The 56346-nt window shown below is 67.5% G+C and carries 55 protein-coding genes (2 of these 55 only partly in view); 16 read left to right on the forward strand and 39 right to left on the reverse strand.

The genetic code is table 11. From position 1 onward, the window contains the following. Positions 1–381, forward strand: the 3' portion of a protein-coding gene (locus tag RQG82_RS02335) for an NUDIX hydrolase (RefSeq protein WP_311257514.1). 159 nt of this gene lie to the left of the window's left edge; the window shows 381 of its 540 coding nt (coding positions 160–540); the start codon falls outside the window, past its left edge; the stop codon is at positions 379–381. A gap of 42 nt (positions 382–423) precedes the next feature. On the opposite strand, the gene RQG82_RS02340 is transcribed toward RQG82_RS02335, so the two are convergent. Genes RQG82_RS02340 through RQG82_RS02350 form a run of 3 tightly spaced genes read right to left on the reverse strand, consistent with a single transcriptional unit; the run spans position 424 to position 2467 of the window. Beyond that, positions 424–1185, reverse strand: coding sequence for an SDR family oxidoreductase (locus RQG82_RS02340; protein WP_311257515.1), 762 nt, complete (start codon positions 1183–1185; stop codon positions 424–426). Further along, positions 1185–1661, reverse strand: coding sequence for a dihydrofolate reductase (locus RQG82_RS02345; protein WP_311257516.1), 477 nt, complete (start codon positions 1659–1661; stop codon positions 1185–1187). Before RQG82_RS02345 ends, RQG82_RS02340 begins: the two co-directional genes overlap by 1 nt. Next, positions 1658–2467 (reverse strand): thymidylate synthase, encoded by an 810-nt coding sequence (locus tag RQG82_RS02350; protein ID WP_311257517.1) that lies wholly within the window; start codon positions 2465–2467, stop codon positions 1658–1660. The genes RQG82_RS02345 and RQG82_RS02350 overlap by 4 nt, the downstream gene beginning before the upstream one ends. A 95-nt stretch (positions 2468–2562) precedes the next feature. Here RQG82_RS02350 and RQG82_RS02355 point away from each other — a divergent pair, with 95 nt between their 5' ends. The 3 genes from RQG82_RS02355 to RQG82_RS02365 all read left to right on the forward strand — a co-directional run bounded on the left by RQG82_RS02355 (position 2563) and on the right by RQG82_RS02365 (position 4080). Next, entirely contained in the window at positions 2563–2976 is a 414-nt protein-coding gene (locus RQG82_RS02355; RefSeq protein ID WP_311257518.1) for a thioredoxin family protein, read from the forward strand. Positions 2977–2998: 22 nt separating this feature from the next. Next, positions 2999–3565 carry a DUF4395 domain-containing protein gene (locus RQG82_RS02360; RefSeq protein ID WP_311257519.1) on the forward strand — a complete coding sequence of 189 codons (567 nt, stop codon included), beginning with the start codon at positions 2999–3001 and terminating at the stop codon, positions 3563–3565. Positions 3566–3654: 89 nt separating this feature from the next. Beyond that, on the forward strand, positions 3655–4080 hold the full coding sequence (locus tag RQG82_RS02365; RefSeq protein WP_042541785.1) for an OsmC family peroxiredoxin: 426 nt from the start codon (positions 3655–3657) through the stop codon (positions 4078–4080). Positions 4081–4086: 6 nt separating this feature from the next. On the opposite strand, the gene RQG82_RS02370 is transcribed toward RQG82_RS02365, so the two are convergent. From RQG82_RS02370 to RQG82_RS02395, 6 genes are all read right to left on the reverse strand, one after another. Then, positions 4087–4521, reverse strand: a complete 435-nt coding sequence (locus RQG82_RS02370; RefSeq protein WP_311257797.1) for a hypothetical protein — start codon at positions 4519–4521, stop codon at positions 4087–4089. Then, a complete protein-coding gene (dapB, locus tag RQG82_RS02375) occupies positions 4521–5261 on the reverse strand; it encodes a 4-hydroxy-tetrahydrodipicolinate reductase (RefSeq protein ID WP_311257520.1) in 741 nt (246 codons plus the stop codon). The genes RQG82_RS02370 and dapB overlap by 1 nt, the downstream gene beginning before the upstream one ends. 59 nt (positions 5262–5320) lie before the next feature. Further along, positions 5321–5923, reverse strand: a complete 603-nt coding sequence (locus RQG82_RS02380) for a histidine phosphatase family protein (RefSeq protein WP_311257521.1) — start codon at positions 5921–5923, stop codon at positions 5321–5323. Positions 5924–6002: 79 nt separating this feature from the next. Continuing rightward, complete coding sequence (locus RQG82_RS02385; RefSeq protein ID WP_311257522.1) at positions 6003–7031, reverse strand: aldo/keto reductase; 1029 nt, start codon at positions 7029–7031, stop codon at positions 6003–6005. A gap of 214 nt (positions 7032–7245) precedes the next feature. Next, the gene (locus RQG82_RS02390; RefSeq protein WP_311257523.1) at positions 7246–9522 is read right to left on the reverse strand and encodes a polyribonucleotide nucleotidyltransferase; all 2277 of its coding nucleotides are present in this window, start codon (positions 9520–9522) and stop codon (positions 7246–7248) included. Between the two features lie 317 nt (positions 9523–9839). After that, complete coding sequence (locus RQG82_RS02395) at positions 9840–11765, reverse strand: GDSL-type esterase/lipase family protein (RefSeq protein ID WP_311257524.1); 1926 nt, start codon at positions 11763–11765, stop codon at positions 9840–9842. A 154-nt stretch (positions 11766–11919) separates the two neighbouring features. Between RQG82_RS02395 and RQG82_RS02400 the strand changes: the two genes are divergently transcribed. Further along, complete coding sequence (locus tag RQG82_RS02400; RefSeq protein ID WP_311257525.1) at positions 11920–12492, forward strand: VTT domain-containing protein; 573 nt, start codon at positions 11920–11922, stop codon at positions 12490–12492. Between the two features lie 39 nt (positions 12493–12531). Continuing rightward, on the forward strand, positions 12532–12708 hold the full coding sequence (locus RQG82_RS02405; protein ID WP_091232420.1) for a DUF5302 domain-containing protein: 177 nt from the start codon (positions 12532–12534) through the stop codon (positions 12706–12708). Positions 12709–12768: 60 nt separating this feature from the next. Here the strand turns inward: RQG82_RS02405 and RQG82_RS02410 are convergent, their stop codons facing one another. Continuing rightward, entirely contained in the window at positions 12769–14208 is a 1440-nt protein-coding gene (locus RQG82_RS02410) for a cation:dicarboxylate symporter family transporter (RefSeq protein WP_311257526.1), read from the reverse strand. Between the two features lie 160 nt (positions 14209–14368). On the opposite strand from RQG82_RS02410, the gene RQG82_RS02415 reads away from it, so the two are divergent. Then, positions 14369–15640 (forward strand): ATP-binding protein, encoded by a 1272-nt coding sequence (locus RQG82_RS02415; protein ID WP_311257527.1) that lies wholly within the window; start codon positions 14369–14371, stop codon positions 15638–15640. Continuing rightward, the gene (locus tag RQG82_RS02420; RefSeq protein WP_311257528.1) at positions 15637–16323 is read left to right on the forward strand and encodes a response regulator; all 687 of its coding nucleotides are present in this window, start codon (positions 15637–15639) and stop codon (positions 16321–16323) included. Before RQG82_RS02415 ends, RQG82_RS02420 begins: the two co-directional genes overlap by 4 nt. Before the next feature lie 81 nt (positions 16324–16404). Here the strand turns inward: RQG82_RS02420 and RQG82_RS02425 are convergent, their stop codons facing one another. The 3 genes from RQG82_RS02425 to RQG82_RS02435 all read right to left on the reverse strand — a co-directional run bounded on the left by RQG82_RS02425 (position 16405) and on the right by RQG82_RS02435 (position 19708). Continuing rightward, positions 16405–17757 carry an FAD-binding oxidoreductase gene (locus tag RQG82_RS02425; protein WP_311257529.1) on the reverse strand — a complete coding sequence of 451 codons (1353 nt, stop codon included), beginning with the start codon at positions 17755–17757 and terminating at the stop codon, positions 16405–16407. An 81-nt stretch (positions 17758–17838) separates the two neighbouring features. After that, the gene (locus tag RQG82_RS02430) at positions 17839–18483 is read right to left on the reverse strand and encodes an FMN reductase (RefSeq protein ID WP_311257530.1); all 645 of its coding nucleotides are present in this window, start codon (positions 18481–18483) and stop codon (positions 17839–17841) included. A gap of 1 nt (position 18484) precedes the next feature. Then, positions 18485–19708 carry an LLM class flavin-dependent oxidoreductase gene (locus RQG82_RS02435; protein WP_311257531.1) on the reverse strand — a complete coding sequence of 408 codons (1224 nt, stop codon included), beginning with the start codon at positions 19706–19708 and terminating at the stop codon, positions 18485–18487. Between the two features lie 109 nt (positions 19709–19817). Between RQG82_RS02435 and RQG82_RS02440 the strand changes: the two genes are divergently transcribed. Continuing rightward, entirely contained in the window at positions 19818–20975 is a 1158-nt protein-coding gene (locus RQG82_RS02440) for an acyltransferase family protein (RefSeq protein ID WP_311257532.1), read from the forward strand. After that, complete coding sequence (locus RQG82_RS02445; protein ID WP_311257533.1) at positions 20972–21835, forward strand: serine hydrolase; 864 nt, start codon at positions 20972–20974, stop codon at positions 21833–21835. The genes RQG82_RS02440 and RQG82_RS02445 overlap by 4 nt, the downstream gene beginning before the upstream one ends. A gap of 16 nt (positions 21836–21851) precedes the next feature. Here the strand turns inward: RQG82_RS02445 and efeB are convergent, their stop codons facing one another. From efeB to efeU, 3 genes are read right to left on the reverse strand one after another with little or no spacing between them, the layout of a single operon-like run. After that, a complete protein-coding gene (gene efeB / locus RQG82_RS02450; protein WP_311257534.1) occupies positions 21852–23165 on the reverse strand; it encodes an iron uptake transporter deferrochelatase/peroxidase subunit in 1314 nt (437 codons plus the stop codon). Positions 23166–23187: 22 nt separating this feature from the next. Continuing rightward, the gene (gene efeO, locus RQG82_RS02455) at positions 23188–24420 is read right to left on the reverse strand and encodes an iron uptake system protein EfeO (RefSeq protein ID WP_311257535.1); all 1233 of its coding nucleotides are present in this window, start codon (positions 24418–24420) and stop codon (positions 23188–23190) included. Then, positions 24417–25367, reverse strand: a complete 951-nt coding sequence (efeU, locus tag RQG82_RS02460; RefSeq protein WP_311257536.1) for an iron uptake transporter permease EfeU — start codon at positions 25365–25367, stop codon at positions 24417–24419. The genes efeO and efeU overlap by 4 nt, the downstream gene beginning before the upstream one ends. Before the next feature lie 159 nt (positions 25368–25526). On the opposite strand from efeU, the gene RQG82_RS02465 reads away from it, so the two are divergent. Further along, entirely contained in the window at positions 25527–26531 is a 1005-nt protein-coding gene (locus RQG82_RS02465; RefSeq protein WP_311257537.1) for a 2-oxoglutarate and iron-dependent oxygenase domain-containing protein, read from the forward strand. A gap of 6 nt (positions 26532–26537) precedes the next feature. Here the strand turns inward: RQG82_RS02465 and RQG82_RS02470 are convergent, their stop codons facing one another. The 7 genes from RQG82_RS02470 to RQG82_RS02500 form a co-directional block, all read right to left on the reverse strand. Next, the gene (locus RQG82_RS02470; RefSeq protein WP_311257538.1) at positions 26538–26867 is read right to left on the reverse strand and encodes a transcriptional regulator; all 330 of its coding nucleotides are present in this window, start codon (positions 26865–26867) and stop codon (positions 26538–26540) included. Further along, positions 26860–27717 carry a hypothetical protein gene (locus RQG82_RS02475; RefSeq protein WP_311257539.1) on the reverse strand — a complete coding sequence of 286 codons (858 nt, stop codon included), beginning with the start codon at positions 27715–27717 and terminating at the stop codon, positions 26860–26862. Before RQG82_RS02475 ends, RQG82_RS02470 begins: the two co-directional genes overlap by 8 nt. 155 nt (positions 27718–27872) lie before the next feature. Continuing rightward, positions 27873–28142: a 30S ribosomal protein S15 gene (rpsO, locus tag RQG82_RS02480; protein ID WP_191718090.1), complete on the reverse strand. Its 270-nt coding sequence runs from the start codon at positions 28140–28142 to the stop codon at positions 27873–27875. A 173-nt stretch (positions 28143–28315) separates the two neighbouring features. After that, on the reverse strand, positions 28316–28870 hold the full coding sequence (locus RQG82_RS02485) for a YceI family protein (protein ID WP_042541805.1): 555 nt from the start codon (positions 28868–28870) through the stop codon (positions 28316–28318). Between the two features lie 181 nt (positions 28871–29051). Beyond that, positions 29052–29420, reverse strand: a complete 369-nt coding sequence (locus RQG82_RS02490; RefSeq protein WP_056376601.1) for an FKBP-type peptidyl-prolyl cis-trans isomerase — start codon at positions 29418–29420, stop codon at positions 29052–29054. 222 nt (positions 29421–29642) lie between these two features. After that, a complete protein-coding gene (locus RQG82_RS02495; protein ID WP_311257540.1) occupies positions 29643–30338 on the reverse strand; it encodes an alpha/beta hydrolase in 696 nt (231 codons plus the stop codon). Between the two features lie 16 nt (positions 30339–30354). Then, on the reverse strand, positions 30355–31695 hold the full coding sequence (locus RQG82_RS02500) for a PrsW family intramembrane metalloprotease (RefSeq protein WP_311257541.1): 1341 nt from the start codon (positions 31693–31695) through the stop codon (positions 30355–30357). An 88-nt stretch (positions 31696–31783) separates the two neighbouring features. Between RQG82_RS02500 and RQG82_RS02505 the strand changes: the two genes are divergently transcribed. Beyond that, the gene (locus tag RQG82_RS02505; RefSeq protein WP_311257542.1) at positions 31784–32653 is read left to right on the forward strand and encodes a fumarylacetoacetate hydrolase family protein; all 870 of its coding nucleotides are present in this window, start codon (positions 31784–31786) and stop codon (positions 32651–32653) included. A gap of 68 nt (positions 32654–32721) precedes the next feature. On the opposite strand, the gene RQG82_RS02510 is transcribed toward RQG82_RS02505, so the two are convergent. Beyond that, positions 32722–34182: an aspartate ammonia-lyase gene (locus tag RQG82_RS02510; protein ID WP_311257543.1), complete on the reverse strand. Its 1461-nt coding sequence runs from the start codon at positions 34180–34182 to the stop codon at positions 32722–32724. A 93-nt stretch (positions 34183–34275) separates the two neighbouring features. Continuing rightward, positions 34276–35190, reverse strand: coding sequence for a phosphodiesterase (locus RQG82_RS02515; RefSeq protein ID WP_311257544.1), 915 nt, complete (start codon positions 35188–35190; stop codon positions 34276–34278). Between the two features lie 79 nt (positions 35191–35269). Here RQG82_RS02515 and RQG82_RS02520 point away from each other — a divergent pair, with 79 nt between their 5' ends. Further along, the gene (locus tag RQG82_RS02520; RefSeq protein ID WP_311257545.1) at positions 35270–35836 is read left to right on the forward strand and encodes a TetR/AcrR family transcriptional regulator; all 567 of its coding nucleotides are present in this window, start codon (positions 35270–35272) and stop codon (positions 35834–35836) included. A 25-nt stretch (positions 35837–35861) separates the two neighbouring features. On the opposite strand, the gene RQG82_RS02525 is transcribed toward RQG82_RS02520, so the two are convergent. Further along, on the reverse strand, positions 35862–36197 hold the full coding sequence (locus RQG82_RS02525) for a peptidase (RefSeq protein ID WP_311257546.1): 336 nt from the start codon (positions 36195–36197) through the stop codon (positions 35862–35864). Further along, positions 36194–37558 carry an inorganic phosphate transporter gene (locus tag RQG82_RS02530; protein WP_311257547.1) on the reverse strand — a complete coding sequence of 455 codons (1365 nt, stop codon included), beginning with the start codon at positions 37556–37558 and terminating at the stop codon, positions 36194–36196. Before RQG82_RS02530 ends, RQG82_RS02525 begins: the two co-directional genes overlap by 4 nt. Before the next feature lie 159 nt (positions 37559–37717). Between RQG82_RS02530 and RQG82_RS02535 the strand changes: the two genes are divergently transcribed. Next, positions 37718–39817 (forward strand): S9 family peptidase, encoded by a 2100-nt coding sequence (locus tag RQG82_RS02535; protein WP_311257548.1) that lies wholly within the window; start codon positions 37718–37720, stop codon positions 39815–39817. A gap of 70 nt (positions 39818–39887) precedes the next feature. Here the strand turns inward: RQG82_RS02535 and RQG82_RS02540 are convergent, their stop codons facing one another. The 6 genes from RQG82_RS02540 to truB form a co-directional block, all read right to left on the reverse strand. Then, positions 39888–40916, reverse strand: coding sequence for an ATP-dependent 6-phosphofructokinase (locus tag RQG82_RS02540; protein WP_042541814.1), 1029 nt, complete (start codon positions 40914–40916; stop codon positions 39888–39890). A gap of 223 nt (positions 40917–41139) precedes the next feature. Beyond that, on the reverse strand, positions 41140–43284 hold the full coding sequence (locus tag RQG82_RS02545) for a DEAD/DEAH box helicase (protein WP_311257549.1): 2145 nt from the start codon (positions 43282–43284) through the stop codon (positions 41140–41142). A 208-nt stretch (positions 43285–43492) separates the two neighbouring features. Further along, a complete protein-coding gene (locus RQG82_RS02550; protein WP_311257550.1) occupies positions 43493–44446 on the reverse strand; it encodes a bifunctional riboflavin kinase/FAD synthetase in 954 nt (317 codons plus the stop codon). After that, positions 44443–44886: a hypothetical protein gene (locus tag RQG82_RS02555; protein ID WP_311257551.1), complete on the reverse strand. Its 444-nt coding sequence runs from the start codon at positions 44884–44886 to the stop codon at positions 44443–44445. Before RQG82_RS02555 ends, RQG82_RS02550 begins: the two co-directional genes overlap by 4 nt. A gap of 54 nt (positions 44887–44940) precedes the next feature. After that, the gene (locus RQG82_RS02560) at positions 44941–45309 is read right to left on the reverse strand and encodes a hypothetical protein (protein ID WP_311257552.1); all 369 of its coding nucleotides are present in this window, start codon (positions 45307–45309) and stop codon (positions 44941–44943) included. Beyond that, on the reverse strand, positions 45306–46199 hold the full coding sequence (truB, locus tag RQG82_RS02565) for a tRNA pseudouridine(55) synthase TruB (RefSeq protein WP_311257553.1): 894 nt from the start codon (positions 46197–46199) through the stop codon (positions 45306–45308). Before truB ends, RQG82_RS02560 begins: the two co-directional genes overlap by 4 nt. A 109-nt stretch (positions 46200–46308) precedes the next feature. Between truB and RQG82_RS02570 the strand changes: the two genes are divergently transcribed. Then, positions 46309–47211 (forward strand): A/G-specific adenine glycosylase, encoded by a 903-nt coding sequence (locus RQG82_RS02570; RefSeq protein ID WP_311257554.1) that lies wholly within the window; start codon positions 46309–46311, stop codon positions 47209–47211. Positions 47212–47220: 9 nt separating this feature from the next. Here the strand turns inward: RQG82_RS02570 and RQG82_RS02575 are convergent, their stop codons facing one another. The 5 genes from RQG82_RS02575 to nusA all read right to left on the reverse strand — a co-directional run bounded on the left by RQG82_RS02575 (position 47221) and on the right by nusA (position 54235). Continuing rightward, positions 47221–49176 (reverse strand): helix-turn-helix transcriptional regulator, encoded by a 1956-nt coding sequence (locus tag RQG82_RS02575; protein ID WP_311257555.1) that lies wholly within the window; start codon positions 49174–49176, stop codon positions 47221–47223. Positions 49177–49480: 304 nt separating this feature from the next. After that, the gene (gene rbfA, locus RQG82_RS02580) at positions 49481–49915 is read right to left on the reverse strand and encodes a 30S ribosome-binding factor RbfA (protein ID WP_311257556.1); all 435 of its coding nucleotides are present in this window, start codon (positions 49913–49915) and stop codon (positions 49481–49483) included. A gap of 71 nt (positions 49916–49986) precedes the next feature. After that, the gene (gene infB, locus RQG82_RS02585) at positions 49987–52842 is read right to left on the reverse strand and encodes a translation initiation factor IF-2 (protein WP_311257557.1); all 2856 of its coding nucleotides are present in this window, start codon (positions 52840–52842) and stop codon (positions 49987–49989) included. Positions 52843–52937: 95 nt separating this feature from the next. Then, a complete protein-coding gene (locus RQG82_RS02590; protein WP_311257558.1) occupies positions 52938–53192 on the reverse strand; it encodes a YlxR family protein in 255 nt (84 codons plus the stop codon). 59 nt (positions 53193–53251) lie between these two features. Continuing rightward, entirely contained in the window at positions 53252–54235 is a 984-nt protein-coding gene (gene nusA, locus RQG82_RS02595) for a transcription termination factor NusA (RefSeq protein ID WP_311257559.1), read from the reverse strand. Positions 54236–54366: 131 nt separating this feature from the next. Between nusA and RQG82_RS02600 the strand changes: the two genes are divergently transcribed. After that, the gene (locus RQG82_RS02600; protein ID WP_311257560.1) at positions 54367–55725 is read left to right on the forward strand and encodes an FAD-dependent oxidoreductase; all 1359 of its coding nucleotides are present in this window, start codon (positions 54367–54369) and stop codon (positions 55723–55725) included. 19 nt (positions 55726–55744) lie between these two features. On the opposite strand, the gene RQG82_RS02605 is transcribed toward RQG82_RS02600, so the two are convergent. Further along, positions 55745–56346, reverse strand: partial view of a PhoX family phosphatase gene (locus RQG82_RS02605; protein WP_311257561.1) — the end only. Its footprint extends 1444 nt past the window's final position; 602 of the gene's 2046 nt are visible here — the last part of the coding sequence; its start codon lies beyond the right edge, outside the window; it ends in the stop codon at positions 55745–55747.

Genomic DNA, 56346 nt, shown 5'->3' on the forward strand with positions numbered 1-56346 from the left:
GTCTGCCTCATCTCGCTCGAGCGCTACACGACAGGCGTCTCGATCGAGGTGCCTGCCGGGGGAAGCGACGGTGAGGATCCGCTCGTGGCCGCGCAGCGCGAGCTGCTCGAGGAGACGGGATTCGTCGCCGAGGACTGGACGTCGCTCGGAACCATGAACGCCCTGAACGGGATCGCCCACGCGCCAGAGCATGTGTTCCTCGCCCGCGTCATGACTCCCGCGGACGACTCGACGCACACCCGGGCGGAGGAGGGCATCGACGCCGTCACCTGGGTGCCGTTCTCCGAGGCGCTCAGCATGATCGCCGACGGGCGGATCACCGATGGAGAGACCGTGGCAGCGATCGCCTACGCCGGCATCCGCCTGGGTAGATTCCGCTGATCGCGCAGCACCCGCTCGTGGCGGAGTGCCGTCGGCGTCAGGTCAGACGCGACCTCGTCGGGCGACACCGGCGGTCAGCGCGCTCGGCAGCAGACTAGCGATCGCCACGATCGACTTGTAGCGCAGCGAGGGAATCGAGACCGCCTTGCCCCGTGCCGCATCACGGAGTCCCTCACGCACGACGTCACGTGCGTCGAGCCACATGAACGCCGGAACGCCCTCGTGCCCGGGTGCGAGCCCCATCCGCTCGTGGAAGGTCGTATGCGTGAAACCGGGGCAGACCGCGGTGACCGTGACACGGTCACGGGAGTACTCCGCATTCGCCCAGCGACTGAAGCTGATGAGCCAGCTCTTGCAGGCCGAGTAGGTCGAGCGGGAGATGAAGCCGGCGACGGAGGCGACGTTGATGATGCGGCCGCCGCGGCCGCGCATCGACCCGAGCGCCGCATGCATGAGGCGCATCGACGCCTCGACGTGGACGCGGAGATGCCGCACCTCGTCGTCGATGTCGTTGTCGGCGAACTGCAGCGGCAACCCGAAGCCGGCGTTGTTGATCAACAGATCCACCGGGTCGGAGGCGTCGCGGAGACGATCGGCGACGCGGTCCACATCGGCAGACACGGAGAGATCCGCGACGAGGATCTCGACCGCGATGCCGTATTCGCCACGCAGCTCGGCAGCGACACTCTCGAGAGCATCCGCCGACCGGGCGACGAGCACGAGATCGGCGCGACGACGCGCGAGCTGGCGCGCGAACTCGGCGCCGAGTCCGGCGCTGGCACCTGTGATCAGCGCGGTGGGCATCAGCGCTCGTATCCGAGGAAGCGATAGCGGATGCCGGAGCGCGACGTCTGCCACTCCCCCTCGTCGACGAGGCGCCACCCGGCCTTCGACGGCGCGTAGGCGTCACCGGTGACATCGATGTCGAGCTCTGTGACCTCGAGTCGATCAGCATCGGCGATCACGAGGCGGAAGATCTCGGCTCCGCCGATGATCCAGACCCTGTCGTGGCCTCGCACCGCATCCGTCACCGCCGCCGCGCGACGAGCCCCGTCTGCGGACCAGTCCTGCTGGCGGGTGATGACGATGTTCTCGCGTCCGGGGAGCGGACGGAATCGCTCGGGGAGCGAGTCCCACGTCTTGCGTCCCATGATCACGGGAGCACCGAGTGTGACCTCTTTGAAATGCGCGAGGTCCTCGGGGACGTTCCAGGGCATGCCGCCCTCTGCTCCGATGACGCCGCCGTGGGCTTCTGCCCAGATCAGCCCGACCCAGGTCATACCGCGACCGCCGCCCGGATCGGAGCGTGGTGCTGGTAGTCCTCGACGATGAAGTCGTCGTAGCTGTAGTCGAGGATCGACTCCGGCTTCCGAGCGAACCGCAGCGTCGGGTACGGGTAGGGGTCGCGAGTCAGCTGTTCGTTCACCTGCTCGAGATGGTTGTCGTAGATGTGGCAGTCGCCCCCCGTCCAGACGAAGTCGCCGGGCTCGAGTCCGACCTGCTGCGCGACCATCAGGGTGAGCAGCGCGTAGGACGCGATGTTGAACGGGACCCCGAGGAAGAGATCGGCGCTGCGCTGGTAGAGCTGGCAGGAGAGCTTGCCGTCTGCGACGTAGAACTGGAAGAGCGCGTGGCAGGGAGCGAGCGCCATGTCGGGGATGTCGGCCGGGTTCCAGGCAGACACGATGAGTCGGCGGGAGTCGGGAGTCTGACGGATCTGCTCGATCACCTGCGCGAGCTGATCGATGCTCCCGCCGTCGGGGGTCGGCCAGCTCCGCCACTGGACGCCGTAGACGGGGCCCAGATCTCCGGAGGCATCCGCCCACTCGTCCCAGATCGTGACGCCGTGGTCCTGCAGCCACTTCACGTTCGAGTCGCCCCGGAGGAACCACAGGAGTTCGTACGCGATCGACTTGAAGTGCACGCGCTTCGTCGTGATCAGCGGGAAGCCCTGCGAGAGGTCGAAGCGGATCTGCCTGCCGAAGACGCTGGTGGTACCGGTGCCGGTGCGATCCGACTTGTGGGTGCCCGACTCCAGCACGTCTCGGAGAAGGTCTTCATACGGCGTCGGGACGGCTGCGCTCATGTGTGCCAGACTACCCGCCCCGAGGACGCAGGAGCCGGTTCGTCACGATGCGACATATCGGCCTCGACGCTCTCAGAGCACCGTATTCTCGAGCCATGTCGCCCACGCTCGCCTTCGGTATCACCGCGGCGCTGCTCGTGTTCGCCGCCGCCATCGGCATCGTGCTGCGTCTGCTCGACGGACGGCGCCGCAGGGGCGGCCACCTGAGATTCGATCCGGCGGACGCCGGTGGGGCGCAGCTGGGCGCCCGCGCGACCTTCGTGCAGTTCAGCACGGAGATGTGCACCCGCTGCCCGCAGGTGCGACGGATGCTGAGCGGATACGCCGCCGAGTCGGACGGCCTGAACCATGTCGAGGTCGACCTGACGCATCGTCCCGATCTTTCAGCCCGCTACAGAGTCCTGCAGACGCCGACGACTTTCGTCATCGACGGATCAGGCGCCGTCCGCGCACGATTCCACGGCGTGCCGCACCGTCACGCCCTGACGGAAGCGCTGGCCGCCGTATGAGACGGACGAGGATGGAACACAGATGACCACACCCGCAGGCATCGACCCCCGGGGGCCGCGCTTCGCAGCGACGATCACGACGGTGCTGCTGCTCGTCGCGACGTTCCTCGGGCTGATCGGCATCTCGACCGCCCGGACGTTCGGCTGGTTCGCCTACCAACCGCTGGCGTCAGCCGACCTGGGTTCGGACACCTGGGCTGTCAGCTCGGCGACGCTCGCACAGCGCGCGCTGGACCCGGGGTTCCTTCTCACCGTCGTGATCGCGCTGCTGTTCCTGTGGAGTGTCCTGTCGCCGACGACCGCCCCCTGGGGCGTCCTGTTCCGCCGGCTGGTCCGTCCGAGGCTGGCGCCTCCGACCGAGCTCGAGGACCCGAGACCTCCTCGCTTCGCTCAGGGAGTCGGTCTCTTCGTCGTCACGATCGGTCTCCTGCTGCACCTCGCCGGTGTGCCCTGGGCGTTGCCCATCGCGACTGCGGCCGCATTCATCGCGGCCTTCCTCAACGCCGCATTCTCGTTCTGCCTCGGCTGCCAGATCTATCTGCTGCTGCAGCGGGCCGGCGTCATCGGCCGTGCCGCGTCCACCGCCTGAGGCTGCTGTTCCGCCGCGGGCGACCGGTCGATAGGCTGGCCGAACACGCGATCCGCACATCGAGCAGCGCGTGAGACAACGGAGGAATCATGCCCGTCACCAGCGAAGCCACCACCACCTGGACCGGATCCCTCGCAGAGGGCTCGGGCACAGTCGCGTTCTCCTCGTCGAAGCTCGGCACCTTCCCGATCAACTGGAAGGCTCGCAGCGAGGGCAGCGACACCACCACCACCCCCGAGGAGCTGATCGCCGCGGCTCACGCCTCGTGCTTCAGCATGGCGCTGTCCCACGCGCTCTCGGAGAACGGCACTCCGCCGGAGCGCGTCAACACGAGCGCGTCGGTCACCTTCAAACCCGGCGTCGGAATCAGCGGAAGCCACCTGAACGTCAACGCCGTCGTTCCCGGGCTCTCTCCCGAGGACTTCCAGCGAATCGCCGCTGAGGCGAAGGTCGGCTGCCCGGTCTCGCAGGCTCTGGCCGGCATCGAGATCACGCTCGAGGCCACGCTCGCCTGAGTCCGGTCAGCCGCGAGCGACGCGAATAGCCTCACGGATGCTGGCGCGGGCGTCCTTTCGACGCCCCGCCGCATCCTGAACCACGCCGAGGCGGTACCGCGCGCGCCAGTCCGACGGCGCGGCGTCCGCCTCTCCCGCGTACCGAGCGATCAGCGGGTCGGCGTCGGCTCGGGCGATACGCCCGCTGGGAGTGAGCTCGGACTCCGCCTCTGGCATGCCTCCTTCAGCATCGAGCTCACGACCCAGCCGATCGGCAGCGAACCCGAACTGCATCTCGCGGATGAGCGCCCAGGCGCCGATCGGCGTGAGCACGATCAACGCGACGCCCATGCCGATCGACACCGGCGTCCCGACGGCGAAGAACATCACAGCCAACCACACGGAGACCGCGAGATAGACCAGAAGCGCCGCGGCCATGAGGCCGACGCCGATCCGCGACATCACGAGCGGATGCCGATGTCGATCATGCTCTCCAGCCCTACGAAGACCCCGTTCGCCTGGGCCGCGAACGGCACGGCCAGACGGATTCCCGGAGCGTACGCGAGCGCCGGCTCGACCGTGTCATGAGTGAACGTCAGGGATTCGCCTGGACCCGAGAGGATGACCTCCTGCTTCGCGATGACGCCAGGACGTCGCAGCGAATGGATCGGCACGCTGCCCACCTGCTGCCCCCTCGCGCGCTGATCGGCGTGCGGAGCGCTGACGGGCCCCTGCTCGGCTCGAGCAGCGGCGATGAGCTCGGCGGTGCGCACCGCGGTGCCGCTCGGAGAGTCGACCTTCGCCTCGTGATGCGCCTCGACGATCTCGGCCGATCCGAAGAACGGCGCGGCTGCGGCGGCCAGAGCTGAGCCGAGCACCGATCCCAGCGAGAAGTTCGGGATGAAGACGACCCCGGTGCCGGCGTTCTCGACCAGCGGACGCACCAGAGCGATGCGCTCCGTGGACCATCCCGAGGTCGCCACCAGGACGTTGATCTGACGCTCCACCGCAGCGCGCACGACGTCGACGCTCACCTGAGGCGTGGTGGCGTCGATCACGAGATCCGCTCCGTCGAGTTCGGCGAGGTCGCTTCGAGAGGTGAGCACGCGACTCACCTCGAAGCCCTCGAGCTCATCGATCACCGCACCGATGATCGATCCGAGCTTCCCGGTTCCGCCGACGAGTGCTACCTGGGTGGTCATGCGTTCAGTCTATTTCTCGACGGTACCCCGACCGCCGCGGCGGGCCGGGGTATCGGGAATCAGACCGGCATCGCGTCGGGGATGCCCGTGCGCAGCTCGACCGGAAGATGCCCGGTGTCGTTGTGCGTGAGCAGCGTCCACGGACGCCCCTGCTTCTGCGCGATCACGGTCAGCCCGCAGTGCGCTTGATTCAGAGTCATCCATCGCCACTCCGGGGCGCCGAGGACCTCTCGCACGAACCACGAGATCACGAAGTTGTGGGTGATGAGCACCTCGTGCACATCACCCGGCTTGCGCACCAGGAACTCGTTGACCGCGTCGAACATCTGGGCACGTCCCGCGTCGAGTTCGGCCTCGGTGATCGAGCCGAAGAACGGCTCGTAGGCTGCGGGCGTCTCGTCGGTCATCCCCGTGGGCACGCAGTCGAAGAGCAGTGCGGTCGGTTCGGGGTCGACCGACGGAAGTCGTTGCGCGATCGCCCGAGCCGTCTCGTTCGCACGCAGCAGAGGCGAGTGCCAGACGGCATCGAGCGGCAGTCCGGAGAGCCGGTCGGCGATGAGCTCGGCCTGACGCTGGCCGCGAGGCGAGAGGGGGCCGTCAGCGAGACCGTGTTCGGCGTCCTGATGTTCGCCGTGTCTGACCAGATATATGTAATGCGTCACAAACTCGCTCGCTCCATCGACAGCGTTTGCCGGATTCACTCCACCCTATGCCAGGTCTGTGACAGAGGCGTTACGACGCTCAGTTGCCGGCGCGCGTGAGTTCGGCGACCTGCGCGCGCGAGAGTGTGACGCCGGCGCCCTGCATCAGCTCGTCGACATGGTCTGTCGCGAAGGTGTTGACGATCGGTGCCGCGATGGTGCGCTGCGCGAGGAGCCAGGCGATCGACACCGCCGCCACCGGAACCTCGAGTTCGGTCGCCACCTGGTCGAGAGCGCGCAGGATCTTCGTGCCACGACGGTTCAGGTGACCGCGGAGCTGCTCTCCGCGCACACCCTGCGAGGTCATCGCCTTGCTGCGGTGTCTGCCGGACAGGAAGCCGTGCTCGAGGGCGTGCGACGGCGTGACGGCGAGGCTCTGCGCGCCGGCGACGAGACGAAGATCGCCTTCGAACGGCTGACGACGGATGAGGTTGTACGGAGAATCGATCACCTGGATGCGGGGGTACCCGGCGGAAGCGAGGATGCGCGCCTCCACGAGCCGCTCGGGTGCGAATCCGTATGCGCCGAGGGCGCCGATCTTGCCCGCGTCGACCATCCACTCGACGGTCGCGAGCGTGTCTTCGAGGTTCGTCGTGCGGTCGAGGGTCGCGTCGAGATACAGCACGTCGATGCGGTCGACACCCAGACGCGTGAGCGAGCCTTCGACCGCGCGAACGAGGTTCACCGAGCCGAGACCCGGGTTGTCTGCGTGGGCTCCGATCCGCACGCTCAACAGGGCACGATCACGCCGCCCTCTGGACTGCAGCCACTGGCCGATGATGTGCTCGCTGCGGCCGCCGGAGAAGCCGTCTGCCGTGTGGATCGCGTTGCCGCCGAACTCCACATAGCGGTCGAGGATCCCGTGGCTCGTCTCGAGATCGACGTTCCAGCCGAACTCGGCCGCACCGAGCATCAGCGGAAATGTCTCGAGACCGGTCTCGCCGAGAGGTACGCGGATGCTCTCTCCTATTCCGGGGCCGACGATGGGTATGGGTGCGGACGGGTGCTCTGCCGTGCCCTGCTGCGCACGCTCAGCCGACGCTCCTGCGCCTACACTGAACAACCGCATATCCTCACCCCCGTCGATCGGTGCGTACCGACCTGCGTCACTGCCTCGAATGCACCCCCCGGTGCGTACTTCGAGAGTAAGCGAGATCCGCGAACACGCCGACCAATCCAGGGAACGGCGCGAGAACTTCCGATAACGGTTTGGTCACGTCGGATACGACGAAACCCGGGCCGTCCGCGAGGACGACCCGGGCTCCGTCTGGAAGCGCCGCCGATTACTCGGCTGCGGCCTCTTCAGCAGAAGCTGCGTCCGCTGCAGGAGCGTCGTCGAGCACGGGCTCGAGCGAGAGCTTGCCACGGTCATCGATCTTCGTGATCTTCACGAGGATCTTCTGACCGACCGACAGCACGTCGTCGACGTTCTCGACACGCTTGCCACCGGCGAGCTTGCGCACCTCGGTGACGTGCAGCAGGCCGTCCTTGCCAGGAAGCAGCGAGACGAACGCACCGAACGTCGCGATCTTGACGACGGTTCCGAGGAACTGCTCGCCCACCTCGGGGTTGGTCGGGTTGGCGATCGCGTTGACCTGGGCACGGGCGGCCTCGGCCGAGGGGCCGTCGGTCGCGCCGATGTAGACGGTGCCGTCCTCCTCGATGGAGATCTGCGCACCGGTCTCATCCTGGATCGCGTTGATCGTCTTGCCCTTCGGGCCGATCAGCTCGCCGATCTTGTCGACCGGGATCTGCACGCTGATGACGCGAGGCGCGGTCGGCGCCATCTCGTCGGGAGCGTCGATCGCGGCGTTCAGGACATTGAGGATCGTCAGACGAGCATCGCGGGCCTGCGTGAGCGCACCTGCGAGAACCGACGTCGGGATGCCGTCGAGCTTCGTGTCGAGCTGGATGGCGGTGATGAACTCACCGGTACCCGCGACCTTGAAGTCCATGTCACCCAGAGCGTCTTCCGCGCCGAGGATGTCGGTCAGCGCCGCGTAGCGGGTCTCACCGTCGACCTCATCGGAGACGAGACCCATGGCGATGCCGGCGACGGCTGCGCGCAGCGGCACACCCGCGTTCAGCAGCGACAGGGTCGACGCGCAGACAGAGCCCATCGACGTGGAGCCGTTGGAGCTCAGCGCCTCGGAGACCTGACGGATCGCGTAGGGGAACTCCTCGCGGCTCGGCAGAACCGGCACGAGGGCGCGCTCGGCGAGGAAGCCGTGCCCGATCTCGCGACGCTTCGGCGAACCGACACGGCCGGTCTCACCGGTCGAGTACGGCGGGAAGTTGTAGTGGTGCATGTAGCGCTTGCTCGTGACGGGCGACAGCGAGTCGATCTGCTGCTCCATCTTGAGCATGTTCAAGGTGGTGACACCCAGGATCTGGGTCTCGCCGCGCTGGAAGATCGCGGAACCGTGCACGCGCGGGATGACCTGCACCTCGGCGTCGAGCGGACGGATGTCAGCCAGGCCACGACCGTCGATGCGCGCGCCCTCGGTGAGGATGCGGCCGCGGACGATCTTCTTCGTGACGGACTTGTACGCCGCGGAGAACTCGAGCGGCGCGGCGGCAGGAAGGTCGCCCGCCTCGGTCGCCTCGATGAGCTGCGCCTTGACGCGATCCTTGATCGCGTCGTCGGACGTCTGACGCTCGACCTTGTCGGCGATCTGGTAGACGCCGACGAGGTCGTCGTAGGAACGGCCGGCGACGAAGTCGTAGACCTCCTGGCTGTATGCCGGGAAGACCGGGTAGACGCCCGGCTCCTTCGACGAGGTCGCTGCCAGCTCTGCCTGAGCCTTGACGAGCTGAGCGATGAACGGCTTCGATGCCTCGAGGCCCTGCGCGACGATGGTCTCGTCGGGCTTGGTGGCGCCGGCCTTGATCAGGTTCCAGCTGCCCTCGGTGGCCTCAGCCTCGACCATCATGATCGCGACGTCTTCGGTGCCATCGGACTTGGTGACGACGCGGCCGGCGACGATCAGGTCGAACACGGCCTCAGAGACCTGCTCGGCGTTCGGGAACGCGACCCACTGGTCGGCGTGCTCGCCGTGACCGGGGATGAACGCGAGGCGCACACCGGCGACGGGGCCCGAGAACGGAAGACCCGAGATCTGCGTCGACGCGGATGCGGCGTTGATGGCGAGAGCATCGTAGAACTCGCCCGGAGCGATCGACATCACGGTGATGACGACCTGGACCTCGTTGCGCAGACCGTCGACGAACGACGGACGCAGCGGACGGTCGATCAGACGGCAGACGAGGATCGCCTCGGTGGAGGGGCGACCCTCACGACGGAAGAACGAGCCGGGGATCTTGCCTGCGGCGTACGAGCGCTCTTCGACATCGACCGTGAGCGGGAAGAAGTCGAAGCCCTCGCGAGGGTGCTTGCCCGCGCTCGTGGCCGAGAGGAGCATGGTCTCGCCGTCGAGGTACGCGGCGACTGCGCCCTGAGCCTGCTGCGCGAGGCGGCCGGTCTCGAAGCGGATGGTGCGGGTGCCGAAGCGGCCGTTGTCGAGAACGGCCTCGGTGGCGGTGATTTCAGGACCTTCCAAGAGGTCTCTCCTTCTTTGTTTAGACTCGCGAATCCGTATGACGCGCGAGCGTATTCATGAAGGAGCGGATGCTGACGGATATGGGCGCGCGGGCATTCCCGCGAATCTCACCTGCGCTGGCCACCAGTAGAAAGCCACCCGACGTCGCGCCGAGGAACCCACCACAGGGGACCAGCTCTCCGCCGATCGCTCCATGAGTCGATATGAAATTGTCCGGTCGACATACGCCGACCGCATCCAGCCTATCAGCGGGGCATTGAAAGTCCTCGATATCGCAGGGCCGCGCGTTCGAAATCGCCCCGAAAGCGGAGCGGTGATCAGCTGACGGTGACGTCGCGCAGAGCGCTCGATCGCCCGAGATAGACGTAGTCGTCGTGCTTCGCGGCCCGTCCGTCTCCCGCCGCGCGTCCGTGCAGTCGTCGCCAGACCCACGGCAGCGCGTGCCGACGCCACCAGAGCCCCGCGCCGATCGGCTCGTTCTCGTGCAGGGCCGCGTCGAGGGCGCCGAGTGCGTCAGCGTGCGGCACGGCGAGCACCTCCCCCGCCCGGTACGCGAGGAATCTGTGGCCTCGACTGCTCAGGTGCACGAGGTCCTCACCCCAGTTCGGGCGGTCGGGGAGCGACGGGTGCAGGTCCGTGTCGATCAGGATCGCGCCGGTGCGGGCCGCGATGCCCGTGAGCGCCGTGGCGAAGGCAGCGAACCGTTTCGTGTACATCGCCGCCGCGCGCCGACGAGGAAGGAACGGAGTGACGAGGAGGACATCCGCTCCGGTGCTCCGGAGCCGCGCGACCGCACCCTCGAGCTCTGCGGCGAGCGCCGGTATGTCGACGTTGGGCTTCACGAGGTCGTTGGCCCCGATGAGGATCGACACGAGGTCCGGTTCGAGTTCGAGTGCTCGCGGAAGCTGCGTGACGCACACGTCGCGCACCCGCTTCGACCTGATGGCGAGGTTGGCGTAGTGGAGCCCCCCTCGAGCGGCGAGCAGGAGCGCGAGTCGATCAGCCCATCCGCGCAGCGCGCCATCGGATGCCGGGTCGCACAGCCCCTCGGTGAGCGAGTCTCCCAGTGCCACGTAGCGCCGCCAGCGGCGTGCGTCGACGGGGACGCTCGGCTCCGGACGCGTCAGGCGGCGAGCGCGCATTCCGGCGTCCACAGCCCGGAGCTCTCGCGCCTCCTCGAAGTGTCCCAGCAGCTGATCGCAGATGCTCGCCCAGCTGCGCCCCTGCACCGCCTCGCGTCCGGCTTCGCCGAAGGCCCGGCGTTTGCGCGCGTCTCCGGTGAGGTCGGCGACGCGCATGCGCAGATCGTCGAGATCGCCCGGCCGGTAGAGCCATCCGTCGATCCCCATGCGCACGAGGCCGAGGGGCCCACCACGTCCGGTGGCGATGACGGGCACGCCGCTCGCGTGCGCCTCCTGCAGGGTCTGGCCGAAGGTCTCGCTCTCCCCCGGGTGCACGAACACGTCGAACGATGCCATCGCCGCCGAGAGAGCATCGCCCTCGAGGTGCCCGAGAAAGAGAGCGCCGGGCATCAGGGCTTCGAGCCTGGGCCTGCTCGGTCCGTCGCCCACGATCACGAGACGCGTCCCCGGGATCGTCTGCAGCACAGCCAGGTCCTCGACCTGCTTCTCGGGGGCGAGTCGGCCCACATAGCCGATCACGACCTCAGAGCCCCACTCCGCGCGCAGCGTCGTGCTGCGTCGGGCCGGCTGGAAGCGTTCGGCATCCACGCCTCTGCCCCACCGGCGCACGCGATCGACGCCCAGTGCGGCGAGCTGCTGCGCCGAGTCAGCCGAGGGTGCGAGCGTCAAAGTCGCCCGCCGGTGGAGCCGTGCGATGTGCGACTGCGCGATCCCCGTGGCCGCCGGGACGCGATACCTGTGCGTGTATGCCGCGACATCGGTCTGGTACGCGGCGACCGAGGCCACGCCGAGGTGCTCTGCGGCGAGCGCGCCTCGCCACCCGAGGGCGAAGGGCGAGGCCAGGTGCACGACATCCGGACCGAAGCGGCGCAGTGATGCCGCGACCTGGCGCGCCGGCGAGGTTCCCACTCGCACGTTGCGGTAGCCGGGGAGCGCGAGGCTGGGCATGGGTTCGACAGCGGCGCCATGGACCTGTGCGGGCATGCCGACCGCATCGGGTGCGATCACGTGCGCGTCATGGCCTGCGCGTTCGAGGTGACCGAGGATCTGCAGTACCGATCCGGTGACACCGTTCATGTGCGGAAGGAAGGACTCTGTCACGATCGCGACTCTCACAACCCCAGGATGCTGCCACCGGCACACGCGAGACGCGGGAAACGACCCCCGGCACCAGAAGTTCACCGGATGCTGGAGCGCTGGTCACCGGCTATCCGGACGTTGGTTCCCGTTCACCTGCGCCGAGCACTGTGGATGCGTGCCGACCGACCTGCTCAGCGGCCCGTGGGCCCTCGTGATCATGAGCCTCCTCGTGCTCGGCGACGCGTTCTTCGTCGTCATCCCCGGGGAGATCGCGGTCACCGCGCTCGGTGCCATCGCGTCGACCACCGGCGCTCCCCCGCTCTGGGCGGTGATCGTGTGCGCGGCAGCGGCTGCTGCGGCCGGAGACGCCGCCTGCTATCTCATCGGGCGCACCGTCGGCACCGAACGGTGGAGGTGGATGCGTGCGCCGCGTGTGCGTCAGGCCCTCGACTGGGCGCGACGCCGCCTCGATGGCGGGACAGCCACAGTGCTCTTCACGGCACGCTTCGTGCCGTTCGCTCGCCTGGCGATCAATCTCGTCGCCGGTGCCTCGCGCATCCACCCCGGCCGATACCTGTTGCTCGTCTCACTCGCGGCTCTCGGATGGGCTGCCTACCAGGCGTCCGTCGGTGCCGTCGTCGCCGCACTCGTGCCGGGTGGCCCCGTGGTCGCTGTCGCGGTGTCCGTCGCCATCGCGGTCGGTCTCGGTGCTGTGATCGACGTCGTGTCACGCCGGGCACGGAAGTGATCCACCCACCAGTCAGGAGCGTGCCCTAGGCTGGCGAGCATGAGCACCGAAGAAGGCGCCTCCTCCAGCGAGGAGATGAAGCGCAAGTTCAAGGAAGCGCTCGAGAAGAAGAACGCGCACCACCGGCAGGGCGAAGCCCACCTGGATGGCGACTCCGCCGTCCACGGCGCGCCCGCCCCGCAGACGCGGCGCGAGTTCCGACGCAAGAGCGGTTGACCACACGGATGCGGGAGCCGACCACCGTCGACTCCCGCATCCCTCTTCTCCGCCTGCTGCTCAGTTCTGCGCTGCTCGAGCCCGCGCCCGCTGCTCCTTCGCTGCCATCTCCTCGAGCGCCGACTCCTTGAGCCCCTGGATGTCGACAGCCTTGCTCTCGTCCACCATGCCATGGTCGTCCACGCCGTCGAGCGACGACTCCTCGAACGGCAGCGCGCCGCTCAGCACCTGCTGCACCCGCTCACGATCGATCTCGCGCGTCCAGGTGCCGATGAGCAGGGTCGCGACCGCATTGCCGGTGAAGTTCGTCAGCGCGCGCCCCTCCGACATGAACCGGTCGATGCCCACGATCACACCGACACCGTCGACGAGGTCGGGACGGTAGGCCTGCAGACCACCGGCGAGCGTGGCGAGTCCGGCGCCCGTGACACCGGCGGCTCCCTTGCTCGCGATGATCATGAACACCAGCAACCCGATCTGCTCGCCGATCGTCATCGGCTGACCCATGCCGGTCGCGATGAAGAGCGAGGCCATGGTCAGGTAGATCGCCGTGCCGTCGAGGTTGAACGAGTATCCGGTGGGCACCGTGATCCCGACGACCGGCTTCGAGACGCCGATGTGCTCCATCTTCGCGATGAGGCGCGGAAGAGCGGACTCCGACGACGAGGTGCCGACGATCAGCAGGTACTCGCGGGCGAGGTACTTCACCAGGCTGAAGATGTTCACCCGGGTCACTGCGTAGAGCAGGGTCCCCAGTACGACCACGATGAACAGGATGCAGGTGATGTAGAACGCCACCATCAGCACCCCGAGACTCCAGATGGCGGCGATGCCCGTCTTCCCGACGACCGCCGCGATCGCTCCGAACGCGCCGAGCGGCGCGAGCCACAGGATCATGCCGAGGATGCGGAACACCAGCTTCTGCAGGTTCTTGACCGCGTCCATGATCGGGGCGCCCTTGTCGCCCAGCCCCTGGAGGGCGAAGCCGACCAGCAAGGCGATGAAGAGGACCTGCAGCACGCTCTCGCCCGTGAAGGCGGAGAAGAAGGTCGTCGGGATGATCCCGAGGATGAACTCCGTGGTGGTCTTCGCCTCGGTCTCGGTCGCGTCGTAGCTCGAGTTCGCCATGTCGAGACCCGCACCGGGGTGGATGATGTTGCCGACCACGAGGCCGATCGCCAGCGCGAACGTCGACATCACCATGAAGTAGAGCAGCGCGAGTCCGCCGATCTTGCCCACGGTCGCGGCCTTCGCGATCGAGCCGACACCCACCACGATCGTGCAGAAGATGATCGGCGCGATCATCATCTTGATCAGCGACACGAAACCCTTGCCGATCGGTTCGAGACTCTGACCGACCTCGGGCCAGATGAGGCCGACCGCCGCTCCGAGCACGACCGCGATGATCACCGAGACATACAGCCACGTGTGCCTGTCCCACGCCTGCTTGCCGCGTCGCCAGTGGAATCCGGGAAGCGAGAACCCTGTCGTGATGGCCATGTTTTCCTCCTTGATCATGAACGTCTTCGTCTCATGCCCTCGGGCGCCCTCGCCTTCGGTAAGCTCACCGTCGCGGACTTCACACGGCAACACCATTTGTGGTCGTATTGGTCACCACCGATATGCCGGCTCCGCGATCACCGACGATCGGAAGGACGCGATGAGACCCGCCCGCAGTGTCGCCTCACGGGTGTTCGTCGTGCTCCTGATCGCTGCACTCATCGTCGGCGGCCTGGTCGCCGTCTTCCTGGTCATCGACGCGCAGCGCACCACTCACGCGGAGGCTGAGCGGGTCACCGCGGCGACTGCCGTGACCCTCGCCGCGTCACCACTGGTGACCGAGGCGTTGGACGCCGGCGACGTCGACGCGGCCACGGGGACCCTCGAGCCGTACGCACTCGACGTGATCGCCGCCGCGGATCTCGACTTCGTGACGATCATGACGCCGGACGGCACCAGGGTGACGCACCCCGACGTGGAGCAGATCGGCGAGAAGTACCTCGGCACGATCCCCGAGACTCCTCGGACCTTCACCGAAGTCTTCACCGGCACCCTGGGCCCCTCGGTGCGAACCATCGTTCCGGTCGACTCAGCCGACGGCGACCTGGTCGGCTGGGTGTCAGCCGGCGTGACGACGGAATCGATCTCCGACACCCTGATCCGTAGGCTCCCCCTGTCGCTCGGAATCACCGTGGGCCTGGTCGCCCTCGGCACTCTCGGAGCCTGGGCCGCCCGACGGTTCACGCGGCGCATCGCGGGCGATCTTCCGCCAGGCCAGGTGCGCGATGCCGTGTCCTCGTATGAATCGCTGCGGACGCTCGGCGATGCCCTGCGAGCGCAGACGCACGAGCACGGGAACCGCATGCACACCGCCGTCGCTCTGCTCGAGCTGGGGCGCGCGGAGGAGGCGATCGAGATCCTGACCGAGACGTCGAGACAGAGCCAATCACTCGTCGATCAGGTCACCGCCCGGCAGGCAGGCGACCCGACGGTGGGTGCGCTTCTGCTCGGCAAGGCGTCGCAGGCGAAGGAGCGCGGAATCGACTGGCGGCTGCAGATCGATCCCGATACTCCCGAATCGCCCCTGTCTCCGGTCGACAGCGTGGCTGTGCTCGGAAACCTGATCGACAACGCCATGGACGCCGCATCCGCCGGCACTGAACGATGGGTCGAGGTCACGCTCGCACCCTCGATCGACGGCGGCATCGTGCTCGCCGTCTCAGACAGCGGGCCCGGGATCGCCCCCGATCTGCGGACGCGGATCTTCATGCACGGGTTCTCGACGAAGCCCGCAGGCTCGCAGGGGCGCGGAGTCGGACTCGCACTCGTGCGATCCGTGGTTCTCGGGGTCGGTGGCACGGTCGACCTCGAGGCCGACCCCACGACGTTCCGGGTGGTCCTGCCTCCGACGAGACGAAGGCGAGCCCCGTGATCCGCACACTGATTGTCGACGACGACGCTCTGACGCTGGAGCTCCACCGCTCTTACCTCGAGAGACTCGATGGCTTCATCGTCGCGGGCGAATGCACCAGAGCACGGGCGGCGGTGAGCGCCGTGCTCGACCAGCCGCGTGAACGGCCCTTCGATCTCATCCTTCTCGACATCACGATGCCCGACGGATCGGGCATCGAAGTGCTGCGCGCACTTCGTGCCCGCGCGGCGTCGGTCGATGTGATCGCCATCACCGGGGTCCGCGACGCCGAGAGCGTGCGACAGATGGTCGCTCTCGGCGTGTACCAGTATCTCGTCAAGCCGTTCTCCTTCGCGGTGTTCGACGAGCGTCTCACCGCGTATCGAGCGCACCGCGAGAAGGCGAGATCCACCGACGGCGAAGCGACCCAGGCAGAGATCGATGCGCTGCTCGGCCGCACGACGAGAGCGATCCCGGTTCCGAAGGGGCTCTCAGGGGCGACTCTGCAGAAGGTGACAGTCGAGCTCCGCACAGCCGGCGCTCTCTCGGCGAGCGAGGCAGCCCAGCGACTCGGAATGTCGCGGGTGTCCGTGCGTAGATACCTCGAACATCTCGCTGCATCGGGCATCGTCCTCCGCAGCGCGCGCTATGGCGCTCGCGGACGTCCCGAAACCGAGTACGAGTGGAATCGACGCACCGACTAATCCGGCTGACCCCGCACTGTCGGATGCCGTTCCCGGCTCTCGTCTCGGTGCACGTGTCTGCGCCCGGCCGTCCGCTCCGAGTCAGCGCGGGAGACGCCCCTCGTGGAGCAGCGCCTCGGGGTCGGCGATCGCGCGAGCACGACGAAGGCGGTCGATCGATGCCGCCCGGCCGCAGCGCTCGAGAGTCTGCCCGGGGCCGAGGAAGGTCGGTACGGTGTGCGGTGCCGTCGCTCGCGCCAGCAGGTCGCTGAACCCCGCCATGCTCGCGTCTCCTGGTTCGCCGGGGACTCCCGGAAACACCGGAACCAGAGCGTGGAGCAGCCAGTCGACTCCCTGCAGAGTCGCGAATCCCGCTCGTCTCGGGTTCTCCAGCGCTCCCCCGAGCATGCGGATGTCGATGCCCATGATCGGCCACTGGTCGGGCTGCTCGCGGAACCGCACCAGCTCATCGATCATGTCGTCGTCGAGCGATGAGAGCGCGGCCGAGACGCCCCGTCCGGGCGTGGGATCGGTGGGCTCGCCGCTCGATTGCGCGATGAGCCGGGGGGACGTAGGCCCAGAGACCTCACGCTGCGCGGTGGCCGCCCGACCCAATCGGCTCATCAGCAGCTCGGCCGGGCCGTTCGTCGACAGCGCCTGCACCGAGAGGAAGCTGCGACCGCGGATCTCTTCCGGAAGCTGCGGGACATCGGGCATCCGCATCGAGTTCATGAACACGTTCAGCGACGCGGGGGCGTCGACAGCGAGGTCTCGGACCGCACGCATCACGGCCGCGGCATCGCCCGCGTCGAAGGTGAGCTCGGTCCCCCACACGGCGGGCGCAGGCACCAGGTCGATCTCGAGGGCAGTGACGATGCCCACGACCCCGCCCGCGCCGCGCAGCGCCCACATGAGATCGGGGTCACTGTCGTCGTCGACGCGCTCATGCGCGCCGTCGGTGCGCAGCATCCACACGGCACGGAGATTGTCGGACCCCAGCCCGGCGGTACGACTGAACCACGAGTGGCCACCGCCGAGGGTGTAGCCCGCGACACTGACGACCGGACTCGTTCCGGCCGGGGCGACCCAGCCGGTGCCTTCGAGCGCCTCGACCACAGCACCCCACCGGACACCGCTGCCGACGCGCACTGTTCCGGCTTCGAGATCGACCTCGAGTTCGTCGAATGCCGCCATCCGCACGATCACGGCACCCGAGAGGTCGCCGGACGCACCGTGCCCGGAGGGCTGCACCGCGATCGTGACGCCCGCGTCGCGCGCTGCGCCGACGAGCGTGCGCAGATCGCTGAGATCGGCGGGGACGGCCACGCCGATCGGATGCTGCTCGATCGCGAGGTTCCACGGTCGACGGGCGTCGTCGAACGAATCATCTCCCGGCAGAAGGAGGGTTCCGCGCAGCGCGCGTCGCGCGGCGTCCAACACAGACAGGTGGGCCATGACGTCACCGTACGATGCCCCACGGACATTGTCGATGACCTCATGGCCCACCGCCCGGCCGGCCTTGCGGGCCCGCCTGTTCTATTCGCCGGCGAGACCGCCCAGCATGTGACCGAACGAACGACCTTCTCCGAGATACGTCGCGGGGTCGTAAGGGTCGGCGGCCGCGGCCACCTGGCGCTTCGCGATCGCCTCGGCCAGCTCGCGCGCGCCCTTCTCGACGCGCTTCGCGAGAGGAGCGACGTCGTCGCCGGATCCGCCCCAGTCGCTGGATGCAGCGAAGACGCCGGTCGAGACCGCATCCGCATGCAGGTATGCGAAGAGCGGTCGGATCGCGTAGTCGATCGCGAGCGAGTGCCGAGCTGTGCCGGCGTTCGCTCCGATCAGCACCGGCTTGCCCGTGAGCGCGTCCGGATCGAGCACGTCGATGAACGACTTGAAGAGTCCGTTGTAGCTCGTCGAGAAGATCGGCGTGACGGCGATGAGCGCGTCCGCCGAGACCACGGTGTTGATCGCGGTCTCGAGTGCGGGCGGCGCGAAACCGGTGAGCAGGTTGTTCGTGATGTCGTGCGCGTAGTCGCGCAGCTCTATCACGTCGACGCTCGCCTGGATGTCGTGCCCCGCAAGCGCCTTCACGGTCTCAGCCGCGAGACGATCCGCCAGCATCCGCGTGGACGACGGATTCGAGAGCCCCGCAGACACGACGGCGATTCGACGAGTGGTCATCTCAGGCCTCCTTCCGGCTGAGTCCGAACGCTGCCCCCGCCGGAGCGGGAGAGTCCTGATAAGGCGAGTCGCCCGTCAGGTTGTCGCCGCGATTGGCGCCCGGCCGAGCCTGACGCGTCGGGCCGTCGCCGAACTCGGCCTTCACCCGCGCAGCGTGCGTCGGAGCATCCGGCACGCCGGCCGGGCGGTCCTTCGCCAGCTCCTTGCGAAGGACGGGCACGACCTCGGAGCCGAGGATGTCGAGCTGCTCGAGCACCGTCTTCAGCGGAAGGCCCGCGTGGTCGATCAAGAACAGCTGGCGCTGGTAGTCGCCGTAGTGCTCGCGCATCGCGGCATAGCGGTCGATTACCTGCTGAGGCGAACCCACCGTGAGGGGGGTCATCTCCGTGAAGTCCTCCATGCTCGGTCCGTGACCGTACACGGGGGCGTTGTCGAAGTACGGGCGGAACTGGTTCACCGCATCCTGCGACTTCGCGGCCATGAAGACCTGTCCGCCGAGTCCGACGATCGCCTGCTCGGGCGTGCCGTGACCGTAGTGCGCGTAGCGCTGACGGTAGAGCTCGATCAGACGCTGGTAGTGCTCCTTGGGCCAGAAGATGTTGTTCGCGAAGAAGCCGTCTCCGTAGTAAGCCGCCTGCTCGGCGATCTCCGGCGTGCGGATGGATCCGTGCCAGACGAACGGCGCGACTCCGTCGAGGGGGCGCGGCGTCGAGGTGAAGCCCTGCAGCGGAGTGCGGAACTTGCCCTCCCAGTTCACGACGTCCTCACGCCACAGCTTGTGCAGCAGAGCGTAGTTCTCGATCGCGAGCGGCAGGCCCTGCCTGATGTCCTGACCGAACCAGGGGTAGACCGGCCCGGTGTTGCCTCGGCCGAGCATGAGATCCATGCGGCCGTCGGAGACGTGCTGCAGCATCGCGTACTCCTCGGCGATGCGCACGGGGTCGTTGGTCGTGATGAGAGTGGTCGACGTCGAGACGATCAGACGCTCCGTCTGCGCCGCGAGTGCGGCGAGGAAGGTCGTGGGACTCGACGACCAGAACGGAGGGTTGTGGTGCTCGCCGATCGCGAAGACGTCGAGACCGACCTCTTCGCTGTGCTTGGCGATCGCGAGGGTCGCCTTGATCCGCTCCTGCTCACTCGGCGTCTCACCGGTGGTCGGGTCGCGGGTGATGTCGCTGACCGACATGATGCCGAACTGCACCGGGACGCCTGCCTGCTCGCTCATGATTGCTCCGTCTTCTCCGAATCGGGTGCCCTGCATCCGGTTCTATTCATTTGAATGTATATGAGTCAACGCGATGCCAGCAACTTTATTCCCCGAGTAGCCTCGGAGGATGCACAGCGACGGAGCCGCCACGACGAACCCCGCCACCGGATCCGTCCAGAAGCCCCGCAAGCGCGTCCCGTTCTGGGACAACGCCCGCTACGCCTGTATCGTCCTGGTCGTCCTCGGGCACGCGATCCAGCGTCTCACGTACGATTCCGATATCGCGCTCGCGGCGTATCTCGCGCTCTACGCCTTCCACATGCCGGCGTTCGCGATCATCTCCGGCTACTTCTCGAAGTCCGGGTCACCGACGCGAGTCCAGATGGCGCGCGTGATCACCGACATCCTCCTCCCCTACGTCATCTTCGAACTCCTGTGGACTCTGACGAAGTGGCTGGTCGAGGGGCAGGCCGACCCGAACCTCACCAAGCCGTCGTGGACGCTGTGGTTCCTGCTCGCGCTCGGCATCTTCCGCCTCGTGCTCCCCTACCTCGCGCTGCTCCGCTGGCCGCTGCTGTGGACGGTGATCATCTCGGTCGGGGTCGGCTACCTTCCCAACGTCGACAGCACGTTCTCGCTGTCGCGCACGCTCGGCCTGCTGCCCTTCTTCGCTTTCGGATGGTGGCTGCGCGAGCGTGACGTGGTCGCCCGCCTCCGTCTGCTCGAGACGCGCCCCTGGTGGATCCGCGTCGCCAGTGTCGCCCTGCTCGGCTCGGCAGGCTTCGCCGCATGGCACTGGATCGACCTCTGGAAGGAGATCGACCTGCGACACTGGCTGTTCTACGAGGATGCGTATGCGGACCTCGGCGGAGAGCAGTGGTGGGCCGGCGGCGTGCGCATGGCGCTGATGCTGCTGGCGGTGGCGCTGAGCGCCGCGTTCTTCGCCCTGATCCCCCGACGCACATACTGGTGGACGAGATTCGGCCAGTACACGATGTACGTGTTCCTGCTGCACTCGTTCGTGCTCTACCCGTTCCGCGAGTCCGGTGTGCTGCGCGATCTCGATCCGACCTGGCTGTGGCTGCCGCTCGTGACCCTGTTGTCGGTGGTGCTGGCCCTCGCGCTCGCGACGAAGCCCGTGCGCTGGCTCTTCCGTCCCCTGGTCGAGCCCCGCCCGCAATGGCTCTTCCGAGACCCTGAGCTCGCTCGCCGCGAAGGCCACCGCAGCGACCCGACCGGGTCTCGTCGACCGCGCCACGGGGCAGCGGCTAGCCTGAAGGAGTGACCAGAGCCGAGATGATCCGCGACCGCCTGGTGGACCACGCGGATGCCTCGGGGTTCGGTGCCCACGGGCTTCACGTGCTGCTGGGAGCCGACGTCGCAGAGCACCGGTGGACCGCTGACATCCGCGAGGAGATCCACTCTGTGGCGAAGGGCGTATGCGTCCTCGCGGCCGGAATCGCCGCCGATGAGGGCCTCGTGTCGCTCGATGCTCCGGTCGCCGAGTACGCCCCGGATCTCGCGCTCGGAGACGGCGTCGATCGGATCACGCTCCGACGCCTGCTCTCGATGTCGAGCGGCATCGACCTCGCCTGGTCGGAGACCATGATGACCGACTGGCCAGACCTGGCGCGCGAGTTCCTCTCGCGCGCGTCGCGCGGAACCGTCTTCCAGTACTCGAACGCCAGCACCTACACGGCCATGGCCGTGCTCGCGACACGAGTCGGCGACATCATCGACTACCTGCGACCGAGGCTGCTCGCCCCTCTCGGCATCGACGACATCGAGTGGGAGCGCTGCCCGCAGGGACGCATCGTCGCCGGCAGCGGCATCGAGTTGCGTACCGAGGAGATGGCACGCCTGGGCCGACTGATCCGAGACCGCGGCGAATGGGAGGGGCGGCGTCTCGTCTCCGCCGCAGTCATCGACGCGATGCACTCCGACTGGGTGACGGCGGGCCAGAACCCCGGCTACGAACGCTACGCACTGTCGGGATGGGATGGCCCCGGTCCGGTCTGGCGACTGCACGGCGCGTACGGACAGCTGCTCATCTTCCGCGACGATGCCGTCGTGACGATCACCGCTGACGACCACTTCGGTGCAGACGCGATGTCGGCTTTCGTGGCCGAGACGCTGGGCGCCTGACCGCGCTCTGCGTTCGTCAGGCGAAGAGCCCGGCGCCGACGTACGATCCGGGCTTCGCACCGGCCGGGATCGCCCAGATGCCCGAGCCGACGTGCTTGATGTACTCGTTCATCCGGTCGGTCGACAGCCGCCGCTGCAGAGAGATGAACTGCGACGGATCTCGTTGATACGACAGGAAGAAGAGTCCCGCGTCGAGGCGGCCGAGATCATTGTTGCCGTTGACGTAGTTGAACCCGCGGCGAAGGATCCGGATGCCGTCGTTCTGGTCGGGGTGCGCGAGCCGCACGTGCGCGTTCTGGTCTATCGCCGACGAACCGAAGTCCGGTGCGGTGAACTCGTCGCCGCCCGACAGCGGCGCCCCCTCGCCCTTGTCGCGCCCCACGATCGTGTTCTGCTCCGAGAGCCGCACACGATCCCAGGTCTCGATCAGCATCGCGATCTTCCGAGCGACGAGGTACGAGCCTCCCGCCATCCATTCGGGCTGATCCGACGCGCCGACCCAGACATTCGCGTCGAGGGCGTCTGCGTCATCGGCGAGGATGTTCGCCGTGCCGTCCTTGAATCCGAACAGGTTGCGCGGGGTCGCCTGGGCGGAGGTCGTGCGCGAGGTCTTGCCGAACCCGAGCTGCGACCAGCGCAGCCGAGCACGTCCGAAGGCGATGCGACTGAGGTTGCGGATCGCGTGCACCGCGACCTGCGGGTCATCGGCGCACGCCTGGATGCAGAGATCGCCGTGCGACGCCTGCGGGTCGAGGTCGTCGCCCAGGAAAGCGGGAAGTCTCTCGAGCTTCTGCGGGCGGCGCGCGGCGATTCCGTAGCGATCGCCTTCGTCGTTCTCGAACAGGCTCGGCCCGAAGCCGAACGTGATCGTGAGACCGGCGGCTGGGAGGCCGAGAGCTTCACCGGTGTCATCGGGCGGCACCTCGGCGTCACCTCCGACTGCGCCCGTCGCGCTCACCTCGAGCCCCTTGGTCATTCGTGACGCCGCATAGGTCCAGTCCTGCAGCAACGTGATCAGGTCGTCGCGATCGGTCCGCGGCATCATGTCGAACGACGCGAAGTGCAGATGCTCCTGCACCGGAGTGGTGATCCCCGCCTGATGCGCGCCGAAGAACTCGTACGCGATCTGCGAGTCCGCCTCGGCCCTGGCGCGGCCGAGGGCCACACCGCCGGCCAGTCCGCCGCCCACCCCCACCGCGAGAGAGGCGACTCCCCCGCCGATCGCGAGGCCGAGAAGACCACGTCGGCTGAGGCCTGTGGAAGGGGATGCTGCGGCTGCCGAATCCCAAGTGGAGTCGGCAGCCGCAGCATCGTTCGAGCGTTCGTTCACCTGCGAGATCGTACCCTTCGAATCAGTCGAGGACTGTGCCCGTGAGCTGCGACAGCGGCTCGGCGAGAGCGTTGATGAGGTCGGTGAACTCGCGCTTGTCAGCGTCGGTCAGCTCCGCGTAACCGACGAAGCCCGCCTCGAGCGAGCCGTGCGCTGCCAGCGACTCTTCGAGAGCCGCGTATCCGTCCTCGATCTCGGTCACGAGCGCGGCGCCGTCATCGCCCTGCGCGGTGGCGAAGTCCTGCACGAGCGAGAAGGCCATCTTGGAGCCCTCGACGTTGGCCGCGAAGTCGTAGAGGTCGGTTCCCGACCACCAGTCCTCTTCTCCCGAGATCTTGCCGGTCGCGACCTCGTCGAGCAGCGCGATCGCACCGTTCGAGATCCCGCCGATCCCCTGGTCGTCCAGAGCGGTCGTGAAGTCGTCGGAGTGCACGTAGTCGTAGAGCTCCTGCACGTCTGCGAGCAGCTGGTCGCCGTAACCGGCGCGCTCTTCGGTCGTCGAGGGAGCCCAGTCCTGCCAGGCGGGCGTCTCGCCGTCGGCGTTGAGGGCATCCTGCGCCGGCACCCAGAGGTCCTTCTCGATGCGGTGGAAGCCGGTCCAGTCGAGCCCCTCGGCCACGGCATCGACCTCTCGGTAGTCGATTCGGGGGTCGAGGGTGCCGAGTGCCTCCGCCACGGGCTCGATGCGCTCGTAGAACGCGCGGGTCTGGGGGAAGAGCGCGCGAGCGGCCTCGTCGTCGCCCGACTCGTAGGCGGCGACGAATTCGTCGACGGAGGGAACCAGCTGACCCACCTGGTCTTTCACGAACGCCGCGTACAGGTCGACCGCCTGCTGCTTCTGCTCCGAGTCCTCTCCTTCGACCTCGACGCGGTCGCCCGTCACCGTGAACTCCGACTTGCCGACGCCCTCGCCGATCATTCCGGGCTTGCACAGAGTGAAGTACTTGCCGGGCTGCGCCACCACGGTGAGCGTGCGGGAGGCGGCCGGCGCGATGTTCTCGACCTCGCCCACGATGCGCAGTCCGTCATCGGCGAGCAGGTAGAACTCCGAGGTCTGTCCGCTGTCGTTCGTCACGTCGAACGTGAGCGTGCCGCTCTCGGCGGTCGTCGCGGAGACGGCGCACTCGGAGTCGGTCGATGAGACATCGAATGCGGCGCCTGCTGCGACGTCGCTCTTGGCGACGCAGCCGCTGAGGACGAGTGCTGCCGCGCCGGCGGCGGCGACAGCACCGAGGATTCGGCGAGAGGTGGTCATGCTGCTCCTTGCTGGGTGAGAGTGGGGGTCGAGACGTCGCGGTCTGCGGACGTAGACGAACGAGGCGTGCTCGGCCGACGGGAACGCAGCCCGCGGACGAAGAAGAATCCGACGACGACGAGGTAGACAGCCCATGCCGTCACCTGGAGCCACGTCATCCGCGGCATGAAGCCGACGGTCGCCTGCAGGATGGTGGCCCATGCTCCGTCCGGGGCGATCACGTTCGTCACGTCGAACGCCCACCCGAACGGGAACGCCGCCCAGCCGAGCGCGACGGCACCGGTGACGGCGTCGATGGGGGCCGCGGAGGTGAAGGGTCCAGGCAGGGCACCGGCCTCCTGCAGATCCATGATCGCGTAGGCGAGGACGCCGGCGGCGACGATCACGAGGAAGCCGCTCGTCCAGGTGAAGAACCGGCGGAGGTCGAGTCGGACGGCACCGCGGGCGAGCAGCCATCCGATCACGACGGCGGTGAGGAGACCGAGCATCGCCCCGAGCAATGCAGTGGGGGCGTCTCCGAAGGACTGGACCATCGACCACAGGAGCAGGGTCGTCTCGATCCCCTCTCTGGCGACGGAGACGAAGCCGATCGCGATCAGCGCCCAGAGGCCGCCGTGCGTCAGAGCACGGTCGAGTCCCCCTTCGAGCGTCGCCTTCATGGTGCGCCCGGCCTTCTGCATCCAGAAGATCATCCAGGTGACCATGCCGACGGCGAGCAGAGAGAGCAGGCCGCCGATCAGCTCCTGCGCTTCGAACGTCAGCGAGTAGGCGCCGAAGGTGAGGATTGCACCGATTCCCAGGGCGAGGGCGATCGCCAGCCCCACACCCGCCCACAGTCTCGGCAGAGCGTCGCTTCTGCCCAGACGACGGAGGTAGGCGACGAGGATGCCGACGACGAGAGCGGCTTCGAGGCCTTCGCGAAGACCGATCAGGAACGTTGCGAGCACGGAATGGAGACTCTCTGAGGTGAAGACTGAGGTAAGGCATCCCTTACCTCAGAGAGATTATCACCAGATCGCCGTCGCCTCGTGCACGTGCACGAGGCGACGAGAGTAATGCGACGCAACACTCGACCGTCCGCCTCGCGACCGATTTACGCTCGATGCATGGCTGATCTCTCGCTCCCCATCCTCGACCTGTCCCAGCTCGATGCCGGCCCCGAGGCCGCGGCACGGTTCCGAGACGACCTGCGTGCAGCGACGCACGATGTGGGCTTCTTCTACCTGACGGGCACGGGGGTCTCCCCCGAGCTCGAAGCGCGCCTGCACCGGGCCGCGCTCGATTTCTTCGCGCTGCCCGAAGACGAGAAGCTCGCGATCGAGAACGTCAACAGCCCCCACTTCCGCGGATACACCCGTGTCGGCGGCGAACGGACCCAGGGCAAGGTCGACTGGCGCGAGCAGATCGACATCGGCCCCGAGCGCGAACCCATCGAGGGCGGACCGGCCTTCAACCGCCTCACCGGCCCCAACCTGTGGCCGGCGGCCCAGCCCGAGCTCAAAGCGGTCGTCACCGAGTGGCACGACACGCTGACCGAGGTCGCACACAAGCTGCTGCGCGCCTGGGCCGTCACGCTCGGAGCCGAGGAGTCGTACTTCGACGAGCCCTTCCGCGACCCGTCGACCCTCATCAAGATCGTCCGCTACCCGGGCAGCAATGAGCCGGAGCCCCAGCAGGGTGTCGGCGCGCACAAGGACTCCGGCGTGCTCACCCTGCTCTGGGTCGAGCCGGGCAAGGGCGGGCTGCAGGTGGAACGGAACGGCGAGTGGGTGTCGGCTCCGCCCGTGCCCGGCGCGTTCGTCGTCAACATCGGTGAGCTGCTGGAGTACGCGACCGGGGGCTATCTCAAGGCGACCAATCACCGGGTGATCTCGCCCAAGGCGCCGGAGGAGCGGATCTCGATCCCGTTCTTCTTCAACCCCGCCCTCGATCAGCAGCTGCCGCTTCTCGAGCTCCCGGCCGACCTGGCCGCAGAGGCGACCGGCATCACCGAGGATCCGAGCAACCCCATCCACGCCACCTACGGCGAGAACGCCATGAAGTCCCGGCTGCGCGCGCATCCTGATGTCGCGGCCATCCATCACCCCGACCTGGTCGGCACGAAGGCCTGATCTCGATCACAGCGCCGGGCCACCCCCGAGCGCGACGATCTCGCGCAGCGCCTGGAGGTGGCCGGCAAAAGCCGCACGGCCGGCCGCGGTCGAGTACACCCAGGTGCGAGGACGACTGCCGAGGCTTCCCTTTCGCGCAATGACGTACCCCGCCGCCTGCAGGTGCGTGATGGCTTTGCTCAGCGGCGAGTCGCCGCACTGGAGTATCTCGCGCAGGGTTGCGAAGTCGAGCTCGATGCCGTCCCCGAGCGAAGCCAGAAGCGAGAAGCGGATCGGGGACGCGAAGTTGTCGTCGAGCCGGGTGCGAGGGTGCGGCGCCGCGGGCCTGTCAGTCACGCAGATCACGCCCCGGCATGAAGGAGACGGCGACGAACAGGGCGATCATCGCGGCTCCCGCCAGCACTCCCCCGCCGACGGGAATGGGGAGCAGGACGACCGCAGCGAGCGCCGAGATCGAGACAGCGAAAGCGGCCAGCTGCGGCCAACGCCAGGAGGCACCGATCGCGGGAAGCCCGATGTCGGTGCTGAACGCGAACATCCATACGAACAGCATCAGCAAGACGAGCATGACCAGAGTGCTCGTGAGGACTCCGCCCGGCGCCGACGCGAGCATGATCAGCACCCCGAGTGCGACACCGACGAGGATCGTTCCCCACCGAACGACGCGCGAAAGAGCCCGTGACTGCGAGAGCGGTGGGCGGACATCGTCGGAAGCCCGAGCGAGCTGCACCGCACCATAGCCACCCAATCCCAACAGGACGAGCGCGGAGGGGATCAGCACCCCGATGGCCGGGAAGCCCGGCGCCCAGACCGCGAAGCCGAACACGACGAGCGCCACGGCCATGAGCAGCCCGCCGGCGAGCAGCATCGGCCACCTCGACCACGAGAACCGCCTCTTCATGCCACTGCGCTGCGCCATTCCGCTCGCAAGCTGAACCCACACGAGGAAGCTGAAGACGAAGGTCTGAGACGCGAGCACGTTGTCTCCCCGGAGTGCGAGCGCCAACACCGCCAGATACGCCGCCGTGGCCACGGCATCGACGATCTGCAGCCAGGCGAGAGCTCGACGGTCCACCGCGCGTTCACGGCGCGTGGCGACCGCTGCCGCCTCCTCGAGATACCTCTGGGCGATGTTCGCGCTCGGAGGCGCGAGCACCTCGTAGCCGTCGACAGGTTTCTGCTCCATGACGCCCCCCTCGCGCTTTCCACTTGGAAAGCTCCTTACTTTCCTAATGGAAAGTCAGCACGAGGTCAACCCCTGGAACATGACGAAGGCCGCCCCACACCTGGGGCGGCCTTCTCAAGAATGTTCTGCGCGATTGTACGCTGGTTCGCTTCGCGTTATCGGCGAAGGCCCAGGCGCTCGATCAGCGAGCGGTAACGCGCGATGTCGATGTCCTGGAGGTAGCCGAGCAGACGACGGCGCTGACCGACGAGCAGGAACAGCCCACGACGCGAGTGGTGGTCGTGCTTGTGCTCCTTGAGGTGCTCGGTGAGGTCCTTGATGCGCTGCGTCAGCATCGCGACCTGCACCTCGGGGGATCCGGTGTCACCGGGGTGCGTCGCGTACTCTTCGATGATCGCCTTCTTGACGTCTGATTCCAGTGCCATAGATTCGATCCCCTCTCTGCTTGTTGCGCGGTGCCCGGCGCCTGATGCGCGAGCTCTCTTTATCCGCGGCCGATCAAACGGCAACCTGAAGAGTCTACCAGGCATGAACGCGCTCGAGTGACGCAGAGAACCCCGAGCCCTGAGGGCCCGGGGTTCTCGTTGACTGCGGAAGATCAGTCCTGCTGCAGAGCGCCCTGCAGGTCGAGGCTGATCGTGACATCCTTGCCGACCAGCACGCCACCGGTCTCGAGGGCTGCGTTCCACGTCAGGCCGAAGTCCTCGCGGTTGATGACCGTCTTGGCCGAAGCGCCGGCCTTGTAGTTGCCCCACGGGTCGGAGCCGAAGCCGCCGAAGTCGAGCTCGAAGCTGACGGGCTTGGTGATGCCGCGGATCGTGAGGTCGCCGTCGACGAAGAGCTCGCCGCCCTCGGCGCGCGCACCGGTCGACACGAACTCCATGGTCGGGAAGTTCTCGGTGTCGAAGAAGTCGCCTGAGCGAAGGTGCGTGTCGCGCCCTTCGTCCTTGGTGTCGATCGACGTGACGTCGACACTGGCCTCGACGCGAGCCTCGAGGGGGTTCTCGGGGGCGATCAGGGTCGCGCTCTTGACGCCGAAGGTGCCGCGCACCTTCGAGATCATCATGTGGCGCACGCTGAAGGTGACCTCGCTGTGCGACGGGTCGAGCACCCAGGTGCCGGGACGGTAACCGGGAATGTCGATGCTGGTCATGGTTTCTCCTCGGGAGACATCAGCCGCTTAGCGCGGCAACGGATGAGGGGCCGTGTTCACGGCGTCACGCGTTACAACTTACATGCACATGCATGTATTCCCTGAACGCCCAGATTCTCGTCCCGCAACGAAGAAGGCGCCGTGCCCACGAGGGGCTCGGCGCCTTCCGGCGTTGATCGGGTCAGCCTACGGCGACGAGATCGATGATGAAGATGAGGGTCTTGCCCGAGAGGAAGTGACCTCCGCCGACAGGGCCGTACGCGAGGTGCGGCGGGATGACGAGCTCACGGCGTCCGCCCTCCTTCATCCCGGGGATGCCGTCCTGCCAGCCCTGGATCAGGCCGCGAAGCGGGAACTGGATGGTCTCGCCACGACCCCAGGACGAGTCGAACTCCTCGCCCGATTCGAACTCGACACCGGCGTAGTGCACGGTCACGGTGTCGCCGGGCTTGGCCTCGGCGCCGTCTCCCTCGATGAGGTCGCGGATGACGAGCTCCGCGGGGGCGGGTCCGGTGGGGGCGTCGAACTCAGGCTTTGTGCGATCAGTCATGCTCTCCATCAAACCCGAGCCGTGGGGCGCGGGTCAACGGGATCGCTCCGCTGAGGGCGAAACGGCGATGCGCACTCGCTCGCGCGCTCCAAGCCCTTGACACCCGCGCACACCGGGTGCACCCTGTTTACAGATCAACTCAGCGCCCGGTAGACATGCAGGCATCGCCGCAGCACCGGGCGCTGAGTCTTGGCGCAGGGTGCTCTTCGCGAACCTTCAGCGTCAGGAGCGACGCACCTCGGCCGAGTACTCGACGAGCATCGCCGCGAGCTCGTCCGGTCGGCTGAGCGCGACGCAATGGCCGGCCCGGATCTCGTCAGCGACGACGCCGAGGCGATCGCGAGCGAGTTCTCGGAGGAACGCATCCGGAAAGAATCTGTCCTCCGTGCAGACGATGACCTTCGTCGGCACACTCGGCCAAGCAGTGAGCGGCCACGGCGCAGCCATCGAGGCCTCGGACGGATGCGCTCTCTCGCGGCCCATCGCCTCCTCTGCCAGGGCTCGCGGTACGTCGTGATAGAAGGCGACGAGCGGATCATCGTTTCCCGTGAGACCACCATCGCGAGCCGCCTGCGCCTCCACCGAGGCGAGGAAGCCGGTGTTCGACCACCACTCACCCGGTGACTCCCCCGGCAGGGGGATCATCGCCGCGAGCATCACGAGCGCGTCGGCTGCCAGCTTCTCGGCGACGATCGGCGCAGTGAACCCGCCGAACGAGTGACCGACCACGATTCCGCCGGGTCGTCCGCCGACCGCATCCACCACCGCATCCGCGTAGTCGAGCAGGGTGAGCGACTCGTCATCACCCGGCAGGTCGGGTGCGATCACCTCGTGTCCGTGCTCCCGCAGGACAGCAGCGAGCCGATGCCAAGACCATCCTGTGTCTCCCGCTCCGTGAACGAGGATGAAGGTGGCCATCACGGGGCTTCTTCCCTCAGTACGCCAGGAGGGCGGCCCGCGTGGCGCGCGTGCGTGCGAGCAGGGCCTGCTCATCTGCCGGAGCCATCGGGTCGCGACCCGTGATGGCCCGCTGACGGACCGATGCCAGCATCGTGGCGTCCTTGATGAACTCGCGCATCAGCGGACGTCGATCACCGCGCAGCTGCGATGCCCAGGCAAGACCGGTCTTGCGCCCTGCCGGGGTCGCCAGCATCGTGACTTCTTCCGGGGTGAACCATCCGGCAGCCGCGTAGTCGCCGAGCCGAGCCTTCGTCAAGCGCGATTCCTCTCGCCGCAGGGCGATGATGCCGAAGATGAACCCGACGAACAGCGGCACCTGGAGGACGAAGTAGAGGAGGAAGAAGTTCGCGAAGGACGATCCGTTCCACAGCCCATGCAGCACCATCGCGCCCAGCATCCCGAGAAGGCCGAAACCGAGCGCGGCACCCGTGGAGGCATGCCGTCGAGCGGCCAGCCCGATCGCGAGGCCGGTGAGCGACGTGAACATGGCGTGCGCGAACGGCGACATGATCGCACGCAGGATGAACGTCACGGTCAGCTGCTCGCCGCCGCCCTCGATGAGGCTGATCGCGAAGTACTGGATGTTCTCGGTGAACGCGAAGCCTGCGCCGACCAGTGCTCCGTACACGACTCCGTCGACAGGTCCGTCGAACGACCGACGCGCGATGAGGAAGATCAGGAAGACTCCGAAGCCCTTCCAGAACTCCTCGACGATGGGAGCCTGGATGACAGCGCCCGCGACCTCACCCCGGAGTCCGAGGACGGCAGTGAGCCCCAGGTCGACGAGAAGCGTGAGCCCCACGGCGGCGATGGCGCCCCAGGCGATCGCGAAGAACACGAGCGACTTGGGCTCGGGCTCCCAACGGTCGATCATGCGCACGACGAAGAAGACGATCGCGAGCGGGACGAGCGCGAGCACGAGACCGATGATCGATGCGAGCGGGCCGAGGAACAACCCGAAGTAGGCGATCAGGCCGAGCATCAGCAGACCGAGGAAGCCGAACAGCGAGAAGAGGGCGACGCGGCCGCCTCGTCGTGCGGCGGGCAGCGCAGGAAGACCGGGGGCAGGCGAAGGCGCGGCAGGGGCCGGAGGGGAATAGGGGGTCGGCTGGGCCAGCACCGACGCGTATTCCGGACGCTGGGAGAACTGCGCCGGCGCGTAGCTCGACTGCGCGTACTGCTGAGCGGAGTACTGCTGCGGATACGCCTGCGGCTGCTGCGGATGTGTCGGGGGTTGCTGAGGATACGTCGGCGGCTGCTGCTGCGCGGGGGGCGGCGTATATGGCGATGGCTGGGACGGTCCTCCGGAACTCATAGCCAAAGCATATGGCGAACAATCAACTTCCCCCGGGTCTGGTGACTTCCTCCAGCCAATCGAGCCGAGCAGCGGATAGCGTAGGAGCATGCGGTTCGCTCATCTGCGTCGTGCCGACTCCCCTGCTGCGCATCTCGCAGTGGTGGAGGGTGCCGATGCCATCCTCGTCTCCGATCTCCTTCCCGACCCCCCTGCGACGCTTCAGCAGCTGATCGAGGGTGGAGAGCAGACGCTCGCCGCGCTTCGCGCCGCTGTCGAGAGCGGCACCGCCACCCGGCATCCGCTCGAGGGCTGGGCGTTCGCGTCAGCGGTGATCGCTCCTCCCGCGGTGCTCGCAGTCGGCCTCAACTACGCCGCGCACTCGAGCGAGCTCGGCCTGAAGACCGATGCGGCTCCGACCGTCTTCACCCTGTGGCCCAACTCGCTCACGGGTCACGAGCAGACGACGTCGTGGCCGCGAGCGCTGAGCGAAGCCGTGGACTACGAGGCGGAGCTCGGCGTGCTGATCGGCACGCCGGCGAAGGACGTCGCAGAGGCCGACGCCCTGTCGCACGTCTGGGGCTACACCGTCGTCAACGACATCACCGCTCGAAACGTGCAGTTCTCCGAGGCGCAGTGGTCCCGGTGCAAGTCCTTCGACGGCTTCACCCCGACCGGTCCATTCGCCGTCACGGCCGATGAGGTCGCCGACCCGCAGGATCTGCACATCTGGGCCGTCGTGGATGGCCAGACCGTGCAGGACGCGAGCACCGACCAGATGGTCCGATCGGTCGCGAAGCTCATCGCGCACCTCTCGCAGTCGCTGACTCTGCTGCCTGGGACGCTGATCTCCACGGGCAGCCCCGGAGGAGCCGGCTACTCGCGCGACCCGCAGATCTTCCTTCGCGATCGTTCGACCGTGACCGTCGGAATCGACGGGATCGGCGAGCTCACCACCCACTGTCGAGTGCTCGACTGAATCGGATTCCGCGCACGCGGACATGAGAAGGGGCCCCGGCGTCGTGCGCCGGGGCCCCTTCTGCACTTTCAGATCTCGATGAGGTCCTCGGCCGCGATGATCGGAATCGCAGCGGTGATCGCCTCGAGACCGGACAGACGTGCGGGCGACAGCTGCTTGATGACCTCGTCGCGGGACATCAGGCCGGCCTCGACGACCAGGTCGGCCACATTCCGGTTGGTCAGCAGAGCCGTCTTCGCCAGAGCGGCCGCGGCAGCGTATCCGATGAACGGCGTCAGAGCCGTGATGACGCCGACCGAGGCGCCGACCATGGCGCCGAGACGATCGCGGTTCGCGGTGATTCCGTCGACGCAGTTGACGCGCAGGGTCCACATCGCCTGACGCATCCAGGTGATCGACTGGAAGATCGAGTGGGCGATCACGGGCTCGAAGGCGTTGAGCTGCAGCTGCCCCGCCTCGGCTGCCATCGTGACCGTCATGTCGGCACCGGCGACAGCGAACGCGACCTGGTTGACGACCTCCGGGATCACCGGGTTCACCTTGCCGGGCATGATGCTGGAGCCCGCCTGCATGGCCGGCAGGTTGATCTCGCCGAAGCCCGCCTGCGGACCCGACGACAGCAGTCGCAGGTCGTTGCAGATCTTCGACAGCTTCATCGCATTGCGCTTCAGCGTCGACGAGAAGGACATGAACGAGCCGGTGTCGCTGGTCGCCTCGACGAGGTCGCGCGCCGTGACCAGGTCGAGCTCGGTGATCTCGCGCAGGTGCTTCAGCACGGCAGGCGCGTAGTCGACGTGGGTCGTGATGCCGGTGCCGATGGCCGTGGCCCCCATGTTGATCTCGAACATCAGCGACGCGTTCTCGGTGAGGCGCGTGTGATCGTAGCCGAGGGTCGAGGCGAAGCCGTGGAACTCCTGGCCCAGGGTCATCGGCACGGCGTCCTGCAGCTGCGTGCGTCCGACCTTGAGCACGTCGTGGAACTCGTGGGACTTGTGGAGGAACGAGATGCGCAGCAGATCGAGCTCTTCGAGCAGCGAGCGGAGCGTCAGCGACAGACCGATCTTGACGGCAGTCGGGTAGACGTCGTTGGTCGACTGGCTGCGGTTCGTGTGATCGATCGGCGAGAGGAACGCGTAGTCGCCCTTCTCGCGCCCGGCGAGCTCAAGGGCGATGTTGGTGATGACCTCGTTGGCGTTCATGTTCGTCGAGGTGCCGGCGCCGCCCTGGATCACGCCGACGGTGAACTGGTCGTGGAACTCTCCGTCGATGACCCGCTGAGCTGCCCGGTCGATCAGGTCGGCGCGCTCGGGGTCGAGGACCCCGATCTCGCGATTGGCCCTGGCGCTGGCCTGCTTGACCATCGCGAGGGCGACGACGAGGTCGGGATAGACCGAGATCGGACGCTTCGTGATCGGGAAGTTCGCGTCGGCGCGGGCAGTGTGGATCCCCCAGTACGCGTCGGCGGGAATCTCCATGCTCCCGAGCGAGTCGGTCTCGATGCGGGTGGGGGCAGGCGCGGCAGAAGCCATGTCACATCCTTGTGGGTAGTGGCGAGTGTGTGGTGCGGGGGATGCATCCAGTCTACGCCTGCGTGCATGCGCCGCCGGGGATACGACGGCGGGTCAGCGTTTGCGCGAGAAGGCTTCGAGGCGTTCGTCGGGGCTGAGCAGTGCCATCTTCTCGAGCCATGCCATCGAGAAGTGATCGCCGGTCGGCGCGTCCGTCACCGGAACCACGGTGTGCGTGATCGTCTCAGGACGCACATGCACGATCTGGAAGGCCTGCGCGGCATCCATGCCGTTCACGTCGGCTGCCGGGCGCGCGACGTTCATCGTGTAGCAGGTCGCCGAAGACACGCTGACCGGAACGCCCGCGAAGGTGCCGTGCGAGGAGTAGTGCAGGTGGCCGGCGAGGATGCCGCGCACGTCGGTGTCGCGGATGACCGCCGCCAGTTCGTGCTGGTGCCTCAGCTCGAGGATGTCGAAGAGCGGCAGATGGCTCGGCAGCGGAGGGTGGTGCATCGCGAGCAGAGTGCCGTGCGGCGCCGGTTCGCGCAGGACCTCTGCCAACCACGACAGCTGGCCGGCGTCCAGGTCGCCGTGATGCCACCCCGGCACGCTCGTGTCTAGCGCGATCAGCCGCAGCCCGTCGAGGTCCCACACTCCCGTCACCGGCTCCTGCGTCGGGGGCAGGTCGAGCAGCCCCTCTCGCAGCGCCGGGCGCTCGTCGTGGTTGCCCGCCACCCACACGATGGGCGCCCCCAGCTCCTGTGCGACGGGCTCCACTGCGAGACGGAGCCGCCGGTAGGCGTCCGGCTCCCCCAGATCCGTCAGGTCACCGGTGATGACGATCGCCGCGGGATGCGGGTGCACGGCCCTGATCGCCTCGATAGTGCGGGCGAAGTTCGACTCGACGTCATAGCGTCCGCCGAGCCGCACACCGTTCGCCAGGAAGTGCGGGTCGCTCACGTGGATGATGACGTGAGTCGCGGGCTCGTGGCGACCGAAGACGAACTCGCTGTTGGATGGCGCTGGCATGGTCTCAGCCTAGGCCGCACGGCGACATCGGACCATGACGGCTCCACGGCAGCTGTAGTAGTCACGGTAGGGTGCTCGGATGGCGAAGAACGAGACGAGGCGGCGGATCATCGCGGACGCAGGGCTGTCCGTTCTGGCGACGGACGGTTCCCGCGGGCTCACTCACCGCGCCGTCGACATCATGGCCGGCGTGCCGGTGGGCACCACGTCGAACTACTTCCGCAGTCGGGATGCCCTCGTCGAGGGCCTCGTCGAGCGGATCGGCGAACGTCTCGCCCCCACCGCCCGCGACCTCGCCCGCCGATCATCCGAGCAGCCGAGCAGGGAGCTCTTCGCCGACTATGTCAGAGACATCGTGCGTCGTCTGACCGACGACCGCGATGTCACGCTGGCGCTGTTCGAGCTGAGGCTCGAGAGCAGCCGACGCCCCGAGGTCGCCGCCCTCCTGGGCGCCTGGCAACGAGCGGGGTTCGATGCGGATGTCGCGTTCAACACGGCAGCCGGTCTTCCCGGGGGCCGACGCGAGATCGCGCTGTTCCACTACGCGATCGACGGGCTGCTCCTCGACCGGCTGACTTCTCCGATCGACCCCGACACGTCGACCGACGAGATCGTCGACGACCTCGTCGCCGGCCTCCTGAACTGAGTCCGGACGACGCCGGACGCGGTGGTCAGTGCCCGACGACGATGATCAGGATGCCAGCCACCACAGCCACCGCGCACAGCGCGAAACACCCGTAGGCGCCGTACTGGGCGATGCCTCGCTGCGCCTCGGTCAGCGGACTCTTCTTCGCCGCTTTGGCGGCCTGCTTCGCCGCCCGCTTGACCTCCTTCTCGGAGATCACGGTGATGGCGTCGGTGAACTCCGCCGGACTCACGACCGGCGCATGTCCGCTGCGGACCAGCAGCCGCAGGCCGAACGCATAGAACGTCACGACGGCACAGGCGCCGATCAGAGCCGCGAGGAACACCTGGACGAATGCGCCCCATTCGATGCCGACACTCACTTCGACTCCTCGCTGTTCGCCTTCTCCGGGCTGTCCGTCTTCGTCACGACGCCCGTCTTCGGCGCCTTCTTCGCGGCCTTCGCCGCAGCCTTCGACTTCGCGTCGGCCCTGGCCTGGGCCTTGGCCCGCTCTCGCGCCTCGGCGCGGGCCTTCGCCTCGGCCTTGGCCTCGATGATCCGCTGCTGCCTGCGCGTGGGCGGCGTCGTGTCGGGGTGCTCGATCGCGAGCCCCGACTCGGCGACGTCGCTCATCGCGTTCGCAGAGGTCACGGCGTCCTTGCGAGAGCGGAGGAACAGACCGATGATCACGGCGAGCGCGAGGACCGTGTCGATCGCGATGCCCCAGAGCCCGAGCCACGTGATGAGCAGGGCTGCGAGAGCACCGACGGCACCTGCCGCCGGAAGCGTGAGGAGCCAGCCGATGGCGATGCGTCCGGCGGTCCGCCAGCGAACCGTCGAGCCGCGGCGGCCGAGACCCGAACCGATGACCGAACCCGATGCCACCTGGGTGGTCGAGAGCGCGAAGCCGAAGGCGCTGGAGGCGAGGATGGTCGCGGCCGTCGAGCTCTCCGCCGAGAAGCCCTGTGCCGGCTTGACCTCGGTCAGCCCCTTGCCCAGCGTGCGGATGATCCGCCACCCGCCGAGATACGTGCCGAGGGCGATCGTGACCGCACAGGCGATGATGACCCAGAGATAGGGATCCGCCTGCTCGCTGCTCTGCCATCCGACCGTGATCAGCGCGAGGGTGATCACGCCCATCGTCTTCTGGGCGTCGTTCGTGCCGTGCGCGAGTGCCACCAGCGACGACGTGAAGATCTGACCCCAGCGGAAGCCGTCTCGTCCGTCGGGCCTGCCGTCGTAGCGCCGGGTGATCGAGTAGGCGAGCTTGGTCGCGGCGAACGCGATGATGCCGGCCGTCAGCGGGGCGATGAGCGCCGGGAGGATGATCTTCGACAGCACCATGCCGAAGTCGATGCCGCCGACCCCGACGCCGACCAGCGTGGCTCCGATGAGACCGCCGAAGAGCGCGTGGGACGAGCTCGAGGGCAGACCCAGCAGCCAGGTCAGCATGTTCCAGGTGATCGCACCGATGAGACCGGCGAAGATCATCGGGAGGAACACGTCGCCTTGGATGGTGTCCTCGCGGATGATCCCGTGCGACACGGTCTTGGAGACCTCGGTCGAGAGAAACGCCCCGACGAGGTTCAGCACCGCTGCGAGAAGAACGGCTGTCTTGGGCTTGAGCGCGCCTGTCGCGATGGGCGTGGCCATCGCGTTGGCGGTGTCGTGAAACCCGTTGGTGAAGTCGAAGAAGAGTGCCAGTGCGATAACCAGCACGACGATGAGGGCTGCGGTTTCCACCGTTCGCTTTCGGTCGTTGAGGAAGAAAGGAGAGGTGTCGACGGGATCGACGTGACGAACGAAGAGTTCACCGTGGGTTTTACTTCCGTTAACCGGCCCCGGTAGATCCTCCCACCCTGCCGGGTACCGGTCAACTCGACCTGGGCTAGCGTGGAACTCGTGACTGATGCCCCGATCGCAGACCGCCGCTCGACTCTCCGCGTGCACCACGGCGACACATTCGATGATCCCTACGAGTGGCTCCGCGAGAAGGAGTCCAGCGAGGTGATCGCACACCTCGAGGCCGAGAACGCCCACACCGAGGACCAGCTGACCCATCTGGCGGATCTGCGTGAGACGCTGTTCCACGAGATCAAGGACCGAGTGCAGGAGACCGACCTCTCGGTGCCCACGCGGCGCGGCGACTGGTGGTACTACAGCCGCACCGAGGAGGGCGCGCAGTACGGCATCCACTGCCGAACCGCCGCCGCCGAGAACGACTGGACTCCCCCGGTGCTGGAACCGGGCGTGGCGGTGCCGGGCGAGACCGTGCTGCTCGACGGCAACGTCGAGGCCGAAGGGCACGAGTTCTTCTCCCTCGGCGCCTTCGACACCTCGGACGATGCGACGAAGCTGCTCTGGGCCACGGACTTCGAGGGGGACGAGCTCTATACGGTGCACGTGCGCGACCTCGGCACCGGCGAGACCCTCCCGGATGAGATCCCCGACACCGGTGGCGCGTTCTTCACGCCCGACGGCACCGGGATCCTTTACACGACACGCGATGACGCGTGGCGCCCTGACACGCTGTGGCTGCATCGCCTCGGCACGCCGGTCGCGGACGATGTGAAGCTCTTCCACGAGCCCGACGAGAAGTACTGGCTCGGCGCCGGCATCACCCGCAGCCGCAAGTACCTCGTGATCGCCGTCGGATCGAGCATCACCAGCGAGGAGTACCTCGTCGATCTCGCGGGCGACCTGACCGCCGCACCTCAGGTCGTCTGGCCTCGCCGCGAGGGCGTCGAGTACTCGCTCGAGCACGCCGTGGTCGACGGCGAGGACCGCCTCTACATCCTGCACAACGACGGCGCTCTGGACTTCGAGCTCGTCTCGGTGCCGGCATCCGATCCGCAGAGCGATCGCCGCGTGGTGCTCGCGCATGAGCCAGGACGCCGGCTGCTCGGGATGGATGCGTTCCGCGACTTCGCGACGGTGGAGTACCGCCGCGAGGGGCTCGAGCGTGTCGGGCTGCTCGACTACGCGACGGACGCGGTGGACGACATCGCCTTCGACGAGCCCCTGTATTCAGCGGGCGTCAGCGGCAACCCGGAGTGGCACTCGCCCTTCCTCCGACTCGGCTACACCTCGTTCGTGACCCCGGGCACCGTCTACGAGCTGGACCTCGCCACCCGCGAGCTCCACCTGCGCAAGCAGGTCACCGTGCTCGGTGGGTACGACCCCCTCGACTACGGCCAGAAGCGCGACTGGGCGACAGCATCGGACGGCACCCAGGTGCCCATCTCGCTCGTCTGGAAGCGCTCTTTCGGCGAGCCGGGCTCAGAGGCGCGACCTGTGCACCTCTACGGCTACGGATCGTACGAGCACTCGATCGATCCCGGCTTCTCGGTCGCACGGCTCTCAGAGCTCGACCGAGGGATCGTCTTCGCCGTCGCGCACGTCCGCGGCGGCGGTGAGATGGGCCGGCAGTGGTACGAAGACGGCAAGCTGCTGAACAAGCGCAACACCTTCACCGACTTCGTCGCGTGCGCCGAGCACCTCATCGAGCAGGGCGTCACGTCTGCTGAGCGACTCGTCGCCGAGGGCGGAAGCGCCGGCGGGCTGCTCATGGGGGCGGTGACGAATCTCGCTCCCGAGCTCTTCGCCGGAGTGCTGGCGGCTGTGCCCTTCGTCGACGCGCTCACGACGATCCTCGACCCCTCGCTCCCCCTGACGGTGATCGAGTGGGACGAGTGGGGCGACCCGCTGCACGGTGCCGATGTCTACGAGTACATGAAGTCGTACTCGCCGTACGAGAACGTCCGTGACGGGGTGGACTATCCGCGGATCCTGGCGGTGACCTCGCTCAACGACACCCGAGTCCTCTACGTGGAGCCCGCGAAGTGGATCGCCGCCCTGCGCGTCGCCGGCGCGGCCGACGCTCTGCTCAAGTGCGAGATGGTCGCCGGTCACGGCGGTGTCAGCGGTCGCTACAACTCGTGGAAGGAGCGCGCTTTCGAGCTCGCCTGGATCCTCGACACGGTGGGCCTCGCCTCGGAGTGACCGGGGCTGACCCGGTGCGCTCACGCGTGCCGGGAGCAGGCGGATGCCGACGGCACCGCCTGCTCCGGTCTCAGCCGAAGAGCGCTGCGGCCTCGTCGTAGCGGCTGCGGGGAACCGTGTTCAGCTCTCCCAGCGCCTCTGCGAACGGGACGCGGACGATGTCGGTGCCCTGCATCGCGACCATCTGGCCCCATGCCTTCTCGACGATCGCGTCGGCCGCGTGGAGCCCGAGGCGGGTGGCGAGCACACGGTCGAACGCAGACGGGGATCCGCCCCGCTGGATGTGCCCGAGGATCGTCGCGCGGGTCTCGATGCCCGTGATGCGCTCGATCGCGGGTGCGAGCTGATCGCCGATACCCCCGAGACGAGGGCGGTTGAAGGCGTCGAGGCCCTTGTCGCTGTAGGCCTCGTCCATCCCGAGCAGCTTGAACCCCTCGGAAACGACGACGAGCGGCGCGCGACCGCGGTCGTGTGCGCTGGAGACGAGTGCGGTGATGTCGTCGATGGACATCGGCACCTCGGGGATGCAGATGGCGTGCGCGCCCGCCGCCATGCCCGCATGCAGAGCGATCCAGCCGACGTGCCGACCCATGACCTCGGCGACCATGCAGCGCTGGTGGGAGTCTCCCGTGGTGCGCAGACGGTCCATCGCGTCCGTGGCGATGTTGACGGCCGTGTCGAAACCGAAGGAGTAGTCCGTGGCGCGAAGGTCGTTGTCGATCGTCTTCGGTACACCGATGACGTTGATGCCGTCCTTGGCGAGGCGGTCGGCCGCTGCGAGGGTGCCTTCTCCGCCGATCGCGATGATGCCGTCGATCTTGTGCCCGTACAACGTCTTGGCGATGTTCTCAGCGCCACCGCGCTCGCCCTCATAAGGATTCGTGCGGCTGGTGCCCAGGATCGTGCCGCCGACCTTCGACAGGCCCTTCACCTCGTGCCGGGTGAGCGGGAAGAAGTCGCCGTCGACCACGCCTCGCCAGCCGTCGCGGATGCCGACGAACTCGAGGTCGTAGGTGGTGGTGCCCTTGAGCACGATGCCGCGGATGACCGCGTTGAGTCCGGGGCAGTCGCCGCCGCTCGTCAGAATGCCGATCTTCATGCTTGCCTCAGACGGTTCAGGGGAAGGGGGAACAGGCGACGGTGCCTGCGATCGACACTAGCGCTCCGAACCGACCGGGCGCCATTCGGGACGATGAAAACCGGGGATCTTGCCGGAGTTACGCGACGATTTGCGAGAAATGAGCGAACTAGTCGGGTGATACGAGAAATCGGCGTCAAGAACCAAAGTTCTTAACGCCGACCTCCCTGGTAGTGAGCGCGTGTCACGCGGCCCCGAGCGCCTCCCGGAGCAGATGCATGAGAGCGCCGAGCTGCACGGGCTCGGCAGCAGCCTCGTCGAGGGCTTCACCGTCGAGCGCACGTGCTGCGAGACCCTGCTTCTGATCGATGAGCTCTGCGATCTTCGCGTCGATCGTGTGCGCCGCGATGATCCGCCAGGCGGTCACCGGCTCGTCCTGACCGATGCGGTGCACCCGGTCGATCGCCTGCGTCTGCTCGGCCGCTGTCCACGACAGCTCCGCCAAGACCACGTTCGACGCCGCCTGAAGGTTGAGACCGACGCCGGCAGCGGTCAACGAGCACACCGCGATACCCACGGTGGGGTCGCTGTTGAAATCGTCGATCGCCTGCTGGCGGACGGTCGAGTTCTGGTCGCCTCGGATCGAGACCGACCGGATGCCGACAGAGGCGAAGTGAGCCTCGGCCTGATCCATCACGTCGATGTGCTTCGCGAAGAACACGACCTTGCCCACCGACCGCTGGAGCTGGGCTGCGTAGTCGGCGGCCAGATGTGCCTTCGCCTGCCCGATGCGGCGCACCATGGTGAAGACGTTGTCTCCGCCGGTGCCTGCCGCCTTCGACTCCTCGAGCTCGTTCTGAGCGACCAGACGCACGATGTCCTGGTCGATCTCGCCCGGCGCGAGTCCGCGGTCGCCTCGCGCCTCGAGGATCCGCCGGTAGCGGGCGGAAAGTCGCTCGCCCAACTCGCGCTCGGCCTGACGGATGCCGCGACCGAACTCGTCGTCCAGCTGCACGGGGAGGTCGGCGATGAGCTTGTCGGGCAGATCGGCTGCGACGTCCTTCTTCTTGCGCCGGACGATCCCCATCGAGATCACCGCTTCGCGGGCCTCGGGGTAGAACGCCTTGTCAGCAGGCGTGAAGCCGGTCGCGTCGAGCTTCTCCATCAGCTCAGGCCCCGGCTTCTCACCCGTGGTCCAGCCGAGGAAGCGCCAGATCGCATCGAAGTCCTCGACGTCGTTGATCAGCGGTGTGCCCGTGAGCGCGAGCATCAGCGGGTTGCCGCCAGGGGTGCGCTCGCGCACGCGGTTCGCGAGCGACAGGACGTTCTGTGAACGCTGAGAGCTGAGGTTCTTGATGAAATGCGCCTCGTCGACGACCATGCCCCGAAGACCGATCGACGCGAGCCACGACATGTGACGGTCGAGGATCTCGTAGTTCACGATGAACACGTCGGCGAACGCGTCGATGTCGGTGCCATCACCCTGGATCACCGTCGCCCTGCGCTGCGGAGTCCATCGCTCGACCTCTCGCGCCCAGTTCATCTTGACGACGTTGGGCACGACGACGAGCAGCGGGTAGGCGCCGGCGACGGATGCGGCCAGCACCGACTGCGCGGTCTTGCCGAGTCCGGGCTCGTCGGCGAGCAGGAAGCTCCTGTGTCCTTCGCGCACCGCTTCGAGGAAGCGCGACTGGTGCACCATCACCTCGAGGCCCTTGGGCGAGAGGTGGTCGTACTCGGGGGCCGGCGGCAGGTCCATGCTCGCGGCTCCTCCCCCGGCTCCGGTCTCGAACGCCTTGTACAGGGGACCCATGAGCTCCCAGCCGTCCAGGCGTCGACGCGGGGTCGTGGTGGCGCGCGGGGTGAGATCCGGCGCCAGGAACGGGTTCGCCAGCTGACGCGCCTCGAGGGACGGCGGAGTCACCTGGCGCTCTGCGATCCCGGCGGACACCATCGGCGTGTGCACGGGGGCGACGTCGGCGATGATGAGCTCTTCGGGGGCCAGTTCGGCTCCGGATTCGAGCAGCCAGTCGCGTCGCATGCGCTTCGCGACCGGTGAGGTCGCCTGATCGGCTTCGAGAAGCTGGATCAGCGAAGTGTCGCGAGCTGCCGTCTTCGCCAGGATCGTGGCCACACCGTCGAGCCGCTTGAGCAGCTCGGCGCGGGCGGCGTCGACGATCTCGGGATCGGCTTTGACTCTCGCGCGCTCTTCGCGAACCAGGAACGCGATCACCTGGAACTTGACCCGGTTCGTGGGCCCGAGCTTTCCTCGCTGCGACTTCGCCTCGATCTCACGCACCTTGCGGGCGAGGATCGGGATGAGGGGTGCCTCATCATCGCGACGAGACGTCTTCTTGCGCCGTGTTGCGGCGGTTGCCGTGGTCGGCATGCTCCTCCTGAGCGTGAAGGCCGGAGCATCCGTGGATGCATCGGCCGTTCTCGGTGTCCGCGTGTGGCGTGAGCCAGGACCGTACGAACAGTAATTCCGGTGATCGTCTACGAGCGAATGACGCGCGAGGATCAAGGACCACCGAGACACATTCTATGCCATGCCACCTGAGCGACGCAGATCAGGACACGCAGAGTTCGAGTGGAGTTCAGCTGGAGCGGCGCGAGAGCACGCTCTCGGCATCCGTCACGTCGGTGGCCATCTGCGCCTTCAGCTTCTCGATCCCCTCGAACGCGACCATGCCGCGCAGACGCTCGACGAATTCGACGGTCACGTCGTGGCCGTACAGGTCGAGATCGGTCTCGCCGATCACGTGCGCCTCGACCTGACGCTCGAGCACGTCGTCGAAAGTGGGGTTGGTGCCCACCGAGATCGCTGCCCGGTGCCTGAGCCCCGTCTCGTGGTCGACGAGCCATCCCGCGTACACCCCGTCGGCAGGGACGAACGAGTCGACGGATGCCGACAGATTCGCGGTGGGGAAACCGAGTTCCCGTCCGCGCTTGAGTCCGTGCACGACCTCGCCGCGCACGTCGACGTTGCGGTCGAGCACGCGGGCGGCGGCGGTGACGTCGCCGGCCATCAGCAGTTCACGGATCCACGTCGACGAGACGCGACGGTCGGATCCGTCGAGGAACACGTCGTCGACGACCTCGACCGCGAATCCGTACCTCGGCCCGAGCTGTCTGAGAAGCTCAGGGTCTCCTGCTCCGCCCCGACCGAACCGGAAGTCCCTGCCCACGAGGACCGTGGACACGTGCAGTGCCCCGGTCAGGATGCTGGCCACGAAGTCTTCGGCGCTGCGCGCCGCGAGTTCGGCGTCGAAGGTCAGAAGCAGCGTGGCGTCGAGCTCGAGTTCGCCCAGCAGCTCCAGCTTGCGCTCGACCGTGACCACGTTCTCGGGGCAGCGGTCCGGTCGAAGCACGGCGAGCGGGTTGCGGTCGAACGTGACGGCGACGGCGCGGACTCCCGACTGCGCCGCGATCTCCTTCAGACGCCGGATCACCGCTCGGTGGCCGGCGTGCACGCCGTCGAACTTGCCGATGGCCACCGCGGAGGGGCCGAAGCCGTCGGGCACATCGCTCGGGTCGCGGAAGACGATCATGCGCTGGCCTCGGCGTGGAGAGCAGGCTGAGCCTCGGGGGTCGGCCTGTGGGTGCGCAGCCACCAGATGCCGAAGATCGGCAGCACGAGCGGGATGAACAGATACCCTCGCCCGAACATCGACCAGACGGTGTCGTGCGGGAACAGCTCGGGGAAGAAGATGCTCAGCGCGCCGACCACCAGGACTCCGGCGAGCTCGAAGACGATCGCCACCCACGCCACCGCGTACCAGCCGCGTCGACTCGCGAGAACCAGGGCCAACGTGGCGAGGATGTACACGACAGCCGCGAGTGCCGAGAGGGAGTAGGCCAGAGGCGCCTCGTCGAACTGTCGGAAGATCTGCACGAAGCTTCGACCGGTCGCCGCCAGCGCCATCACGGCATAGACGATCACGAGGACACGGCCGATGCCGGTCATGCGGGAGGTGGGAACGGTGGTCATAGCGTCCTCCATTCTAGATCCGGGCGGGAAGACGCGGATGCGCGCCCGACCCGCTCAGGCCACCTGAATGGTCCAGATGACGTGCATGCGCCACACCATGATCGCGACGGCGAACGCAGCCACACCGAGGATCACCGTGCTCCAGCGGCTTCTCTCCATCAACGCCCACAGCACGGCGCCTATCGGCAGCAGCACCGCCGAGACCAGATAGACCCAGTACTCGAGCAGGTCGCCGGTCGGAGGGTTGCCGGCCAGGGGCGCCACGATCGCGACCACCACCTGGACCACGAGGAGCAGCTCGACCAAAGCGAGCGCTCCGACGGTGTAGTCGCTCGGACGCCGGCCCGCCAGACCGAGTGCGACGCAGAACAGCCCCGCCACGGTCGCGACCGCGACCTGAGCGATGGTCAGCCAGAGGATCATCTGGCTGCCTCCGGCATGTTCATGGCGCTCTTGAGATCAGCGCCACGCCTCTCGACGACGCCGACGAGGACGCCCTCCTCGTCGATCGCAGCCGCAAGAGAGCCGGTCAGTCGATCGGCCTGTCCCACGAGCCTCTTGCCGTGGCGCAGATCTCTCGCTTCCGCAGTCGACACCGACAGCGGATCGAGAACCCTCGCTGCCGCGGCGGCCGGGGTCAGCAGCGCCGTCTCCACGACATCGTCGACGGTCACGGCATCCGCGACGTCGAAGTCGCCGACGCGCGAGCGCCGCAGCGCCGTGAGGTGCCCGCCGACCCCGAGCGCGGCACCCAGGTCACGAGCGAGCGAGCGGATGTAGGTGCCGGACGAGCAGTCGACGACGACGTCGAGATCCAGGAACCCGTCACCGGAACGCTCGGCGATGAGCTCGAAGCGTGAGACCGTGACATCGCGAGCCGCGAGCACGACCTCTTCCCCTGCGCGCACGCGGTCGTAGGCGCGGCGTCCGTCGACCTTGATCGCCGACACCGAACTCGGCACCTGCGAGATCGCACCGGTGAGCGCACCGATCCCGGCGGACACCCGCTCGGGGGTCACCGAACCCCACGACTCGGCAGAGGCCCGCGTCAGGATCTCACCATCGGCGTCATCCGTGCCCGTCGTCTGCCCGAGTCGGATCGTGGCCTCGTAGGTCTTGTCGGCTCCCACGATGTAGGTGAGCAGTCGCGTCGCACCCTCGACGCCGATCACGAGCAGACCGGTGGCCATGGGGTCGAGCGTTCCGGCGTGCCCGACCTTGCGGGTGCCGAGCGCACGCCTGGTGCGTGCGACGACGTCGTGGCTGGTCAGTCCAGCTGGTTTGTCGACGAGGAGGATGCCGGGCGAGACCATCTCTCAAGCCTACGATGCGTCCGAACGCTCTACCGCACGTCCTCCCTCGCTCGCGCCCACGCCGGCCCTCGACCCTCGGACGGGATCCCGGTTCGCCTAGGCTGTCGAGGTGCCTTCGCCATCGCTTCCCGCCGCCGCCGAGGTGTCGCTGCCTCTCGCGGACTGGTATCGAGGCGCCGCACGCGATCTGCCGTGGAGGCGCCAGCGATTCCACGAGGACTTCGGCGCCTGGGGCACGCTGGTCAGCGAGTTCATGCTGCAGCAGACTCCCGTGAACCGGGTGATACCGCACCTCGAGGCCTGGCTCGACAGGTGGCCTACCCCCTCGGCGATGACTGCCGCCACGACCGCCGAGGTGCTGCAGCAATGGGCCAACCTCGGCTATCCCCGCCGCGCGCTGTGGCTGCACCGCGCCGCGGTCGAGATCACAGAGCGACACGGGGGCATCGTTCCCAACGACGTGGACGCGCTGCTGAAGCTCTCAGGCATCGGCGACTACACCGCCAGAGCGGTGGCCGTCTTCGCCTACGGCGACCGACACCCCGTCGTCGACACGAACACACGTCGCGTGATGGCGCGCGCGATCCTCGGTCAGGCGCAGCCGGGGCCGCCCTCGCGCCGCGATCTGGAGCTCATGGATTCGCTGCTCCCCGCGGATGTCGTCGATTCCGCCGTGTTCAACGCGGCGGCGATGGAGCTGGGCGCGACCGTGTGCACGGCGCGGTCGCCGCGCTGCGACGTGTGCCCTCTGGTCGGCGTATGCGCGTGGGTGGCCGCGGGGCGACCGGACACCGGTGACACCCGGAGACGCCAAGCGACCTTCGAGGGCTCTGACCGGCAGACGAGAGGAGCCGTGCTGCGGATCCTGCGAGACGCCGCACCCGACCCTGTGCTGATCGACTCCGTGCTCGCCGAGTGGCCGGATCCTCTTCAGCGCGACCGTGCGATCGACTCGCTCATCGCCGACGGCCTCGCCGAGGCTGATGGCGAGATGCTGTCGCTCCCCCGCTGACTCCGAGAGTCAGACGAACTGCCCAATGCGATGGGCCAGCACGGTGAGCTCTACGCGGGTCCTGACCTCGAGCTTCGCGAAGACCCGGCCCAGATGAACTTCCACCGTGCGCACCGACACGTGCAGCGAGTCGGCGATGTCGCGGTTCGGGGCTCCGCCGACCGCAAGCATCGCGACCTCCAACTCTCGAGCGGTGAGCATCGATTCCCAGACTCGGCGGCACGATGAGAGCGGGTCTCCGGTGGCGGCGCCGTCTGCGATCTCCACCCGCTCGAGACGCACCGCGATCGCCTTCGCCCATGCGGTCGCACCGGAGACCTCGAGGAGGTTCCTCGCCATCGTCAGATGCTCTCTGCCGATGGTGAGGTCGCCCTTGATCAGTGACCTCGTGCCGATCATCGCCTCGACTCTCCCGCGCGAGAAAGGCGAGGTCAGGCTGCGCGCGGCGGCGACGACCAGTGGACGCTCGACACGCCATTCGTCATCCGAGCAGCTGGTGATCTGCACCCGCAGTCGCTGGGCGAGAGCGATCTCGGGCGGCTCGATCCGGTGCGGACGCCACGATGCGCCATGCGTGACGACGATCGCCTCCTCGAGCCCGGGAACAGACAGCGTCGGCTGCGGAGCTCCGCGGTCTCTCCAGAGACGCATGCACGCCGCAGCCTCGGCTGAGTTGCCCGCCAGGAATGCCTCGATGCCACGATCCACGAGCTGATCGATGCGCCCAGGGGCGGGAAGAGCGGCTGTGAGAGCCTTCGCGAACGGCCCGAGATGACCGAGAACCGCAAGATCGAGACGTCGGGCGATGACGACGCCGAGTCCGGCGAACGGCACAGCGACGGGCAGCTCGAGAGCTGCGCGCAGCATCCGGTCGCGCGCAGCGCCGATGTCTCCCCGCCACATCAGAAGCAGGACTTCGGCGACCGCCCGATACGCCGCGACGAGCGGACTGAGCTCGAAGCCCGCGACGAACGGGTCGACTTCGACACCGACCGCCGAGTCGCCCGCGGCGAGCAGGCTGAGGCCCCTGTCGACGTCTCCGTCGACAGCCGCTCGCAGGGCCCGGAACATGCTTCCGGTGAGCGGACCTGCGCCGCGCACATCGTCCCTGTCGCCGTCGCCGATCACGAGCCAGGCGAGCGCGACGACCGGGTCTCGAAGTTCTCGATCGGCCCCGACGCGCGCGCTCGCCTTTCTGAGAGCGTCGAGCCACGGCCGCATCCCCCGGCGGTCGCCCCGCTCGGCGCACAGCATCGCCGCGAAGGCCGAGGCCCGAGCCCACGAATACCAGTGGTCGGCATCATCGACGCGTGGCTGGATGACGCTCGTGTCGACCTCAGGCACGGCCCCGCGGAGATGCGCCTCGGCGACGAGCAACCCGCCGAGACCCTGCAGACGATAGAGCTCGTCACCACCGGGAAACAGACTCCCCAGTCGTCGCGCCGCCTCGACCGCGTACCCCGCGGCGATCGCCGCGACACCGGCGACGAGAGTGGCCTCATCCCGCTCGATCCCGCTCGAGTGCGCGGCCGCCTCTGCCGCGAGGTGGAAGGCACGCTCGCTGAGTCCCGCCTCCGAATGCTCCCTCGCGATGCGCGTGAGCTCGCCGGCGGTCACCGGTTCGCCGTGCATAGCCGCACGAGCGCCGTGCCAGTCGGCATCGACCCGCTCGCCGCGTGCGTCGAAGAGTCGGTGCAGTCTCGAATGCACCGCGGCGGCCGACGAAGACGCCGTCGTCGCGCGCAACCAGATCGCCAGCCGAGGGTCCGCGAGGCGGACTCGGCCCGCGTGGATGTCGAGAAGCGCTCCGAGCGGACCACCGGCGAGTTCTGCGGCCGACCGTCCCGCGAAATCCACCAGCGGGTCGAGCCTGTCGTCGAGCCGCAGAGACACGGCGACCAGGACCTCACGGTCTCGATCATCGAGCTCAAGCTGAGCGAACAGCGCCTCGACCGATGGCACCATCGGCAGCGGCGACGGGAGCGCCCTGAGACCGTGCCGCTGATCAGTGTCGAGTCGAGCCGCGACCGCCAGGATCGTCTGCGGATCTTCTGACAGCTCGAACGCGAGTCGCGCCGCGACATGCGGCGCGCAGCTCAGACCATGCTCGAGAAGGTCATCGAGGATCTCCTCGACGACCGCGGGTGCGACCGAGGTCGCCCCGTGCGCGCGCGAAAAATCGATGCCGAACCCCCCAGTCCCCGCGGGCGATCGCCCGTTGAGCTGAGGTTATCAAGACACTCCGACGCCCAGACGAGGGCGCCGATATTCAGGACTTCGTGTCGTCGTCGTCTTCGCGGAGGTACGGGTCTGCGTCGCCCGCGTGCGATGCGGACGATGCGAGCTTCGCCACCTCGGCGTCGCGCTGCTGCGCTTCGCGGAGGAGAGCCGAGATGTGATCGGCGTTCTCCGGCAGAGCGTCGGGGATGAACTCGAGCGTCGGCACAAGGCGCGTGCTGAGCTGCTTCCCGACCTCGCTGCGCAGCATTCCGGTGGCGGAGGTCAAAGCCTCGCCGCTGGAGAGACGCTCCTCTTCGGTGCCGAGGACCGTGTAGAAGACCGAGGCGTGCTGCAGGTCACCAGTGACACGGACGTCCGTGATCGTGACGAAGCCGAGGCGCGGGTCTCGCAACCCCTTCTCGAGCCGCTCTGCAAGGATCACTCGAATGCGATCGGCCAGACGGGCCTGTCGTTCACCAGCCATTGTTCTCTCCCTCTACGTGCTCTTCGGGCGAGGGTGCATCACGCACCCTCGCCCGAAGATATCGAACTCGATCAGCCGCGAGGCTTCTCGATCAGTTCTGTCGTCTCGATCTCGTCACCGATCTGGATGTCGTTGAACTTGCCGAGGCCGATACCGGCCTCGTAGTCCGTACGCACCTCGGTGACGTCGTCCTTGAAGCGACGCAGCGACTCGATGGCGAGGCCATCGGCGATGACCACACCGTCGCGGATGACGCGAGCCTTGGCGTTTCGCGTGATCGTTCCCGATCGCACGATGACACCGGCGATGTTGCCGAACTTCGAGGAGCGGAACACCTCGCGGATCTCGGCGACACCCGACTGGACCTCTTCGTACTCCGGCTTGAGCATGCCCTTGAGCGAGCTCTCGACCTCGTCGATCGCGTTGTAGATCACCGAGTAGAACCGGATGTCCACACCCTCACGCTGAGCACGCTCGCGCGCCTTCGTGTCGGGGCGGACGTTGAAGCCCACGATGATCGCGTTGTCGATCGTCGCGAGGTTGACGTCGGACTCCGTGATCGCACCGACACCGCGGTGGATGATGCGGAGCTGCACCGAGTCATCGACCTCGATCTTGAGCAGCGACTCCTCGAGTGCCTCGACGGCACCGGAGACGTCACCCTTGATGATGAGGTTGAGCGACTCGACCTTGCCCTCTTCGAGAGCACGGGTGAAGTCCTCGAGCGAGATGCGCTTGCGGGCCTTGGCCAGCTGGGCGTTGCGCTCGACTGCTTCACGCTTCTCAGCGATCTGGCGGGCCATGCGGTCTTCTTCGGTGACGATGAAGACATCGCCTGCACGCGGCACCGAGTTCAGACCCTGCACCTGCACCGGACGCGACGGGTAGGCCTCGAGGACCTGCTCGCCGTTCTCGTCTGCCATCGCACGCACACGACCGTAAGCCGTTCCTGCGACGATCGCGTCACCGATCCGAAGCGTTCCGGACTGGATCAGCACCGTGGCGATGGATCCGCGGCCCTTGTCGAGCTTCGCCTCGATGGCGACACCGCGAGCGGCCTTGTTCGGGTTGGCCGTGAGGTCGAGACCCGCGTCAGCCGTGAGCAGCACAGCGTCCAGGAGTTCCTGGATGCCGGTGTTCGCCCGAGCCGAGACGTCGACAAACATGACGTCTCCGCCATACTCCTCTGCGACCAGACCGTACTCGGTGAGCTGCTGACGAACCTTGGCCGGGTTGGCGTCGGGCTTGTCGACCTTGTTCACCGCGACCACGATCGGCACGTTCGCCGCCTGGGCGTGGTTCAGCGCCTCGACCGTCTGCGGCATGATGCCGTCGTCGGCTGCGACCACGAGGATCGCGAGGTCTGTGACCTGCGCTCCACGAGCACGCATGGCGGTGAACGCCTCGTGACCCGGGGTGTCGATGAAGGTGATGGCTCGTTCGAAGCCTTCGTGCTCCGTCCACACCTGGTACGCACCGATGTGCTGCGTGATTCCGCCGGCCTCACCGTCGATGACGTTGGTCTGGCGGATGGCGTCGAGCAGTCGGGTCTTACCGTGGTCGACGTGACCCATGACCGTGACGACGGGAGGACGGATCTCGAGGTCGTCCTCGCTCTCCTCCTCGAGCTCCTGCGCGAGGTTGAGACCGAAGCCCTCGAGGAGCTCCTTGTCTTCGTCCTCGGGCGAGACCATCTGGATCTTGTAACCGAGCTCGGCACCCAGGACCTCGAACGTCGCCTCATCCAGCGACTCGGTGGCCGTTGCCATCTCGCCGAGGTTGAAGAGGATCGTCACGAGGGTTCCGGGCTGAACCGTGTAGCCGGTCAGCGTCTCGATCTTGTCGGCGAAGTCCGCGATCGACGCACCACGGCGCATGCGGATGATCTCGCCGTTGCCGCGGGTGACGTTGACGCCACCGACGACCGGGGCGCTCCGCATCTCGAACTCTTGCCGCTTCGCCCGCCGCGACTTGCGCTGCTTGCTCTTGCCGCCGCCCTTACCGAAGGCACCTGCGGTACCTCCACCAGGACCACGACCGCGACCGCCGCCACCACCGGGGCGACCTGCGAAGCCACCGCCGGGACGTGCGCCGGGACCGGCACCGGGTCCACCGGCACCGCCGGGACGACCGGGGCCGCCGGGACGCTGCTGGAACGGCGCACCACCGGGACGACCACCCTGACCGCCGCGCGGAGCGCCGGGACGGGGGGAACCGGGACGAGGTGCACCCGGACGCGGGGCGCCGGGACGCGGAGCCTGCGGACGCGGGATGTTGCCTGGCGTCGGACTCGGCCGCTGGCCCATGCCCTGCGCCGAGGCGAAGGGGTTGTTACCTGGGCGCGGACCTGCCGGACGCTGGCCCATGCCCTGCGCCGACGAGAACGGGTTGTTGCCCGGACGCGGTGCGCCGGGCTTCGGTGCGCCGCCGTCGTTCGACTTGGACGCAGCGAAGTCGGACGTGGCCTCTGCCGAAGCAGCGGTCTCGGCCGGAGCCTCCGTGGCCGGGGCGGGAGCCTCAGGAGCCGGAGCGGCGACGGGCTCTTCCGGCGCGGGGGCCGGCTTGGGTCCGGGCTTGGGCCCGGGAGTCGGTCCGCCGGTCTTGGCAGCACCGGCCTTGGCAGCACCGGGGGTTGCTGCATCGGTCTTCGCTGCACCGGGATTTGAGGCACCGGGCTTTGCTGCACCGGGCTTTGCTGCACCGGGCTTCGCAGCACCGGTCTTGGCCGCAGCGGGAGCCGTGTCAGCGGATGCCTTCAGTGAGGCGTCCGATTCGATGGCAGCGCGAAGCTTGCGCGCCACCGGCGGTTCGATGGTCGAAGAGGGGCTCTTGACGAACTCTCCGAGTTCCTTGAGCTTTGCAAGTGCGATCTTGCTGTCGACGCCGAGTTCGGCGGCGATCTCGTGTACGCGTGGTTTACCAGCCACAATTCTCCTGTCTGGGGTCGGTCCACCCAGACAGGGCAGACCACTAGTCGCGGACGGGTCTCATTTCGAGCCGTTCACTTTGTTTCCATAGCCGTTCAGCCTTTGTTTCTTGGTGGGTATTGTTCGATGATCCGCGTATCCAGATTGCCGGATACGCGAAGTGCTCGGCCGAAAGCTCGGCGCCGCAGGGCGGCATCCATGCATTCCGGTGTCGGATGCACCCACGCGCCTCGCCCTGGCAGAACGCTTCTCTCATCGATGATGAGGATGTCGTTCTGGGACACCACTCTGAGAAGAGCGGCGCGGGGAGCACGCGTGCGACAGCCGACGCACGTTCGTACGGGTTCCATCTTACACCTGTGTTCCCGTCCGACTCACGCGACGGGCGCGAGTCGGACGTGAGGAGGGGTCAGTCCAGGACGCTGTCGGGCTGGATGTCGATCTTCGCGCCGGTGAGCTTCGCAGCCAGACGAGCGTTCTGACCCTCCTTGCCGATGGCGAGGGAGAGCTGATAGTCGGGCACCAGTGCACGCACGGCCCTGGTGTTCGCGTCGAGGATGAACGCGCTGGTCACCTTGGCGGGCGACAGGGCGTTCGCGACGAAGGCGGCGAGCTCCGGATCGTGATCGACGATGTCGATCTTCTCGCCTGCGAGCTCCTCGGTGACGGCGCGCACACGGCGCCCCATCTCTCCGATGCAGGCGCCCTTGGCGTTGATCGCCGGGTCGTTGGCCCGGACGGCGATCTTCGTGCGGTGTCCGGCCTCGCGGGCCAGCGACACGATCTCGACGAGACCTGCGGCGATCTCAGGCACCTCGAGGGCGAACAGCTTGCGGACGAGACCGGGGTGCGTGCGCGAGACGGTGATCTGCGGCCCCTTGAGGCCCTTCGCGACGCTGGTCACGTACACGCGAAGGCGCGACCCGTGGGTGTACTCCTCGCCCGGCACCTGCTCCTCAGGAGGGAGGATCGCCTCGACGGCTCCGAGGTCGACATGGATCATGCGGGGGTTCGGCCCCTGCTGGATCACGCCGGCGACGATGTCGCCTTCCTTGTCCTTGAAGTCGCCGAGCACGACGTCATCCGCGATGTCGCGCAGACGCTGGCTGATGACCTGCTTCGCGGCGAAGGCGGCGATCCGGCCGAAGTCATCCGGCGTGGCATCCTCTTCGCCGATGATCGCGCCCTCTTCGTCCTTGACGACCTGCAGCACGGCGACGTGCCCGGTGCGACGATCGAGGTCGACGCGGACGCCCTCGGGAGTGGCTCCGTCTGCGGAGACATGCTTGGAGTAGGCGGTCAGGATGGCCTGTTCGATGATCGAGACCAGCTCATCGAAGGGGATCGCCTTCTCCTTCTCGATCCCACGCAGCAGACTCAGTTCGATATCCATGACGACTCCCTATTCAGCTCTCGTCGCGCGGGTGTGCACGCGCGACATCCGTACCACGATACCCTGTGCCCACCGCCTGTCGCCACGAAGGCGGCCGCACCGACGCGGTGCCGAGCGCGCAGGAGGACTCAGTGACGACGTACGACACGATCGTGATCGGGGCAGGGATGTCCGGGGTGACGGCGGCTCGCATGCTCGCCGACGCCGGAGCGGACGTCGTCGTCCTCGAGGCGAGGGATCGCGTCGGCGGCCGGATGCACACCGATCGCACTGCAGGCTTCCCCGTCGATCTCGGCGCGTCGTGGGTGCACGGCATCGAGAGCTCCGAACTGTGGGACCTCGTGCAGACGCTCGGGATCCCGACGCTCGAGTACACCGTCGGCAGCTTCCAGGCCGGAGGGCGGCCGATCGAGAATTTCGACGGCGACGGCAGGCCGATGGATGCCGCGCGCACCTCTCAGTGGGTCTCCGACGTCGAGGAGGCCGATCGTCTGCTTGTCGAGGAGATCGAGCGGTCGTCCCCCGGTGACACCTATCTCGATGTCACCGAGCGCGCGCTCGACCGCACCGGCTTCGATCCTGAGCGCATCGACGAGATCAGGGAGTTCTTCCGTCATCGCGTCGAAGAGCAGTGCGGAGCATGGATCGGCGACCTCGATGCGCACGGGCTGGACGAGGACGCGATCGACGGCGACGAGGTCATCTTCCCGCACGGCTACGACGAGCTTCCCCGGCGCATCGCCGCCGAGCTCGACATCCGCCTGGGTCACGTAGTAACCCGAATCGCACGCACGGATGCCGGAGTCACGGTATCGACCGACAACGGTGAGTTCTCCGCGCGGAGTGCGCTGGTCACCGTGCCGCTGGGCGTGCTCAAGGCGGGGTCGATCGACTTCACCCCTCCCCTGCCCGACGCTGTCGCTGGGCCGATCGCCCGACTGGGCATGGGGGTGTTCAACAAGGTCTTCATCCAGTTCCCGGAACGCTTCTGGAACGAGGACAGCTATGTCGTGCGAGCCCTCGGCGAGGCCGGCGAGCATTGGCACTCCTGGTACGACGTGTCTGCCGTGAGCGGGCGTCCCACATTGCTGACGTTCGCAGCCGGTCCGTTCGGCCGCAGGATGCAGGAGCTGTCCGATGACGAGATCGTCGCGGATGTCGTCGGCGCTCTTCGCGTGCTCTACCCCGATGCCGTCGGCGAGCCGATCGCTCACTGGATCACCCGCTGGGGGCACGACGCGTTCTCGAACGGCTCTTACTCGCATCTCGCGCTCGGCTCGTCCCACCACGATCATGACGAGCTCGCGGGGCCTGTCGACGGAGTGCTGCATTTCGCCGGCGAAGCGACCTGGGGCGACGAGCCGGCGACCGTGGGTGCGGCCTTCTACTCAGGTCACCGCGCGGCGGAGCGGATTCTCGGACACGACGTCGACGCGAGCCGCTTCGCCGAGCGCGTGGCAGCTCGTGCCGTCGCCGCCCCTCGCGGTTGAGCGGCGACCGCCTCCGGGGTCAACGACGGTAGGCCTGCACGACGGCGGGACGCGGCGCGTTCGGAACATCACCGGGCGCGTCCGAGCCGTAATCGGGGAACAGGGAGTTCGGCGCATCGAACGTCCCATCCTCCCCCGGGTGCTGCACGGCGACGAAGACGAGCCCCTCCTTGTCATGGATCACGGGACCGCAGGTCTCGGCATCACGCGGCACCGCGAGGAACTGCTGCACGTGTCCGCGTTCGGGTCCGGTGAGGGGCACCTTGAAGAGACCGTCAGCGAGGCCGATGGTGCTCGGAGCGCCGTCGGTCGAGATCCAGAGATCCCCCGCGGAGTCGAAGGCCAGATTGTCGGGACAGGAGATGGGCGAGACCGATTCCTTGGGGAACCCGGCGAAGTACGCGTTGTCGAACGTCCCAGGGTCACCGCACAGCAGCAGGACGCTCCAGCCGAACGAGGTCCCGCTGTGGCCCTTCGTCTCGGTGAGTTCCAGCACGTGACCGTAGCGGTTTCCCGTCACCGGGTTCGCTTCGTCGACGGCCGTGCGGCTGGAGTTGTTGGTCAGCGCGACGTAGACCTTGCCGCTGGTCGGGCTCGGTTGCACGTCCTCAGGGCGATCCA

Origin of the sequence: Microbacterium sp. WCS2018Hpa-9 (assembly GCF_031843745.1) — a bacterium.
Lineage (GTDB): Bacteria > Actinomycetota > Actinomycetes > Actinomycetales > Microbacteriaceae > Microbacterium.

What these genes read in the sequence shown, in the direction of transcription:
- RQG82_RS02360 (WP_311257519.1), top strand. Translation starts at nt 2,999, where the DNA reads ATGACCACACCCGCAGGCATCGACCCCCGGGGGCCGCGCTTCGCAGCG.
- RQG82_RS02430 (WP_311257530.1), bottom strand. Translation starts at nt 18,483, where the DNA reads ATGACCACTCGTCGAATCGCCGTCGTGTCTGCGGGGCTCTCGAATCCG.
- RQG82_RS02505 (WP_311257542.1), top strand. Translation starts at nt 31,784, where the DNA reads ATGCGGTTCGCTCATCTGCGTCGTGCCGACTCCCCTGCTGCGCATCTC.
- nusA (WP_311257559.1), bottom strand. Translation starts at nt 54,235, where the DNA reads ATGGATATCGAACTGAGTCTGCTGCGTGGGATCGAGAAGGAGAAGGCG.
- RQG82_RS02370 (WP_311257797.1), bottom strand. Translation starts at nt 4,521, where the DNA reads ATGTCGCGGATCGGCGTCGGCCTCATGGCCGCGGCGCTTCTGGTCTAT.
- rbfA (WP_311257556.1), bottom strand. Translation starts at nt 49,915, where the DNA reads ATGGCTGGTGAACGACAGGCCCGTCTGGCCGATCGCATTCGAGTGATC.
- RQG82_RS02500 (WP_311257541.1), bottom strand. Translation starts at nt 31,695, where the DNA reads ATGAGTTCCGGAGGACCGTCCCAGCCATCGCCATATACGCCGCCCCCC.
- RQG82_RS02440 (WP_311257532.1), top strand. Translation starts at nt 19,818, where the DNA reads ATGCACAGCGACGGAGCCGCCACGACGAACCCCGCCACCGGATCCGTC.
- RQG82_RS02485 (WP_042541805.1), bottom strand. Translation starts at nt 28,870, where the DNA reads ATGACCAGCATCGACATTCCCGGTTACCGTCCCGGCACCTGGGTGCTC.
- RQG82_RS02540 (WP_042541814.1), bottom strand. Translation starts at nt 40,916, where the DNA reads ATGAAGATCGGCATTCTGACGAGCGGCGGCGACTGCCCCGGACTCAAC.
- RQG82_RS02550 (WP_311257550.1), bottom strand. Translation starts at nt 44,446, where the DNA reads ATGATCGTCTTCCGCGACCCGAGCGATGTGCCCGACGGCTTCGGCCCC.
- dapB (WP_311257520.1), bottom strand. Translation starts at nt 5,261, where the DNA reads ATGACCACCCAGGTAGCACTCGTCGGCGGAACCGGGAAGCTCGGATCG.
- RQG82_RS02425 (WP_311257529.1), bottom strand. Translation starts at nt 17,757, where the DNA reads ATGGCCCACCTGTCTGTGTTGGACGCCGCGCGACGCGCGCTGCGCGGA.
- RQG82_RS02590 (WP_311257558.1), bottom strand. Translation starts at nt 53,192, where the DNA reads ATGGAACCCGTACGAACGTGCGTCGGCTGTCGCACGCGTGCTCCCCGC.
- RQG82_RS02365 (WP_042541785.1), top strand. Translation starts at nt 3,655, where the DNA reads ATGCCCGTCACCAGCGAAGCCACCACCACCTGGACCGGATCCCTCGCA.
- RQG82_RS02385 (WP_311257522.1), bottom strand. Translation starts at nt 7,031, where the DNA reads ATGCGGTTGTTCAGTGTAGGCGCAGGAGCGTCGGCTGAGCGTGCGCAG.
- RQG82_RS02465 (WP_311257537.1), top strand. Translation starts at nt 25,527, where the DNA reads ATGGCTGATCTCTCGCTCCCCATCCTCGACCTGTCCCAGCTCGATGCC.
- RQG82_RS02555 (WP_311257551.1), bottom strand. Translation starts at nt 44,886, where the DNA reads ATGACCACCGTTCCCACCTCCCGCATGACCGGCATCGGCCGTGTCCTC.
- RQG82_RS02475 (WP_311257539.1), bottom strand. Translation starts at nt 27,717, where the DNA reads ATGGAGCAGAAACCTGTCGACGGCTACGAGGTGCTCGCGCCTCCGAGC.
- RQG82_RS02355 (WP_311257518.1), top strand. Translation starts at nt 2,563, where the DNA reads ATGTCGCCCACGCTCGCCTTCGGTATCACCGCGGCGCTGCTCGTGTTC.
- RQG82_RS02495 (WP_311257540.1), bottom strand. Translation starts at nt 30,338, where the DNA reads ATGGCCACCTTCATCCTCGTTCACGGAGCGGGAGACACAGGATGGTCT.
- RQG82_RS02435 (WP_311257531.1), bottom strand. Translation starts at nt 19,708, where the DNA reads ATGAGCGAGCAGGCAGGCGTCCCGGTGCAGTTCGGCATCATGTCGGTC.
- efeO (WP_311257535.1), bottom strand. Translation starts at nt 24,420, where the DNA reads ATGACCACCTCTCGCCGAATCCTCGGTGCTGTCGCCGCCGCCGGCGCG.
- RQG82_RS02490 (WP_056376601.1), bottom strand. Translation starts at nt 29,420, where the DNA reads ATGACTGATCGCACAAAGCCTGAGTTCGACGCCCCCACCGGACCCGCC.
- RQG82_RS02520 (WP_311257545.1), top strand. Translation starts at nt 35,270, where the DNA reads ATGGCGAAGAACGAGACGAGGCGGCGGATCATCGCGGACGCAGGGCTG.
- RQG82_RS02545 (WP_311257549.1), bottom strand. Translation starts at nt 43,284, where the DNA reads ATGCCGACCACGGCAACCGCCGCAACACGGCGCAAGAAGACGTCTCGT.
- RQG82_RS02515 (WP_311257544.1), bottom strand. Translation starts at nt 35,190, where the DNA reads ATGCCAGCGCCATCCAACAGCGAGTTCGTCTTCGGTCGCCACGAGCCC.
- RQG82_RS02340 (WP_311257515.1), bottom strand. Translation starts at nt 1,185, where the DNA reads ATGCCCACCGCGCTGATCACAGGTGCCAGCGCCGGACTCGGCGCCGAG.
- RQG82_RS02415 (WP_311257527.1), top strand. Translation starts at nt 14,369, where the DNA reads ATGAGACCCGCCCGCAGTGTCGCCTCACGGGTGTTCGTCGTGCTCCTG.
- RQG82_RS02510 (WP_311257543.1), bottom strand. Translation starts at nt 34,182, where the DNA reads ATGGCTTCTGCCGCGCCTGCCCCCACCCGCATCGAGACCGACTCGCTC.
- RQG82_RS02405 (WP_091232420.1), top strand. Translation starts at nt 12,532, where the DNA reads ATGAGCACCGAAGAAGGCGCCTCCTCCAGCGAGGAGATGAAGCGCAAG.
- RQG82_RS02410 (WP_311257526.1), bottom strand. Translation starts at nt 14,208, where the DNA reads ATGGCCATCACGACAGGGTTCTCGCTTCCCGGATTCCACTGGCGACGC.
- truB (WP_311257553.1), bottom strand. Translation starts at nt 46,199, where the DNA reads ATGGTCTCGCCCGGCATCCTCCTCGTCGACAAACCAGCTGGACTGACC.
- RQG82_RS02345 (WP_311257516.1), bottom strand. Translation starts at nt 1,661, where the DNA reads ATGACCTGGGTCGGGCTGATCTGGGCAGAAGCCCACGGCGGCGTCATC.
- rpsO (WP_191718090.1), bottom strand. Translation starts at nt 28,142, where the DNA reads ATGGCACTGGAATCAGACGTCAAGAAGGCGATCATCGAAGAGTACGCG.
- RQG82_RS02350 (WP_311257517.1), bottom strand. Translation starts at nt 2,467, where the DNA reads ATGAGCGCAGCCGTCCCGACGCCGTATGAAGACCTTCTCCGAGACGTG.
- RQG82_RS02560 (WP_311257552.1), bottom strand. Translation starts at nt 45,309, where the DNA reads ATGATCCTCTGGCTGACCATCGCTCAGGTCGCGGTCGCGACCGTGGCG.
- RQG82_RS02575 (WP_311257555.1), bottom strand. Translation starts at nt 49,176, where the DNA reads ATGGTGCCATCGGTCGAGGCGCTGTTCGCTCAGCTTGAGCTCGATGAT.